This is a genomic window from Pseudomonas extremorientalis (assembly GCF_001870465.1).
GTDB lineage: Bacteria > Pseudomonadota > Gammaproteobacteria > Pseudomonadales > Pseudomonadaceae > Aquipseudomonas > Aquipseudomonas extremorientalis.
In genome coordinates this window covers 1-44,601 of record NZ_MDGK01000059.1, presented here as the reverse complement: position 1 = coordinate 44,601, position 44,601 = coordinate 1, and the positions used below count along the sequence as shown (strand labels likewise).

The 44,601-nt window shown below is 62.2% G+C and carries 40 protein-coding genes and 3 tRNA genes; 19 read left to right on the top strand and 24 right to left on the bottom strand.

Annotated features, from left to right (window positions below):
- Positions 1-86: 86 nt before the first annotated feature.
- Together BFN10_RS25760 and BFN10_RS25755 are read right to left on the bottom strand one after the other, a co-directional pair.
- Entirely contained in the window at positions 87-752 is a 666-nt protein-coding gene (locus tag BFN10_RS25760; protein WP_071492080.1) for a response regulator transcription factor, read from the bottom strand.
- Between the two features lie 27 nt (positions 753-779).
- A complete protein-coding gene (locus BFN10_RS25755; protein WP_071492079.1) occupies positions 780-1,319 on the bottom strand; it encodes a PQQ-dependent catabolism-associated CXXCW motif protein in 540 nt (179 codons plus the stop codon).
- A gap of 153 nt (positions 1,320-1,472) precedes the next feature.
- On the opposite strand from BFN10_RS25755, the gene BFN10_RS25750 reads away from it, so the two are divergent.
- A complete protein-coding gene (locus BFN10_RS25750; RefSeq protein ID WP_071492078.1) occupies positions 1,473-2,099 on the top strand; it encodes a response regulator in 627 nt (208 codons plus the stop codon).
- Here the strand turns inward: BFN10_RS25750 and BFN10_RS25745 are convergent.
- Both BFN10_RS25745 and exaA read right to left on the bottom strand, forming a co-directional pair.
- Positions 2,096-2,743 (bottom strand): pentapeptide repeat-containing protein, encoded by a 648-nt coding sequence (locus BFN10_RS25745; protein ID WP_071492077.1) that lies wholly within the window; start codon positions 2,741-2,743, stop codon positions 2,096-2,098. The two genes, BFN10_RS25750 and BFN10_RS25745, sit on opposite strands and share 4 nt — an antisense overlap.
- 231 nt (positions 2,744-2,974) lie before the next feature.
- A complete protein-coding gene (gene exaA, locus BFN10_RS25740; protein ID WP_083351482.1) occupies positions 2,975-4,867 on the bottom strand; it encodes a quinoprotein ethanol dehydrogenase in 1,893 nt (630 codons plus the stop codon).
- A gap of 253 nt (positions 4,868-5,120) precedes the next feature.
- Between exaA and pedF the strand changes: the two genes are divergently transcribed.
- The 10 genes from pedF to BFN10_RS25695 all read left to right on the top strand — a co-directional run bounded on the left by pedF (position 5,121) and on the right by BFN10_RS25695 (position 16,216).
- Positions 5,121-5,582 carry a cytochrome c-550 PedF gene (gene pedF / locus BFN10_RS25735; protein ID WP_071492075.1) on the top strand — a complete coding sequence of 154 codons (462 nt, stop codon included), beginning with the start codon at positions 5,121-5,123 and terminating at the stop codon, positions 5,580-5,582.
- Between the two features lie 3 nt (positions 5,583-5,585).
- A complete protein-coding gene (locus tag BFN10_RS25730) occupies positions 5,586-6,329 on the top strand; it encodes a quinoprotein dehydrogenase-associated SoxYZ-like carrier (protein WP_071492074.1) in 744 nt (247 codons plus the stop codon).
- Positions 6,326-7,264 (top strand): quinoprotein relay system zinc metallohydrolase 1, encoded by a 939-nt coding sequence (locus tag BFN10_RS25725; RefSeq protein ID WP_371322024.1) that lies wholly within the window; start codon positions 6,326-6,328, stop codon positions 7,262-7,264. The genes BFN10_RS25730 and BFN10_RS25725 overlap by 4 nt, the downstream gene beginning before the upstream one ends.
- 14 nt (positions 7,265-7,278) lie before the next feature.
- Positions 7,279-8,799, top strand: coding sequence for an acetaldehyde dehydrogenase ExaC (gene exaC / locus BFN10_RS25720; RefSeq protein WP_071492073.1), 1,521 nt, complete (start codon positions 7,279-7,281; stop codon positions 8,797-8,799).
- A 242-nt stretch (positions 8,800-9,041) separates the two neighbouring features.
- Positions 9,042-9,113, top strand: coding sequence for a pyrroloquinoline quinone precursor peptide PqqA (gene pqqA / locus BFN10_RS29090; protein WP_010209364.1), 72 nt, complete (start codon positions 9,042-9,044; stop codon positions 9,111-9,113).
- Positions 9,114-9,217: 104 nt separating this feature from the next.
- On the top strand, positions 9,218-10,381 hold the full coding sequence (ercA, locus tag BFN10_RS25715) for an alcohol dehydrogenase-like regulatory protein ErcA (RefSeq protein ID WP_071492072.1): 1,164 nt from the start codon (positions 9,218-9,220) through the stop codon (positions 10,379-10,381).
- On the top strand, positions 10,365-11,735 hold the full coding sequence (locus tag BFN10_RS25710; RefSeq protein WP_071492071.1) for an ATP-binding response regulator: 1,371 nt from the start codon (positions 10,365-10,367) through the stop codon (positions 11,733-11,735). Before ercA ends, BFN10_RS25710 begins: the two co-directional genes overlap by 17 nt.
- Before the next feature lie 64 nt (positions 11,736-11,799).
- Positions 11,800-13,263, top strand: coding sequence for a DASS family sodium-coupled anion symporter (locus BFN10_RS25705; RefSeq protein ID WP_071492070.1), 1,464 nt, complete (start codon positions 11,800-11,802; stop codon positions 13,261-13,263).
- A gap of 158 nt (positions 13,264-13,421) precedes the next feature.
- The gene (locus BFN10_RS25700) at positions 13,422-15,068 is read left to right on the top strand and encodes an MFS transporter (RefSeq protein WP_071492069.1); all 1,647 of its coding nucleotides are present in this window, start codon (positions 13,422-13,424) and stop codon (positions 15,066-15,068) included.
- Positions 15,065-16,216 (top strand): HlyD family secretion protein, encoded by a 1,152-nt coding sequence (locus BFN10_RS25695; protein ID WP_071492068.1) that lies wholly within the window; start codon positions 15,065-15,067, stop codon positions 16,214-16,216. Before BFN10_RS25700 ends, BFN10_RS25695 begins: the two co-directional genes overlap by 4 nt.
- A gap of 66 nt (positions 16,217-16,282) precedes the next feature.
- Here BFN10_RS25695 and BFN10_RS25690 read toward each other — a convergent pair whose 3' ends face one another.
- From BFN10_RS25690 to BFN10_RS25645, 10 genes are all read right to left on the bottom strand, one after another.
- Complete coding sequence (locus tag BFN10_RS25690; protein WP_071492067.1) at positions 16,283-17,179, bottom strand: aldose 1-epimerase; 897 nt, start codon at positions 17,177-17,179, stop codon at positions 16,283-16,285.
- Positions 17,179-18,459 carry a TRAP transporter large permease gene (locus BFN10_RS25685; RefSeq protein ID WP_071492066.1) on the bottom strand — a complete coding sequence of 427 codons (1,281 nt, stop codon included), beginning with the start codon at positions 18,457-18,459 and terminating at the stop codon, positions 17,179-17,181. The genes BFN10_RS25690 and BFN10_RS25685 overlap by 1 nt, the downstream gene beginning before the upstream one ends.
- Position 18,460: 1 nt before the next feature.
- Positions 18,461-18,988 carry a TRAP transporter small permease gene (locus BFN10_RS25680; RefSeq protein WP_071492065.1) on the bottom strand — a complete coding sequence of 176 codons (528 nt, stop codon included), beginning with the start codon at positions 18,986-18,988 and terminating at the stop codon, positions 18,461-18,463.
- A gap of 64 nt (positions 18,989-19,052) precedes the next feature.
- Positions 19,053-20,015, bottom strand: coding sequence for a TRAP transporter substrate-binding protein (locus BFN10_RS25675; RefSeq protein WP_071492064.1), 963 nt, complete (start codon positions 20,013-20,015; stop codon positions 19,053-19,055).
- Positions 20,016-20,066: 51 nt separating this feature from the next.
- A complete protein-coding gene (locus BFN10_RS25670; RefSeq protein WP_071492063.1) occupies positions 20,067-20,942 on the bottom strand; it encodes an SMP-30/gluconolactonase/LRE family protein in 876 nt (291 codons plus the stop codon).
- 2 nt (positions 20,943-20,944) lie between these two features.
- Positions 20,945-21,769 (bottom strand): NAD-dependent epimerase/dehydratase family protein, encoded by an 825-nt coding sequence (locus BFN10_RS25665; protein WP_071492062.1) that lies wholly within the window; start codon positions 21,767-21,769, stop codon positions 20,945-20,947.
- A gap of 143 nt (positions 21,770-21,912) precedes the next feature.
- Positions 21,913-23,175 (bottom strand): OprD family porin, encoded by a 1,263-nt coding sequence (locus BFN10_RS25660; RefSeq protein WP_071492061.1) that lies wholly within the window; start codon positions 23,173-23,175, stop codon positions 21,913-21,915.
- Positions 23,176-23,345: 170 nt separating this feature from the next.
- The gene (gene copD / locus BFN10_RS25655) at positions 23,346-24,203 is read right to left on the bottom strand and encodes a copper homeostasis membrane protein CopD (RefSeq protein ID WP_071492060.1); all 858 of its coding nucleotides are present in this window, start codon (positions 24,201-24,203) and stop codon (positions 23,346-23,348) included.
- A gap of 3 nt (positions 24,204-24,206) precedes the next feature.
- Entirely contained in the window at positions 24,207-24,572 is a 366-nt protein-coding gene (gene copC, locus BFN10_RS25650; RefSeq protein ID WP_058426824.1) for a copper homeostasis periplasmic binding protein CopC, read from the bottom strand.
- An 18-nt stretch (positions 24,573-24,590) separates the two neighbouring features.
- The gene (locus tag BFN10_RS25645; protein ID WP_071492059.1) at positions 24,591-25,034 is read right to left on the bottom strand and encodes a GNAT family N-acetyltransferase; all 444 of its coding nucleotides are present in this window, start codon (positions 25,032-25,034) and stop codon (positions 24,591-24,593) included.
- 143 nt (positions 25,035-25,177) lie between these two features.
- On the opposite strand from BFN10_RS25645, the gene BFN10_RS25640 reads away from it, so the two are divergent.
- Positions 25,178-25,798 (top strand): TetR/AcrR family transcriptional regulator, encoded by a 621-nt coding sequence (locus BFN10_RS25640; protein ID WP_025854871.1) that lies wholly within the window; start codon positions 25,178-25,180, stop codon positions 25,796-25,798.
- 120 nt (positions 25,799-25,918) lie between these two features.
- Here the strand turns inward: BFN10_RS25640 and preA are convergent, their stop codons facing one another.
- The 3 genes from preA to hydA all read right to left on the bottom strand — a co-directional run bounded on the left by preA (position 25,919) and on the right by hydA (position 30,160).
- A complete protein-coding gene (gene preA / locus BFN10_RS25635; protein WP_071492058.1) occupies positions 25,919-27,193 on the bottom strand; it encodes an NAD-dependent dihydropyrimidine dehydrogenase subunit PreA in 1,275 nt (424 codons plus the stop codon).
- Positions 27,193-28,560, bottom strand: coding sequence for an NAD(P)-dependent oxidoreductase (locus BFN10_RS25630; RefSeq protein WP_071492057.1), 1,368 nt, complete (start codon positions 28,558-28,560; stop codon positions 27,193-27,195). Before BFN10_RS25630 ends, preA begins: the two co-directional genes overlap by 1 nt.
- Positions 28,561-28,720: 160 nt before the next feature.
- Entirely contained in the window at positions 28,721-30,160 is a 1,440-nt protein-coding gene (hydA, locus tag BFN10_RS25625) for a dihydropyrimidinase (RefSeq protein ID WP_071492056.1), read from the bottom strand.
- A gap of 590 nt (positions 30,161-30,750) precedes the next feature.
- On the opposite strand from hydA, the gene BFN10_RS25620 reads away from it, so the two are divergent.
- Together BFN10_RS25620 and BFN10_RS25615 are read left to right on the top strand one after the other, a co-directional pair.
- A complete protein-coding gene (locus tag BFN10_RS25620) occupies positions 30,751-32,232 on the top strand; it encodes an NCS1 family nucleobase:cation symporter-1 (protein ID WP_071492055.1) in 1,482 nt (493 codons plus the stop codon).
- A gap of 27 nt (positions 32,233-32,259) precedes the next feature.
- On the top strand, positions 32,260-33,543 hold the full coding sequence (locus BFN10_RS25615; RefSeq protein ID WP_071492054.1) for a Zn-dependent hydrolase: 1,284 nt from the start codon (positions 32,260-32,262) through the stop codon (positions 33,541-33,543).
- 60 nt (positions 33,544-33,603) lie between these two features.
- On the opposite strand, the gene BFN10_RS25610 is transcribed toward BFN10_RS25615, so the two are convergent.
- The 4 genes from BFN10_RS25610 to BFN10_RS25595 all read right to left on the bottom strand — a co-directional run bounded on the left by BFN10_RS25610 (position 33,604) and on the right by BFN10_RS25595 (position 40,217).
- A complete protein-coding gene (locus tag BFN10_RS25610) occupies positions 33,604-34,062 on the bottom strand; it encodes an REP-associated tyrosine transposase (RefSeq protein WP_071492053.1) in 459 nt (152 codons plus the stop codon).
- A gap of 372 nt (positions 34,063-34,434) precedes the next feature.
- On the bottom strand, positions 34,435-35,853 hold the full coding sequence (locus BFN10_RS25605; RefSeq protein ID WP_071492052.1) for an efflux transporter outer membrane subunit: 1,419 nt from the start codon (positions 35,851-35,853) through the stop codon (positions 34,435-34,437).
- Positions 35,837-37,006 (bottom strand): efflux RND transporter periplasmic adaptor subunit, encoded by a 1,170-nt coding sequence (locus BFN10_RS25600; protein ID WP_071492051.1) that lies wholly within the window; start codon positions 37,004-37,006, stop codon positions 35,837-35,839. Before BFN10_RS25600 ends, BFN10_RS25605 begins: the two co-directional genes overlap by 17 nt.
- The gene (locus BFN10_RS25595) at positions 36,996-40,217 is read right to left on the bottom strand and encodes an efflux RND transporter permease subunit (RefSeq protein WP_071492050.1); all 3,222 of its coding nucleotides are present in this window, start codon (positions 40,215-40,217) and stop codon (positions 36,996-36,998) included. The genes BFN10_RS25600 and BFN10_RS25595 overlap by 11 nt, the downstream gene beginning before the upstream one ends.
- Before the next feature lie 198 nt (positions 40,218-40,415).
- On the opposite strand from BFN10_RS25595, the gene BFN10_RS25590 reads away from it, so the two are divergent.
- On the top strand, positions 40,416-40,826 hold the full coding sequence (locus tag BFN10_RS25590) for a PA0061/PA0062 family lipoprotein (protein ID WP_058426814.1): 411 nt from the start codon (positions 40,416-40,418) through the stop codon (positions 40,824-40,826).
- On the opposite strand, the gene BFN10_RS29535 is transcribed toward BFN10_RS25590, so the two are convergent.
- Entirely contained in the window at positions 40,823-40,984 is a 162-nt protein-coding gene (locus tag BFN10_RS29535; protein WP_165447913.1) for a hypothetical protein, read from the bottom strand. The genes BFN10_RS25590 and BFN10_RS29535 overlap by 4 nt on opposite strands.
- 190 nt (positions 40,985-41,174) lie before the next feature.
- Between BFN10_RS29535 and BFN10_RS25585 the strand changes: the two genes are divergently transcribed.
- Positions 41,175-41,837 (top strand): C39 family peptidase, encoded by a 663-nt coding sequence (locus BFN10_RS25585; protein ID WP_071492049.1) that lies wholly within the window; start codon positions 41,175-41,177, stop codon positions 41,835-41,837.
- A 36-nt stretch (positions 41,838-41,873) separates the two neighbouring features.
- On the opposite strand, the gene pbpG is transcribed toward BFN10_RS25585, so the two are convergent.
- Positions 41,874-42,797, bottom strand: a complete 924-nt coding sequence (pbpG, locus tag BFN10_RS25580) for a D-alanyl-D-alanine endopeptidase (RefSeq protein WP_071492048.1) — start codon at positions 42,795-42,797, stop codon at positions 41,874-41,876.
- Positions 42,798-43,005: 208 nt separating this feature from the next.
- Positions 43,006-43,860, bottom strand: a complete 855-nt coding sequence (gene folD, locus BFN10_RS25575) for a bifunctional methylenetetrahydrofolate dehydrogenase/methenyltetrahydrofolate cyclohydrolase FolD (RefSeq protein ID WP_071492047.1) — start codon at positions 43,858-43,860, stop codon at positions 43,006-43,008.
- Between the two features lie 279 nt (positions 43,861-44,139).
- On the opposite strand from folD, the gene BFN10_RS25570 reads away from it, so the two are divergent.
- The 3 genes from BFN10_RS25570 to BFN10_RS25560 all read left to right on the top strand — a co-directional run bounded on the left by BFN10_RS25570 (position 44,140) and on the right by BFN10_RS25560 (position 44,465).
- Positions 44,140-44,216, top strand: a tRNA-Arg gene (locus BFN10_RS25570).
- 32 nt (positions 44,217-44,248) lie between these two features.
- A tRNA-His gene (locus tag BFN10_RS25565) sits at positions 44,249-44,324 on the top strand.
- A 56-nt stretch (positions 44,325-44,380) separates the two neighbouring features.
- Positions 44,381-44,465, top strand: a tRNA-Leu gene (locus BFN10_RS25560).
- The last annotated feature ends 136 nt before the right edge of the window (positions 44,466-44,601 follow it).

The window sequence follows — 44,601 nt, the reverse complement described above, 5'->3', positions numbered from 1 at the left end:
GAGTGTCAGTCAGCACATCCATTGATTGACGCACCGCTATCGGGGGCAAGCCCCCTCCCACAGTTGACTGGTGGTGTGTCAGACCGTCAGCGGCGCAGGTACGAGCCGAAATCGATATCCCCGGCACTGAGTATCGCCTGCACCCGGTTATGCACATTCAACTTGCGCAAAATCGCCGACACATGGGCCTTCACCGTGGTCTCGGCAATCTCCAGCGTATAGGCAATCTGCTTGTTCGATTCGCCCTTGGTCATCCGCTCCAGCACCAGCAATTGTTTACGGGTCAGTGCCTGCAACAGCTCCGGGGCAAACCCCGGGCTGTCGTTCATCCGCCGCTGCCCGGTGTTTTTCTGGGTGCGGATGATGTCCGGCGGCAGGTACACATTGCCGTTGAGAATCTGCTGGATCGCCTCGGTCATTTGCAGGCGCGGTGATGACTTGGTGATAAAGCCCACTGCGCCGTAGGTGATGGCCTGCAGCACGATCTGTTTGTCCTGCTCGGCCGAGACAATCACCACCGGGATGGTCGGCGACTCGTTGCGCAGGTTGATCAGGCCGTTGAGGCCGTGCATGCCGGGCATGTTCAGGTCCAGCAGGATCAGGTCGAGGTCGTCATGTTCCTGGGTCAGGGCGAGGGCGCTGTCCAGGTCGGCGGTTTCCAGCACATCGCTGCCGGGGAAACCGTCGCTGATGACGTTGTGGATCGCCTCGCGAAACAGCGGGTGATCATCGGCGATCAGGATTTTGTACATGGCCGTTCACCTTCTTGTTGTGGTTTTTTATTCAAAGGGTTCGGGTGTCGCAGCCATCACTGGCAGGTTTGCCGCTTCCCATGCATCCAAACCATCGCGGTACCAATACACAGAGGTATAGCCCAGGTTGGCGGCCCGTTTTACCGCGTTCCAACTCAGCCAGCAATCAGCGCGGCAGTAGAACACCAGCGGGCGGTCCAGGTTGCCGCCCGTGTATTTGTAAAGGTGGCGCACAAAGTAACCTTGCCACTCGGGCGTGAGGTCGCCGTCGCCGGTATTGGCCAGCCAGTGACTGCCGGGCAGGTTGGCGTGGGGCTGGTCTTCGATGAAACGACCCTGTAGCCACGGGCGGCGGTACACGTCGATCAATACCGGTGCGGGCATCTGGGCCAACAGCGTTTGCAGGGCAGGTGTGTCGACAATGACGGCCCCGGGCAGGTGTTCGGGCGTGGGGCTGCGGTACAGGCTGATGCGGTAGCCATCGGCGGAAAACAGTGGAGTGTCGGCCTGTACGTGCGTGATGAACAGGCACAACAGTGCCGCAAGTGGCAGTCTAGCGGGCAGCATGGCGGGTCCGGTCCTTATCGTTATGCCCCCATTACACGCCAGTCCCGCTGCCTTGGGAATGCGACGATAGACAGCAAAACCAGTACCAAAGTAGTAGGTCCCATTGGTCCCCGGGGTTCTAGCATGGCCAGAGGTACTGCCATGGGAGGCACTATGAACATCCTGCTGGTCGATGATCACGCCGTGGTCCGCCTGGGTTACGCCAGCCTGTTGCGCAGCGGGCTGCCGGGTGTGGTGGTGCGCGAAGCCGCGAGTGGCGAGGACGCCTTGACGCGGGTGCACGAAGCGGTACCCAACCTGGTGATCATCGGCTTTGGCCTGCCGGGTATCAGCGGCCTGGAAACCACCCGCCGTCTGCGCCAGCGCCTGCCGCAATTGCGCGTGCTGTTTTTCAGCCAGCATGCCGAGTTGCCCCTGGTGCGCCAGGCGTTGGAGGCCGGTGCGTCCGGCTACCTGACTAAAAGCGCGTTGCCGGCGGTGATGCTGGATGCGGTCGAGCGCATTCTTGACGGCCACACCTATATTGAACAGGACCTGGCCACCCAGCTGGCTTACCACCCCACCGACCGGCGCCTGCAAAGCATGACCCAGCGTGAGCTGGAGATTTTCCTGATGCTCGCCAAGGGCACCCCGGCGCGCGCGATTGCCGCTCAGTTGAGTATCAGCAGCAAGACCGTGTCCAATCACCTGACCTTGCTCAAGAGTAAGTTGCAGGTGAGTTCCCATGCCGAGTTGGTGCATTTGGGTATCGACATGGGGGTGGTGCGGGTGGCGGGTTAACGATCCCAGGTGGTCGGGCAATCCTTGCAACCGTCCATATTCGCATCCTGGAAATTCGCATAGTGCTGGCGGCTCCCGGTGAGCGTGGCTTTTTCCAGGTTGCTTTCGCCGAACTTGGCTTCTTGCAGGTTGGCGTCGCTGAGGTCGGCGCCTTGCAGGTCGGCCTTGCTCAGCCAGGTCATCTCCAGGTCGGCCGCACGCAGGTTGGCGTGGTGCAGCTTGGCCCCCGACAGCCGGGCAAATTGCAGGTAGGCGGCGCTGAGGTTGGCGTTTTCAAACTGCGCACCCTGGGCGAACAGCCCCCAGCCTTGCACGGCCATCAGCGTGGCGCCGGTGAAGTCGGCCAGGCGCAGGTTGGCTTGTTGCAGGCTGGCGCGGGTCAGGTTGGCGCCTTGCAGCTGGGCTTTTTCCAAGTTGGCCAGGTCGAGGTTGGCGTGGCGCAGATCGGCATCGCGCAGGTCTGCACCGGCCAGGTTCATTTTGCTCAAGTCCTGGTTGCTCAGGTCGGCGCCCTTGAGGTTGGCACCGGGGCATTGGCTGTGTGCGGCCAGGGTGCAGCCGTTGATGACCAGCGGCGCGTCGTCACCCTCGTCGGCGTGAGCCAAGGGCAGGGATAGCAGGATTAAAAATGGCAGATATTTCATCGCGAGACCTCTGGGGATCCTGGGGTGAGCGGGCTTGCTGTGGCGAGCGGGCTTGTTGTGGCGAGCGGGCTTGTTGTGGCGAGCGGGCTTGCCCCGCGTTGGGCTGCGCAGCAGCCCCAAAACCTGACGGCTCGTTGGTNTGGTGCTGGAGAAAAGCCGGGAGCCGCTTCGCTGCCCAACGCGGGACAAGCCCGCTCGCCACAAAGGATGACCCCGGCATATAGGGTGAGGTTACTTCTGCGCGGTTTTCAGGTCCCAGCTCGGGATCTTGAACACCCAGAACGACCCACCCTGTGCCACCGGCTTGGTCAGCTCCGCCATGTCGCCGCCCCACAACGGCACCGCGCCGCCGTAGCCGACTGTCACGCCGATGTACTGCTCGCCATCCTGTTCCCAGGTGATCGGCGGCGAGACGATGCCGCTGCCGGTCTGGAATTTCCACAGCTCCTTGCCGGTCTTCGCGTCGAAGGCCTTGAAGAAGCCATCGCCGGTGCCGGTGAACACCAGGTTGCCCTTGGTCGCCAGTACGCCGGCCCACAACGGCAGGTGTTCCTTGTGCTCCCACACCACCTTGCCGGTGGTCGGGTTCATCGCCCGCAGGGTACCGACGTGGTCGTCATACATGCGCTTGATGCGAAAGCCCATGCCCAGGTACGCCGAGCCCTTCTTGTAGTTGACCTCTTCGGTCCAGTATTCCTCTTTCCACTGGTTGCCCGGGATGTAGAACAGCCCGGTGTCCTGGCTGTAGGCCATGGGGTTCCAGTTCTTGCCACCCAGGAACGGCGGCGAGACTTCCACCGGCTTGCCCTTGGTTTCACCCGGCAACGGCTTGGCCGGACGCTGGCCTTCGTTTTCCACGGGGCGGCCGGTCTTCAGGTCGATGTGGCTGGCCCAGGTGATGTTGTCGACGAACGGGAAGGCGTTCTGCAGCTTGCCGTTGTTGCGGTCGACCACGTAGAAAAAGCCGTTACGGTCAGCGTGGCCGGTGGCCTTGATGACTTTGCCGGCCTTGTCCTTGTAGTCGAACAGCACCAGCTCGTTGTTGCCGGAGAAATCCCAGGCATCGTTCGGCGTGTGCTGGTAGAACCACTTCACTTCGCCGGTGCTCGGGTCGACGCCGACCTGGCCGGAGGTGTAGAGGCTGTCGAAGTCGTGGGGGTTACCGTCCTTGGAGGTGCGCGCCCAGGTGTTCCACGGGCCAGGGTTGCCGGCGCCGACGATGATGGTATTGGTCTCGGCATCGAAGCTCGCACTCTGCCAGGGCGCGCCGCCGCCGTGGCTCCAGGCCTCGACCTTGCCGGTTTCGGTGGTCGGGTCATCCGGCCAGGACGGAGCCTTGACGTCGCCGGTCGGGGTGCTGTCCTTGCCGTTCAGGCGGCCCATGTGGCCTTCCACGAACGGGCGCATCCACACCTCTTCGCCGGTGTCCGGGTCGCGTGCATACAGCTGGCCGACCACGCCGAATTCATCGCCGGAGCTGCCGTGGATCAGCAGCACCTTGCCGCTGACCTTGTCTTTGATCAGCACCGGGGCGCCGGTCATGGTGTAGCCAGCGGCGTGGTCGCCAAACTTCTTGTTCCACACCACTTTGCCAGTGTTCTTGTCGAGGGCGATCAGGCGTGCATCGAGGGTGCCGAAGTAGATCTTGTCGCCGAAGATCGCCGCGCCCCGGTTGACCACGTCGCAGCACGGGCGAATGTTGTCGGGCAGGCGGTGGTTGTAGGTCCACAGGCGTTTGCCGGTCTTCGCATCGAGGGCGAACACCCGGGAATAGGAGCCGGTGACGTAGACCACGCCGTCGCTGACGATGGCCTGGGATTCCTGGCCACGCTGCTTCTCGTCGCCGAACGAATAAGACCAGGCCGGTGTGAGCTTGAACACGTTCTTGTCGTTGACCTGGGCCAGCGGGCTCCAGCGCTGGGCGTTGGTGCCCATGCCGTATTGCAGCACGTCCTTGGTGGTCAGGTGGTCGTTGGCGATGTCTTCCCAGGTGACGTTGCGGGTCTGTTTGGCAGGCTCGGCGGCGGCGAAGCTGGCCGCACTCAAGGACAGGCTGCCGACCAGCAGGAAGGCCTGCACGGCAAGGCTCAGCGGCGAGAGGGCGGGTAGCGATCTTATTGTCATGGTTGCAGTTCCCAGTGGAGGTTATGGCCTGCACAGGGTGCGATGTGAACGCCGTGGCGAATACGGAAAAAGTCCCGGTGTTGCCGGGACAATTTCCCGAACCGCCTCTGATTTAGCAGTGCCCCACAAGGCCTGCTACCAACGGATGAGAACCCGCCCACCAAAGCAGCATACGGGTCCTGCCGGGTGCTTCCTAAGATGGTTGCCATAGCCTCTGCCAAGAGGTTTTGCGTGCACTCCCGAGGGAAAAATAATGACAACAAAACGCAACGCCTTGATTACCGCCTGCCTGCTCGCCAGTGCAATCAGTAGTGGATCCGCCTGGGCTCACGGCAACGTGACGCCCACCGCCGTGGAAACCAAAGGCCTCACCCCGATCAAGGACGCTGGTGTGCCGCTGGACGCCGATGGCTGGGCCGCCACCAACCCCTATCGCACCACGCCCGAACATGACAAAGCGGTGGAGGTCGGTGCGTCGGCCTATAACCAGAACTGCGCGGCGTGCCATGGCCTGGAAGCCAAGTCCGGTGGCATCGCCCCCGACCTGCGCATGCTCGATGCCGGCGACGCCGGCGATGAATGGTTCGTGGAACGTGTGCGCCACGGCGCCGTGCGCGATGGCCGGGTGTACATGCCGAAAATGGCCGACTACCTCAGCCAGGAAGCCCTGTGGGCGGTGCGCACCTACCTCGACAGCGTGCACGTCGAGGAGTAAGCCATGGGCCTGCGCGGGTGGTGGCTGTGCTGTGTGCCGATGCTGGCCTGGGGCGCGCCCGTGGACCCGGTGCCCTCGGTGATGTGGGCCTACTATCACCAGCGCTTGCTCGACAATGCAGCGTTTGTGTTCGACGAGCGGGTGAAGCTCCTGGCGCCGCCGTTCGCCGAGGATGCGCGCCAGGTGCCGCTGGAGATCGACGCCCGCGCCTTCAAGGGGGACGTGGTGAAGATCCTTGCCTGGGCCGAGCTGAACCCGCTGCCGCAGATCGTCGATTTCCAGCCGTTGGGGCCAGTACTGCCGTGGCTGTCGCTGCGGATTCGTATCGAACAGGCCACGCCGTTGCGTGCAGCGGTGCTCACCCGGGATGGCATGTGGCATGTCGGCTCGGCCCTGATCGATGCCGCCGGTGGCGGCTGCACCGCGCCCAGCGTGGTGCGCACCCAACCCGGCTGGGAAGAACACCTGGGCGAAGTGCTCGGCGGCCGTTACCCGCGTGCCGAGTTCAGCCGCGTGAAACTGCAAGTTGCCCATCCGATGGATAACGGCATGATCAGCGGTATTCCCGAATTCTTTATCCACCAGGCCGAGCTGCGTGGCGCAGATAACCAACTGCTGGCACGCCTGGAACTGTTCCCCGCCGTCAGCGAAAACCCCAGCCTGGCCTTCGACATCGAAGGCCGCGAGCCCACGCGCCTGACCCTGCGCGACACCAGCGGCAACCAGTTCGAGGCGGCCATCCCATGAGCCTGCGCTGGATTGTGCTGTGGCTGCTGCTGTTCAGCCTGCCGGTGCTGGCGGACCTGGATTACGTCCTCAAACCTCGGTTGATCGCCGATAACACCTGGCTGCTGGAAGGCAGCACCGACAACTTCACCAGGGACAATGGCGGCAATATCGTCAATGTCGGGTTCATCGTCACCGAGCCCGGCGTGGTGGTGATCGACACCGGGCCGTCCAGGCGCTACGGCGAAGCCCTGCGCCAGGCCATCGCCCGTGTCACCGACAAACCGGTGATCCAGGTGCTGCTGACGCACCACCATCCCGACCACGGCCTGGGCAACCAAGCCTTCAGGGATGTACCGATTGGCGCCGTGGCCGGCACCAAGAATTTGCTGCATGAGCAGGGCGACAGCATGGCCGAGAACCTGTACCGCATGGTGGGTGACTGGATGCGCGGCACCGAAGTGGTGTTGCCCTCCGAAGCCCTGCCAGCGGGGGTGAAAACCTTCGGCAGCCACGACCTGCAACTGCTACACCTGCGCGGCCATACCGGCGCCGACCTGGCGATCCTCGACCGCAGGACCGGCGTGCTGTTTGCCGGCGACCTGGTGTTCTACCAGCGCGCACTCACCACGCCCCATTCACCGGGGCTGGCGATCTGGCTGGCGGATATCGCCACCCTGCAAGGCTTGCCCTGGACCCTGATCGTGCCCGGCCACGGCCCCATTGCGACCGACGCCAAACCCTTCGAACAGATGCGTGACTACCTCACCTGGCTCGATCAATTGCTACGCGACGGGGCAGCCCATGGCAGCGACATGCCAGAGCTGATCCGCAGCCCGATCCCCGAGCGATTCGCGGGCATCAACCTGAGCCGCTATGAACTGACCCGCAGCGTGACCCACCTGTACCCCCACTACGAACGCACCCAGATGCAGCCCATCAACACCCAACAATAAGCAGAGGCCTCACCATGATCTACGCCCAACCTGGCACCCCCGGCGCCATCGTCAGCTTCAAGCCGCGCTACGGCAACTACATCGGCGGTGAGTTCGTCGCACCGCTCAAGGGTGAGTACTTCACCAATACCTCGCCGGTCACCGGTGAAGTCATCGCCGAGTTCCCGCGTTCCAGCGCCGCCGATGTCGATAAGGCCCTTGACGCCGCCCACGCCGCCGCCGATGCCTGGGGCAAGACCTCGGCCCAGGACCGCGCCCTGGTGCTGCTGAAAATCGCCGACCGTATCGAGCAGAACCTGGAAGTGCTGGCTGTGGCCGAGACCTGGGACAACGGCAAGGCCGTGCGCGAAACCCTCAATGCCGACATGCCCCTGGCCGCTGACCATTTCCGCTACTTCGCCGGGTGTATCCGTGCCCAGGAAGGCGGGGCCGCCGAGATCAACGAGCACACAGCGGCTTATCATTTTCACGAACCATTGGGCGTGGTCGGGCAGATCATCCCGTGGAACTTCCCATTGCTGATGGCGGCGTGGAAACTCGCGCCGGCACTCGCCGCCGGTAACTGCATCGTGCTCAAGCCGGCCGAGCAGACGCCGTTGTCGATCATGGTGTTTGCCGAGCTGATCGGCGACCTGCTGCCGCCCGGCGTGCTGAACATCGTGCAAGGTTTTGGCCGCGAGGCCGGGGAGGCCCTGGCTACCAGCAAGCGCATCGCCAAGATCGCCTTTACCGGCTCCACCCCGGTGGGCGCGCACATCATGCACGCGGCGGCCGAGAATATCATCCCGTCCACCGTGGAGCTGGGCGGCAAGTCGCCGAACATCTTCTTCGAAGACATCATGAGCGCCGAGCCTGCGTTTATCGAAAAGGCGGCCGAAGGTCTGGTGCTGGCGTTCTTCAACCAGGGCGAAGTGTGCACCTGCCCCTCGCGGGCGCTGGTGCAGGAGTCGATCTACGAGCCGTTCATGGCCGAGGTGATGAAGAAGATCGTCAAGATCAAGCGCGGCAACCCGCTGGACACCGAGACTATGGTCGGCGCCCAGGCCTCGGAGCAGCAATACGACAAGATCCTGTCCTACCTCAAGATCGCCCAGGAAGAGGGCGCGGTGCTGCTCACCGGCGGCGCGGCCGAGCGCCTGGAAGGCGACCTGTCCAGCGGCTATTACATCCAACCGACCCTGCTCAAGGGCCACAACAAGATGCGTGTGTTCCAGGAGGAAATCTTCGGCCCGGTGGTGGGCGTGACCACCTTCAAGGACGAGGCCGAAGCCCTGGCGATTGCCAATGACAGCGAGTTCGGCCTGGGCGCCGGCCTGTGGACCCGCGACATCAACCGCGCCTACCGCATGGGCCGGGCGATCAAGGCGGGTCGGGTGTGGACCAACTGTTATCACCTGTACCCGGCGCATGCGGCGTTTGGCGGGTACAAAAAATCGGGCGTCGGGCGTGAAAACCACAAGATGATGTTGGATCACTACCAGCAGACCAAGAACCTGCTGGTGAGCTACGACATCAACCCGCTGGGCTTCTTCTGACCCTCTGATTGCAACGCGGTCCCCTGTGGGAGGGGGCTTGCCCCCGATAGCGGTGTGTCATTGACATAAATGTTGACTGACCCGCTGCCATCGGGGGCAAGCCCCCTCCCACATTTTGGCCTCTGTACATTCGCGACTAATGCAGTGCGCTTGATACTTCGAAAGTAGCATTCGCTGCCCCATCTCCCCCATGCATTAATGACCCCACCGGAATTTTCCGGAACAACAAGAGGACTGCCCCCATGTGGACCAAACCTGCGTTTACCGACCTGCGTATCGGCTTCGAAGTGACCATGTACTTCGCCAGCCGTTGATCGCGGGAGCTGTCGGAAGGATGCCTCTTTGGTCTGATTGCATTCGCAGCCGGATCGGTTAGTGTGGAGCGCATTCTTCCAAAATAATAAAAACAGGCTTTCCAATGAGCCCAAATCTGAGCCTCCTGCGTAAATTCGTCTCGCCTGAAATCATCTTTGGAGCCGGTTGCCGGCACAACGTCGGTAACTACGCCAAGACCTTCGGCGCGCGCAAGGTGCTGGTGGTCAGCGACCCCGGCGTGATCGCCGCCGGTTGGGTGGCCGATGTGGAAGCCAGCCTGCAAGCCCTCGGCATCGACTACTGCCTGTACAGCGCCGTCTCGCCCAACCCGCGTGTCGAAGAAGTGATGACCGGCGCCGAGGTGTACCGCGAACACCACTGCGACGTGATCGTAGCCATCGGCGGCGGCAGCCCGATGGACTGCGGCAAGGCCATCGGCATCGTGGTGGCCCACGGGCGCAGCATTCTTGAGTTCGAGGGCGTCGACACCCTTCGCGTGCCCAGCCCGCCGCTGATCCTGATCCCCACCACCGCCGGTACCTCGGCGGATGTCTCGCAGTTCGTGATCATTTCCAACCAGCAGGAACGCATGAAGTTCTCTATCGTCAGCAAGGCGGTAGTGCCGGATGTGTCGCTGATCGACCCGGAAACCACGGCCAGCATGGACCCGTTCCTGTCCGCCTGCACCGGCATCGACGCATTGGTGCATGCTATCGAGGCGTTCGTTTCCACCGGCCACGGCCCACTCACCGACCCCCATGCGCTGGAGGCAATGCGCCTGATCAACGGCAACCTGGTGCAGATGATCGCGAACCCTACGGACATCGCCCTGCGCGAGAAGATCATGCTCGGCAGCATGCAGGCCGGGTTGGCGTTTTCCAACGCGATTCTCGGCGCAGTGCACGCCATGTCCCACAGCCTCGGCGGCTTCCTCGACCTGCCCCATGGGCTGTGCAACGCAGTGCTGGTGGAGCATGTGGTGGCGTTCAACTACAGCTCGGCGCCGGAGCGTTTCAAGGTGATTGCCGAGACGTTTGGCATCGACTGTCGCGGCCTCAATCACCGGCAGATCTGCGGGCGGCTGGTGGAGCATTTGATAGCGCTCAAGCGGGCCATCGGCTTCCACGAAACCCTTGGCCTGCATGGTGTGCGCGTGGCGGATATTCCGTTCCTGTCCCAGCATGCGATGGGGGATCCGTGCATCCTCACCAACCCGAGAGAGTCGAGCCAGCGTGACGTCGAGGTCGTCTATGGCGAAGCTCTCTGACGACCAGCAACGCGCACTCGCCGGGTTGCTGGGGCTGGGCGACCAGTCGGCGCGCAAGAGCCATTACCCGGAACTCACGGCGCGGCTGGATGAGCTGGAGGCTGAGCGCAAGCGCTATATCCGTCTCAATGACGAGTTGGAGCAGCGGGTCGCCGCACGCACCGATGAACTGTTGGAAGCCAACCACAACCTGCAACAGCAGATCGCCCAGCGCGAGCAGATCGAACAGGACCTGCGCGACGCCCGCGACGCCGCCCAGGCCGCCAACCGCAGCAAGGACAAATACCTCGCCGCCGCCAGCCACGACCTGTTGCAACCGCTGAATGCCGCACGCTTGTTGATCGCCACCTTGCGTGAACGGTCGTTGCCCAGCGTCGAGCAGGTGCTGGTGGAGCGCACGCACCAGGCGCTGGAGGGCGCCGAGGACTTGCTCACCGACTTGCTGGACATCTCGCGGCTCGACCAGGCGGCGGTCAAGCCAGATGTGGCGCTGTACCGCCTCGACGAATTGTTCGCGCCGCTGGTCTCGGAGTTCCAGTCGGTGGCCCAGGCGGCCGGGTTGAGCCTGCGGGTGCACACCGGCTGCTATGCGATCAACACCGACTTGCGATTGCTGACGCGGATTTTGCGTAACTTCCTCAGCAATGCCTGTCGCTATACCGACGAAGGTTGCATCCTGTTGGGCGCGCGTAAGCGGGGCGATGGCCTGCGCCTGGAGGTCTGGGACACCGGGCGCGGGATTGCGGAGGACCGGCTGGAGGCGATCTTCCTCGAGTTCAACCAGCTTGACGTCGGCCGCGCAGCGGACCGTAAAGGCGTTGGGCTGGGGCTGGCGATTGTCGAGCGGATCGCCGAGATCCTGGGTTACCCCATCGCCGTACGCTCGTGGCCGGGACGTGGCTCGATGTTCAGTATCGAGGTGCCGTTGAGCAACGAGATCCCTCTGCCGATCAGCCAGTTGCCAGCCCAGCCGACCACCGGCAACCCGCTGCCGGGACGGCGTCTGCTGGTGATCGACAACGAGGTGAGCATCCTCGACAGCATGCGCGCGCTACTCGGGCAATGGGGCTGTGATGTGGTTACCGCCACCGACCAGGCCGGAGCGTTGCTGGCGTTGGAGGGCAGGGCGCCGGAACTGATCCTGGCCGATTATCACCTCGACCATGGGGTGGTGGGGTGTGCGGTGGTCAAGCACCTGCGTGAGCATTTCGAACTGAACATCCCGGCCGTGATCATTAGCGCCGACCGCACCGACCAGTGCCGTAGGGCGTTGCGCCGGTTGGAAGCGCCGTTGCTGAACAAGCCGGTCAAGCCCGGCAAGTTGCGGGCCGTGTTGAGCCAGTTGTTGGCCTAGGTCAACACGTCGCAGGTGCTTTTAGCCCATGCTCAAGGCCTGATCTAGAGCCTTGGAGTGGCCCATGAGTGCGGCATCTTTCAAATTACCCCTGGGCCTGGTCGTCGCCGTGTTGGTGATGGCCGGGGTGCTGCTGTTGCCGGTGCCCGCCGACTTGCCGGTCGCCGGGCACCGCATGCTGGCGATCCTCGCGTTTGCCGTGGTGGTGTGGATCACTGAAGCGGTGTCCTATGAAGCCAGTGCGATCATGATCACGTCGCTGATGGCCTTTCTGCTGGGCACCGCGCCGTCGTTGCAGGACCCCGCGCATGTGATCGGCACCAGCCCGGCGATCAGCATGGCGCTCACCGGGTTTTCCAACCCGGCGCTGGCGCTGGTGGCCGGGGCGCTGTTTATCGCAGCAGCCATGACCCACACCGGCCTGGACCGGCGTATCGCCTTGGTGACCCTGAGCCGGGTCGGCACCAGCACCCGGCGCATCCTGCTGGGGGCGATTGCGGTGACGGTGCTGCTCAGCCTCGTGGTGCCCAGCGCCACGGCGCGCAGTGCCTGCGTGGTGCCGATCATGATGGGCGTGATCGCCGCGTTCGGCGTGGACAAACGCTCGAATATCGCCGCCGGCATCATGATCGTGGTGGCCCAGGGCACCAGCATCTGGAACGTCGGCATCCAGACCGCCGCCGCGCAGAACCTGCTCACCGTCGGTTTCATGGACAAGATGCTTGGCCAGCGCGTGTCGTGGATCGACTGGCTGATTGCCGGCGCGCCGTGGGCGTTGATCATGTCGGCGGTGTTGCTGTTCCTCGTGCTCAAGTTGCTGCCGCCGGAGACCGACAGCATCCCCGGCGGTAAAGAGGCGGTGGCGCAGTCACTGGTGGAGATAGGGCCGATGACCGGCGCGCAGAAGCGCCTGTTGAGCGTTTCGGTGTTGCTGCTACTGGCCTGGGCCACGGAAGGGCGCCTGCACAGTTTCGACACCACCTCGACCACCTACGCCGGCCTGGTGTTCCTGTTATTGCCGGGTATCGGCGTGATGACCTGGAAGGATGTGCAGTCGCGCATTCCGTGGGGAACGGTGATCGTGTTCGGGGTAGGCATCAGTCTGGGAACGGCGCTGCTGACCACCCAGGCCGGGCAATGGCTGGGCGCGCAAGTGGTGGCGCATACCGGGCTTGACCAGGTGGGGCCGCTGGGTGTGTTTGCGATTCTTGGTGCGTTCCTGATCCTGATCCACCTGGGCTTCGCCAGCGCCACCGCGTTGACCTCGGCGCTGTTGCCGATCCTGATCGCGGTGTTGCAGACCTTGCCGGGGGATTTCAGCCGGTTGGGCATGACCATGCTCCTGGGGTTTGTGATGAGCTACGGGTTTATCCTGCCGATCAATGCGCCGCAGAACATGGTGTGCCTGGGGACCGGGACGTTCACGGCGCGGCAGTTCGCCAAGGTGGGGGTTCTGGTGACGCTGGTTGGCTACCTGTTGATGCTGGTATTCGCTGCGACCTACTGGAGTTGGCTCGGCTGGATCTGAATACGCAGGACATCCCAGGGGGGGCAGGGCGCCGAGTCGACTTGCCCTCGCACATTTCAGGTGATGCCTGTTCTTCGCATCAATTATGCCCTCGACATGGCAAGATGAACTCCGCTCAGGTTTACTGTCTCTGAGTATGGGTTTACCTGAGTCATCGAATGAACAAATACACCCCCCACACCTGGGAGCCCCACGAGCGCCCGAGCCTGCCCGGTTCGCCGTCTACGCCGCTGCACCCGACGCACAAGCGTTGGCTGTTCGCGATGGTGGGCGTGCTGGTGGCGATTACCGGTGGGTTGGGAAACGCGCTGGTCATCGCCAACCTGCAATACCTGCAGGGCGCACTCGGCGCGACCACCGCTGAAATGGCCTGGCTGCCCGCCGCCTATGTGATGACCAACGTGTGCATGAACCTGCTGCTGGTGAAGTTCCGCCAGCAGTTCGGGCTGCGTGCATTTACCGAGGTGTTCCTGGTGCTGTACGCCTTGGTGACTTTCGGCCACTTGTTCGTCAACGACCTCAGCTCGGCCATCGCGGTGCGCGCGGCCCATGGCATGGTGGGGGCGGCGCTGAGTTCGCTGGGTTTGTACTACATGATCCAGGCGTTCCCGGCCAAGTGGCGCTTGAAGTCCCTGGTGCTGGGGTTGGGTACGGCGCAGTTGGCGTTGCCACTGGCGCGCCTGTTCTCCGAAGACTTGCTGCAAATTGCTGAATGGCGCGGGTTGTATCTGTTTGAACTGGGCATGGCGTTGATCTGCCTGGGCTGCGTATTCCTGCTTAAACTCCCGCCCGGCGACCGCTTCAAGACCTTCGAGAAACTCGACTTCCTCACCTTCGCCATCCTTGCCACCGGTGTCGCCTTGCTCTGCGCCGTGCTGTCCCTGGGCCGCATCGACTGGTGGCTGGAAGCACCGTGGATCGGCGTGGCCTCGGCCTGTTCCCTGGTGCTGATCATGGCCGGCCTGGCCATCGAGCATAACCGCGCCAACCCGATGCTGATGACCCGCTGGCTGGGCAGTGGCGTGATGATCCGCCTGGCGCTGGCGGTGATCCTGATCCGCATGGTGTTGTCCGAGCAGTCCACCGGCGCCGTGGGTTTCATGCAGATGTTGAACATGAGCTACCAGCAGATGCACACCCTGTATGTGGTGATGCTCGCGGGGGCGATTGCCGGGCTGGCGGTGAGTGCGTTGACCATCAACCCCGCGCACCTGTTGATGCCGCTGGTGATCTCCCTGGCTCTGATGGCCACCGGGTCGGTGATGGACAGTTTTTCCAGCAACCTGACCCGGCCGCAGAACCTGTATGTCAGCCAGTTCCTGCTAGGCTTCGGCGGTACATTCTTCCTGGGGCCGACCATGGTGCTGGGCACCAGGAACGTGCTGGCCAACCCGCGCAACCTGGTGAGTTTCTCGGTGATGTTCGGTATCTGCCAGAACCTCGGCGGCCTGATTGGCGCGGCGTTGCTGGGCACGTTCCAGATCGTGCGCGAGAAGTACCACTCCAGCATGATCGTCGAGCACTTGACCCTGCTCGATCCGCGTGTGGCCGCGCGGGTATCGAGCGGCGGTTCGGCCTATGGCGGCATTGTCGCCGACCCCGAGTTGCGCAACCTCATGGGCATTCGCAGCCTGGCCACGGCGGCGACCCGCGAGGCGAACGTGATGGCCTACAACGATGTCTTCATGCTGATCGCGATCATCGCGATACTGACCATGATCTGGATCTTTATCCGCAGCCTGTGGCTGATGAGCACGACCAAAACAGCAGCCCCTCCCGTTCAACCCAGCGGCGCTTCTTCATGACCGAACCGACTTCCACCACCACGACCACCAACGCCATCGCCGCCACCCCGGAAGGCACCACGCCGCCAGGCGCCTCGGTCACCGAGCCACGTTCCCTGCGGGTGCGCATCGTCTCATCGCTGGGGTTTGCCGCGATTGCCATTGTCGGGGTGCTGATCGTGTTGTATGCCTGGCAGTTGCCGCCGTTCAGCAGCGCCGTGGAAACCACCGAGAACGCCCTGGTGCGTGGGCAGGTGACGATCATCGGCCCGCAACTGAGCGGCTATGTGTTCGAAGTGCCGGTGCAGGACTTCCAACACGTCAAGGCCGGTGACCTGCTGGTGCGCCTCGACGATCGCATCTACAAACAGCGCCTGGACCAGGCGTTGGCGCAACTGGCGGTGCAGAAGGCCTCGCTGGCGAATGTGGTGCAGCAGCGCAACAGCGCCGAAGCCACCATCAAGCTGCGCCAGGCAGCCTTGGTGGACAGCCAGGCACAAGCCCGCAAAAGCACGGCCGATTTGCGCCGCAATGAAGAACTGATCAGCGACGGCTCAGTGTCCAGGCGCGAGCTGGACGTGACCCGCGCCGCCAATGCACAGACCATCGCCGCCGTGGCGCAAGCCCAGGCCAGCCTGGAAATCGCACGACAGGACCTGCAGACAGTGATCGTCAACCGTGGCTCCCTGGAAGCTGCCGTAGCGAGTGCCGAGGCCGCGGTGGAGCTGGCGCGTATCGACCTGTCCAACACCCGCATCACTGCGCCGCGTGACGGTCAGTTGGGGCAGATTGGCGTGCGCCTGGGGGCCTACGTCAACTCCGGCGCGCAACTGATGGCGCTGGTGCCGCCGCAGCTGTGGGTGATTGCCAACATGAAGGAAACCCAGATGGACAACGTGCAGGTCGGCCAGCCGGTGACCTTCACGGTAGATGCCTTGAACCACCGCAAATTCCACGGCACGGTGCAGCATATTTCCCCGGCCACCGGTTCGGAGTTCAGCCTGTTGCAGGCGGACAACGCCACCGGCAACTTCGTGAAGATCGCCCAGCGCGTGCCGGTGCGGATCACCGTAGATCCGAACCAGGCCGAGAGCGAGCGGTTGCGGCCTGGGTTGTCGGTGGTCGTCAGTATCGACACTGCCGGGCGCCTGAAAAACGCTCCACCCTGACTCAACACACATCAAAACTGTGGGAAGGGGCTTGCCCCCGATAGCGGTGTCTCAGCCACCGCTGTATTACTGATTCACCGCCATCGGGGGCAAGCCCCCTCCCACATGTTGTATGTATTTGAGCTTGAAGTTGAGTTGTACCAACTGATTGTGTTCCAGCAGTTTCAGGCCCGGCCGTCCGGCCAGGTGATGGGCATTCACCGGATGGCTCACCGGTTCGATGCAGAAGAACCCCAGCCCCGGTGGGCAGTACAGCAGAAAGTAGTCGGCGCCGGTGGCCTGGCATTCCAGCGTGTAGCCCAACTCTGGCTGCTCGATCAGGCAATGCCCGTCCCACTGGCAAAAGCCATTGTCCACCAGGCCTTCCGGCAAGGTCTTCAACGTCTGGAAGTCCCAGGCGGCCGGCACGGGTGCCAGCCCCATGGGCAGTTTCGACGCATCACTCATCCACACCTGCGAGGCCTTTGCCTGCAACCGCGTTTGTGGTGTGCGCGGCAGGTAGGGATGCAATCCCAAGCCATGCCACGCGGGGTTATCCGCCAGATGAGTCACCCGCAACGTGATGCTCAGTTCACCGTCGCGCAAGCAAAACCGCTGCTCGGCGCGATAGGCGAACGGTGTGTCGCACAGCAGTTCCAGCACCACTTCGTCCGCCGACTGGCTGACTACCTGCCACGCCTGTTGCCAGGCCGACCCATGGATGGGCAGTGGGTCGGTCAGGCTGTTCGGCGCGAGCGCCAGCCAGCCGTCGGGGTTATCGAACCCGCCTTGGGCGATCCGGTTAGACCAGGGTGCCAGCGGATAACAGCCGAGTTTGCCCGGCAGGCCCGTATCCAGGGCCTGTTGGTCGCTGTGGCGCAACAACGGCTGGCCGCTGGCCCGCACGCGCCAGTTGACGATGCTTGCGCCCACGGCCGGGGCCAGGGTGAGGTGGGTCAGGTTGTCTTCCAGTTCGATCAGCATCACAGCACCACGCTTGGCAGCCACAACGACAGCGCCGGAATGTAGGTCACCGCCATCAGGATCAGGAACAGCACCCCATAGAACGGCAGCAGCGCTTTCACGGTCTTCTCGATGCTCACCTTGCCCACTGCGGCGCCCACGAACAACACCGCGCCCACCGGTGGGGTGATCAGGCCGATGCCGAGGTTGACCAGCATGATCATGCCGAAGTGCACCGGATCGACACCCAGCCCGAGCACCACCGGCAGCAGGATCGGCGTGAGGATCAGGATCAGCGGCGCCATGTCCATCACCGTGCCGAGCAACAGCAGCATGATGTTGATGCACATCAGGATCACGTAGCGGTTGTCCGACAGGGTCAGGAACGCCGTGGTGATCTTCGCCGGGATCTGCATCAGGGTCATGATGTAGCCGAAGCTGGCGGCGAAGGCGATCAGGATCATCACGATGGAAATGGTGCGCACCGTGCGGTGCATCAGCTTGGGCAGCTCGCGCCATTTGTAGTCGCGGTAGATGAACATGGTCACGAAGAATGCCCACAGCACGGCAATCGCGGCCGATTCGGTGGCGGTGAAGATGCCCGAGAGGATGCCGCCGAGGATGATCACCATGGCCATCAGGCCCCAGAGGGCATCGGCGGCGATCTTCAGCGCCTGCTTCAGGGGAATGACTTCGCCCTTGGGGTAGTTGCGCTTTTTCGCGAAGATCAGGCACAGCACCATCAGGCAGGCGCTCATCAACAGGCCCGGCACCACGCCGGCCATGAACAGCGAGGCGATGGACACGGTGCCGCCGGCGGCCAGGGAGTAGAGCACCGAATTGTGGCTGGGTGGCGTCAGCAACGCCTGCACCGAACCGCTGACGGTCACGGCGGTGGCAAATTCCCGCGGGTACCCACGGCGTTCCATTTCCGGGATCAGCACCGAGCCGACCGAGGCGGTATCGGCCACCGAGGAGCCGGAGATGGCGCCGAAGAACGTCGAGGCCATGATATTGACAAGGGACAGGCCGCCGCGCACAAAGCCCACCAGCACCCCGGCAAACGCCACCAGCCGACGTGACATGCCACCCTCGGCCATGATCGCCCCGGCCAGCACAAAGAACGGAATCGCCATCAGCGAAAACTTGTTCACGCCCCCGGCCACCTGAATCATCAGGGCCTGGAACGGGATGTCGATCCACCACGCGCCGATCAGTGCCGACATCCCCAGGGCATAGGCCACTGGCATGCCCAGCAGGATCAAGGCGATAAAACTGCCCAACAGAATCACTGCATCCATTTCAGGCAGCCCCTTCGTTTTCTTCCACCAGGTCGAACCGCACCACGCGCCGCTGGCTCTGGTCGCCGAGCAGGAGTTTTTCCAGCACGAACACCAGGGTCAGCAGCCCGCCGATGGGGATTGGCATATAGGTGATGCCCACGCGCAGTGTGGGGATGGCGCTCATGAACTGGTTCCAGGTGGACAGGCACAACTTGGTGCCCCACACGGCCATGAACAGGCAGATGGTCGCCATCAGCAGTTGCGCGACGATGCCGGCGATCTGGCGTTGGCGTGGCGGCAGGCGGTCAGTCACCACCGCCACCGACATATGCGCACCCGCGCGGTAACTGGCGGCGGCGCCGACGAAGGTGAAGATCAGCATCAGCAGGATGGCGGTGGGTTCCGGCCAACTGGCGCCGGTGCCGAGGACGTAGCGGGCGAAGATGCCCCAGGGGATGATCAGCGCAACCCCCAGTACCGAGAGGCCGGCGACCCAGATACAGGTCATGTACAGGCGGTCGTTGATGCGCAGCAGTAAATTCTTCATGGCGTTCACCGTAACCGGGCGCGTCGGTGCCGACCGCGCCGGGCCTTGCTAGAGAAGGAGGGCGTTACTGAACGGCGTCGATACGCTTGATGATATCGGCGTAAGCCGCGCCGTATTTGGCGCGAACCGGCGCGGTGGCGTCATAGAAGGGCTTTTTGTCGACGGTGATGAATTCCACGCCGGCGGCCTTGAGCTTGGTTTCACTGCTGGCGGACTTGGCGTCCCACAGCACGCGCTCGTCCGCCTGGGCGGCCTTGGCGGCTTTCTTCACCATGTCCTGCTGGGCGGGAGTGAGCTTGTTCCAGGTGATTTTCGACATCACGATGGGCTCGGGCAAGATCAGGTGTTCGGTGAGGGTGTAGTACTTGGCGTTCTGGAAGTGGTTGTGTTCGAGCAGGGTCGGCGGGTTGTTTTCCGCGCCGTCGATCACCCCGGTCTGCAGGGCGCTGAAGATCTCGCCGGTGTCCATGGCAATGCCGTTGGCCCCCATTTCATTGAAGGCCTCGATGAACAACGGGTTGCCTTGCACGCGGATCTTCATGCCCTTGAGGTCTTCGATCTTGCGCACCGGTTTCTTGGTGTAGAGGTTGCGCGTGCCACCGTCCATCCAGGCCAGGGCCACCAGGCCGAATTCCGAATCGGTGATCTTGGCGAGGATCTCATCGCCGATCTCGCCGTCGATGACCTTGCGCATGTGCGCCTGGTCACGGAACACGAACGGCAGGTTGAACACATTCACGTCCGGCACCACCGGGCCGACGATACCGAGGCTGACACGGGTCATCTGGACCGCGCCGACCTGGGCCTGTTCGACCACTTCTTTCTCGGAGCCCAGCACACCGCCTGGGAAGTACTTGAAGGTCAGTTCGCCGTTGCTTTCCTTGGTCAGGGCCTTGCCCATGTTTTCTTCGGCGACGACGGTGGGGTAGCCGGCAGGGTGGATGTCGGCGAACTTGATTTCCAGGGCGTGGGCGGCGCTGGCGAGGGTCAAGCATGCAGCGGCGAGCAAGGTGCGTTTGAAGTCCATGGGGTGTCACTCCTGTCTTGTTATTGTTGTATTCAAGGCACAGCGATGCAGCTAGAGGGTGAACGTGGGCTCCGGCAATCCGACAACGCCGGGGTTGAGGGCGAACACGCCGCCGGACAGCGACTGGGGACTCTGGTCGTCACGGATCGAGGTGACGAACAGGGTGTCCAGGCGACTGCCGCCGAAGGCGCACATGGTGGGTTTCTTCACCGGTACGGTGAGGGAGCGGTCGAGGCGGCCGTCGGGGGTGAACCGGTGGATCAGGCCGGCGTCATTGGCGCAGATCCAGTAGCAGCCGTCGGCGTCTACCGCCGCGCCGTCGGGGCGACCGAGGTAGTTGTGCATGTCCACGAAGACGCGGCGGTTGGAGGGCGTACCGGTGTCGGTGTCGTAGTCGAAGGCCCAGATCTGTTGCACCAAGGGGTGCGAGTCCGAGGCGTACATCGTACGGCCATCCGGGCTGAAGGCCAGACCGTTGAGGGTGATGAAACCGTCCAGTTGTGCATGGGGCGCGGCGCCGCAAGCGTAGCGGTAGAGGATGCCCTCGGCCGCATTCAAGCCCATGTTCAGCACCATGCTGCCGGCCCAGAAGCGGCCCTGGCGATCACAGCGACCGTCGTTCAGGCGCATGTCGGCGCGGGGGTGTTCGACACCGGCCAACGGCGTGGTGTCGAGGCTGCCATCGTCGTGCGGGGTCAGTTGGAGGAAGCCGGTTTCCATTCCCGCGACCCAGTTGCCGCCATCGGTGCGGGCGATACAGGCGAGCATCTGCGGGGCTTTCCAGGCGGCGAGATGGCCGGTGGCAGCACTCCAGCGTTGCAGGCCACCGTTGGGAATATCCACCCAGTACAGTGCGTTCTCCTCGGGCACCCACACCGGGCATTCGCCCACGGCGTTGCGGGCGTCGACGATCAATTCAGCGTTCATGGTCAGTCCCCGAACGGCCCGGCCGCGCAGAACGCGCCACCCTGGTAGACCTTGGCCGGGTCATCGGCGGCCACGGGTGGCTGGGTCTCGACCTGGGCGCGGAACACTTCCGAGCTGTCCTTGGGCGCAAAGCCCAGGTGCGCGGCGTAGCGGTTGTCCCACCAGGTGTCGAGGTTATCCGACATGCCGTACACCACGGTATGGCCGACGTTGGGCGTGTACAGCGCACGTTCCAGCAACTGTGTGAGGTCATCGAAACTCAGCCAGGTGTGCATCATCCGGCGGTTCTGCGGCTCCGGGAACGACGAGCCGATGCGGATGCTCACGGTCTCGATGCCATAGCGGTCGAAGTAGAAACTGGCCATGTCTTCGCCGTAGGACTTGGACAAGCCGTAGTAGCTGTCCGGGCGGCGCGGCGAGTGGGCGTCGAGCTGTTCACCCTGCTTGTAGAAGCCGATCACATGGTTGGAACTGGCGAAGATCACACGCTTCACGCCGTGGCGGCGGGCGGCTTCGTAGATATGGAAAATCCCGCAGATATTGGCGCCGAGCACTTCTTCGAACGAACGCTCAACCGATACGCCGCCGAAGTGCAGGATGGCGTCGACGCCTTCCACCAGGTGGTGCACAGCTTGCTTGTCGGAAAGGTCGCAGGTCTGCACTTCTTCGGACGCGTCGGCGGCCGGCGCCATGTTGGCGATGTCCGACAGGCGCAGCACGTTGGCGTAGGGGCGCAGGCGTTCGCGCAGGACTTTGCCGAGGCCGCCGGCAGCACCGGTGAGCAGCAGGCGGTTGAATGGAACAGGCGTGGTTGTGGAAGTGGTCATGAGGGTTCCATTGTTGTTGTAGGTTGTCGTATGACTATATCGAAGTATCGTTAGGGATTCCCTGGGTTGTCAACGCTAATACAGACGATGGGGTTTCAAATGCGGGATATGCATTGACTCGACGTCTGCGCCCGGTCCGAAACCTACAGCAGCGAAATCGGGTAGCTGATAAAGAGCCGGTTCTCGTCGAACTCGTTATTGCTGAAATCCCGACGCATGGTCGAGTTGCGCCAGCGCACGTTCAAGTCCTTGAGTGCACCGCTCTGTACGGTGTAGGCCAACTCCGATTCGCGACCCCATTCCTTGCCATCGGTGATCGCCCCGGTGTGAACGTTGCTGCCGCTGATGTAGCGGTTCATCAGGGTCAGCCCCGGAATGCCGAGCACCACGAAGTTGAAGTCATGGCGCACCTGCCAGGATTTCTCCTTGGCGTTGTCGTAGCTGGCGTTGTAGCTGTCGTTGGCCAGGGTGCCGCCGCTGGCTCCATTGACCCGCATCCACACGCTGTCGCCGGTGAGTTTTTGCAGGCCTACATAGAAGGTGTTGCCGTTGTACCTGGCCGAGAGCAGGGCGAAGGCGGTCTTGTTGTCGAGGTCGCCGGCCAGCGCGCTGCCATCTTCCTTGCCGGTGAAAAAGCCGAGGTTGGCGCCCAGGGTCCAGTCGCCCACGGGTTGGCTGTGGGTCAGGTTGAAATACTGCTGCTGGTAGATGTCGGTGAGTTCGGCATACCACACGCCGACCTGGGTGCGTTTGTCGTTGAAGCTGTATTCGCCACCACCAAAGTTGAAACGGTCGGAGGTGAACGCGGCCTTGCCGTTCATGAACATGTCTTCCATGCTCGCGTCGTTGCGCGGGCTGTTGCCGCGAAACTGCCCGCCGTAGAGGGTCAGGCCGGCGATCTCATTGGACGTGACCTGGCCGCCACGGAAGGTCTGGGGCAGGGAACGGCCATCGTCGGAGCGCAGGATCGGCAGTACCGGCATCCATTCGCCGACTTTCAGCTCGGTCTTCGACAGCTTGGTTTTCAGCGCCACACCCAGGCGTCCGAAGTTATCGGCCGGGCGACCATCGCTGTGGATCGGCAGCAACTGCGTACCGCCGGTGCCTTTACCGCCATCGAGCTTTTGCGAATACAGGCCCAGCACATCAATACCGAAGCCCACCGTGCCTGTGGTGTAGCCGGACTTGGCATCGAGGATGAAGTTCTGCGTCCACTCTTCGGCCTTGCCCTGAGGGTTGCTCGGGTTGGTGAAGTTGCGGTTGAAGTAGGCGTTGCGCAGGTTGAGCGTGGCTTTGGCATCGTCGACGAAGCCTTCTGCCGAAGCGGCGAGGGGCAAGGTGAAGGCCAGGCTGCCGAGGCCGATAACACCCAGGCGAACGGAGGAATTGCGGGCGAGTGAACTCACAGTGAAGCTCCCTTTCTTTTGTTGTTTTTATTATTTGTCATACGTTGTCGTACAACATTGAGTGCGATATTTGCGAGGTTTTCAGGCGCTGTCAAGTAGAAGTTATACGATGACCTGCTCGGTGTGGAGGTTCAATGTATGAGGGGGCTTGCCCCCGATGACGGTGTGTTTCAGTCAACCATGAGCATCGGCGGCAAGGTGCCCAGGAGGGAAACGGCGGCGACGGCGGCAATCCCCAGCACCCACTCCAGCTTCACGCTGGCCTTCAGGCTGCCCAGGCGTTCTTCACAGCGCTCGATACGCAGCCGGTTCAGCAGCGCCAGGGCCAACATGCCCAGCACCAGCAGCACCTTGATCAACAGAATCAGGGCGAACCCGTTGAACAACGGTGTAGGCCACAGTTGCCCGGTGAGTACACGCACGTTGATCAAGCCAGTCACCAGCAAGCCGGCGACCAGGCCATAACCCACACCGCTGAACCGTCGCAGGATCGGCTCCAGCGCAACAGGCGGGGATTGGCGCAGGATCAACACCAACAGCAGCAACCCGCCGAGCCAGGCACCGACACACACCAGGTGCACCACCTGATTGAGGATCAGCAATCTGCCGCTGAGTCCGTCCAGCATGGCGCCATGGCCGACCGGTGCCAGTGTCGCCAGCAGCAGTGCGATCACTGGCAGGCGCATCATCGGCCATGGTTTGACCAACACGATCACCAGCAGCAGGTTCAGCAACAGATGCCACACCCACACCTGGCCAAAGAAGGTCTTGCCCAGCACCAGCTGTACGGTGGCCGGCTGCAATGCCGCGTCCCAGCGGCCGGCCATGCTCGCGGTGATCAGTAACAGCCAGGCGAGACCGGAGCCCAGCCCCAGCCAGGCCAGCCCCCGGGTGATCCGCTCAAGTTGTCGGTCCAGCGCCGGTTGCGGTGCAGCGCCGAGCAGCCAGGGCCTGAATGCGCAGGCCCCGAACATCAACAACACGACGCTGAAATGCAGGAAACGGCACAGCACCAGCAGGGTAGCCATGGGTTACTGGCCGACTTTGAAGCTGTATTCGCCGTTGCTCTTGTGGGTGTCGACCGAGACCGCGTTCCACACCACTTTGTAGGTGCCGGCGGCCAACGGGGCGGCCGGGGTGACCACCAGCACTTTCTTGTCGGCGTCCGGCGTTTCCAGGCCCTTGATCGCGATTTCGGTGCCGTCCTTGCTCAGGGACACCTTGGTGAAGGTGGCTTCGACGCCTTCGCTGAAGGTCAGGCGCAGGTCCTTGGGCGCAGCGACGCTGCTGTCGGCCGCTGGCTCCGCAGCCTTGAGGTGGGCGTGGGCAAACGCTGCCGAGGCGCCGAGCAAGGAGGCGAGCAGGGCGAGGGTGGTGAGGCTTTTCTTGATCAACATTGTTCAATACCTTCGGGGTCAGGGAGTCGGTAGAGCCATGTGCAGCAAGGGAAAGGGCTTGCCTTCGCCATCCAGCGGCGAGCGCGCGACCTGGATAAAACCATAGTGCAGGTAGAACCCCACGGCTTGTGGGTTTTGTTCGTTTACATCGACGGTGAGCGTGTCGTGACGGGCACGGGCGTGGTCCAGCAACTGGCGGCCGATGCCCTGGCCACGACGCTCGGGGTCGATAAACAGCATCTCCACATTGTTCCCGCCGGTACCGATAAAACCGGCGATGCCTTGTTGATCTTCATACACCCACACTTCCAGGGCAGGCATCGGCAGGTAGGTGTCGCGTACCAGGGGCAGCAAACGTTGAATGTCATCCTCGGGGAGGAAGTCATGGGTGGCGCGCACCGAGCGTTCCCACAGTGCTCCCAGCACGGGGTCGTCGGTGGCCACACGAGGTCGAATAGTCATTGCAATGATCCTTCATGGGGACCGCGATCCTAACCAATCCGATTTCCGGGGGAAAGGTTCGCGTCAGAAGTTTCACTATGGCCTGTCGCCCCGATCTAGAGCCGATGGTAGTCTTTAAGCCAAGTTGTTGTCAGGGAGCCCTTATGGGCAATCACAAGATCGGAATTCGTCGGGTCAACGTCGAAAAAATCCTGCTGGCCGCGGAGAAAATCTTCGCCGAAAAAGGCTACGGCAGCACCGCCATGGCCGACATCGCTGAAGAAGTGCAACTGCCGCGCTCCAACCTGCATTACTACTTCACCACCAAGAGCGAGCTGTACAGCGCCGTGCTGTTCGACCTGCTGGAAGTGTGGAAGCAGGACGCCCTGAGCTTCGAGACCTTCGACGACCCCCGGGTGGTGCTCAGCAGCTACATCCGCGCCAAGATGCAGCGCTCGCGCACGCGGCCGTATGGTTCGAAAGTCTGGGCCAACGAAATCATCCACGGCGCGCCGACCCTGGGTGAGGCGCTAGATGAAAGCCTGTACGACTGGGCCAAGATGAAGGAAGCGAAAATTCGCCAATGGGTGGAGGACAAACGCATCCTGCCGGTGGAGCCATCGAGCCTGCTGTACATGATCTGGGCCTCGACCCAGCACTATGCGGACTTTGATCACCAGGTAAAAATCTTGAATGATCACCAGCCGTTGTCAGATATGCAGTTCGAGAAGGCGATCCAGACGGTGACCAGTGTGATTTTGCGGGGGATTGGGTTGGAGCCTTGATCTTTGTTGGGGCTGAGGGCCTCATCGGGGGCAAGCCCCCTCCCACACCTGACTGCATTTCACCTGAAAGAATGCGGTCGAATGTGGGAGGGGGCTTGCCCCCGATGCCGGTCTAAAGGCCTACACAGCCTCCCGGTAGGGATTCCTCGGATCCTGCGTCCAATTCAAAAACGGCTTGCCGGTGTCTATCGGTACCATCTCGATGCAATCGGCCACCGGACAGGTGATCTGGCATAGGTTGCAGCCCACGCACTCATCGTCGATCACCTCATATTTATGCGTGCCATCCGCCTGTTTCAGGCTGGCAATGGCCTGGTGCGAGGTGTCTTCGCAGGCGATATGGCAACGCCCGCAGCCAATGCAGGCGGCCTGATCGATCCTGGCGATCACCTGGTAGTTGATATCCAGGTACTTCCAATCCGTGGTGTTGCCCACCGCTCGCCCGGAGAACTCCTGCAGGCTGGTGTAACCCTGGGTGTCCATCCAGCGCGACAGCCCGTCCTTCATTTCCTCCACAATGCGAAAGCCATGCAGCATTGCCGCCGTGCACACCTGCACCGCGCCGCAGCCCAGGGCGACGAACTCCGCCGCATCGCGCCAGTTGCCGATGCCGCCAATGCCGCAGATCGGCAGGCCCTGGGTCTGCGGGTCGCGGGCGATTTCGGCGACCATGTTCAGCGCAATCGGCTTCACCGCCGAACCGCAGTAACCGCCGTGGGTGCTCTGGGTGCCGACTACCGGCAGGGCGACCATGCGTTCCAGGTCCACGCTGGTGATGGAGTTGATGGTGTTGATCAGTGACACCGCATCCGCACCGCCGCGGTACGCCGCCCGCGCTGCTACGCGGATATCGGTGATGTTCGGGGTGAGCTTGACGATCACTGGCAGCGAGCAGTACGTCTTGCACCAGCGCGTCACCTGTTCCACGTACTCCGGCACCTGGCCCACCGCCGCGCCCATGCCGCGTTCGGGCATGCCGTGGGGGCAGCCGAAGTTCAGCTCGATGCCGTCGCAACCCGTGGCTTCAACCAGCGGCAGGATGTTTTTCCAGGACTCTTCGACGCACGGCACCATCAGCGACACGATGAGTGCACGGTCGGGCCAGTCCTTTTTCACCTGGGTGATTTCCCGCAGGTTGATCTCCAGCGAGCGGTCGGTGATCAGCTCGATATTGTTGATGCCCAGCACTTCCCGGTTGGCGCCGTAGTGCGCCGAGTAGCGTGACGACACGTTGACCGCCGCCGGGTCTTCGCCCAGGGTTTTCCACACCACGCCGCCCCAGCCGGCTTCGAAGGCGCGGACCACGTTGTAGGCTTTGTCGGTGGGCGGCGCGGAGGCCAGCCAGAAAGGGTTGGGGGCCTTGATACCGGCGAACACAATCGAGAGATCGGCCATTACGCAGCCTCCACAGTCAGCATGAGTTGGGCGTGCATGGCTTCGGCGGCCAGCTTGCCGTGTTGCACCGCCTGCACGGTGAGGTCCTGGCCGAGGCTGACGCAATCGCCGCCGGCGTACACCCCGGGAATGCTGGTGCGCAGCTGTTCGTCGACGAAAATACGCTCGCCGACCCGGTGCAGTTGCTCGGCCAACGGGTCGCGCAGGGCCTCGTTATCGAAACCCTGGCCGATGGCTTTGAAGATTGCGTCGGCGGCCAGTTCGAAGGTTTCACCGGTGGGGTGCAGGCGACCGTTTTCCATGCGCGTGCGCAGGAAGCGCATGCCGCGTACATGACCCAGGTCATCCAGCAGCACGGCTTCGGGCTGGGCCCAGGTCAGCAGGCGCACCTGGTTGGCCTTGGCGATATCCTGTTCGTGGTGGGTGGCGCCCATGTCCGCCAGGCCGCGGCGGTACACCAGGTTCACATCGCGGGCGCCGAGGCGGGCCATTTGCACGGCCATGTCGACGGCGGTGTTACCGGCGCCAAGCACGATGCAGCGATCGGCCAGGGGCAGTTGGGTGAGGTCGTCGGCCTGGCGCAGCTCGCGGATGTAGTCGGTGGCGGCGAGCAGGCCGGGCGCGTCTTCATTCGGCAAGCCGAGCTGTTTGCTGGCGGCAAGGCCGAGGCCGAGGAACACCGCATCGAAGTGCTGGTGCAGGTCGCTCAAGGTCAGGTTGTCCCCCAGGCGCTGGCCGTGGCGGATCTCGATACCGCCGATCTGCAAGAGGAAATCCAGCTCCTTCTGCGCAAAGTCATCCACCAGTTTGTACTTGGCGATCCCGTATTCATTCAGGCCGCCGGCTTTTTCCCGGGCTTCGAAAATCACCACGTCGTGACCGTGCATGGCACTGCGATGGGCACAAGACAGACCGGCAGGCCCGGCACCGACCACGGCAATCCGCTTGCCGGTGGGCGCGGCGCGGTGGAAGGGGTGTTCGCTGAAGTGCGCGTTGTCGATGGCGTAGCGTTGCAACAGGCCGATCAGCACCGGAGCGCATTCTTCGGCGTTGTTACGCACGCAGGCTTGCTGGCACAGGATTTCGGTGGGGCACACCCGCGCGCAACTGCCGCCGAGGATATTGGCCGAGAGAATCTTCTGCGCCGCGCCTTGCACGTTTTCGGTGTGGATGTTGCGGATGAACGACGGGATATCGATTTCGCTGGGGCACGCGTTCACGCAGGGCGCGTCGTAGCAATACAGGCAGCGCGAGGCTTCCAGTTGAGCCTGGCGGGCGTTGAGGGGCGGCGCCAGGTCGGTGAAATGGCTGGCGAGTGTCGGTCCATCCTCAACGGGATGGGGGAGGTGGGTCAGGGTCTGGATCACGGTGTTGGCCTCACGGTTATTGAGGTGCTGCCTCTGATGGGCATTGGTTTTTTGTTGCTTGCACTGGCCTCATCGGGGGCAAGCCCCCTCCCACATTGACCCCATTCCAACAGGATCAACGCGGTCAAGTGTGGGAGGGGGCTTGCCCCCGATAGCGGTCTCAGCGCTTCACAGCCACTGGCCTGGAATACTCAGCCCGCTTGCTCAACTGCTCGAACACCGGCGGATACGCCGGCCGCTCCACATAACGCCCGGCCCCGCGCTCGGCGCGCAGATCGCCATCGGCCCAGACCAGCTTGCCCTGGCTGATGGTGTGGCTGGGCACACCGCGTACGGTCTTGCCTTCGAAGATGTTGAAGTCGACCTGCTGGTGATGGGTCTTGGCGGAAATGGTCCGCGTGCCCTGTGGGTCCCACAGCACCAGGTCGGCATCCGCACCCACGCGAATCGCACCTTTGCGCGGGTAGAGGTTGAAGATCTTCGCAGTGTTGGTGGAGGTCAGCGCCACGAACTCCTGCATCGACAGGCGCCCGGTGTTCACGCCTTCATCCCACAACAGCGCCATGCGGTCTTCGATACCGGCGGTGCCATTGGGGATCTTGCTGAAGTCGTCGCGCCCGGCGGCTTTTTGCTCGGCGCAGAAGCAGCAGTGGTCGGTGGCGGTGGTGTGCAGGTTGCCCGATTGCAGGCCGTGCCAAAGCGCGTCCTGGTGCCCGCGGGGTCGGAACGGCGGGCTCATCACGTAGCCGGCAGCGGTCTGCCAGTCGGGGTGTTGGTAGACGCTGTCGTCGAGCAACAGGTGCCCGGCGAGGACTTCACCGTAGACCGGCTGGCCTTTGGCACGGGCGTAGGTGATTTCGTCCAGCGCTTCTTTGGTGGACACATGCACCAGGTACAACGGCGTGCCGAGGGTCTCGGCGATGCGGATCGCCCGGCTGGCCGCTTCACCTTCCACCTGCGACGGACGTGACAGCGGGTGCGCTTCCGGCCCGGTGATGCCCTGGGCCATCAGCTTGCGTTGCAGGTGATACACCAGCTCGCCGTTTTCCGCATGCACGGTGGGCACTGCGCCCAGTTCCAGGCAGCGCTCGAAGCTGGCGACCAGGGTGTCGTCCGCCGCCATGATCGCGTTCTTGTAGGCCATGAAGTGCTTGAAGCTGTTGATGCCGTGGTGGCTGACCAGCTCGGCCATTTCCTCGCGCACCTGCTCGCTCCACCAGGTGATCGCCACATGGAAGCCGTAATCGGAGGCGGACTTTTCCGCCCAGCCGCGCCATTGGTGAAAGGCTTCCAGCAAGGATTGCTGCGGGTTGGGAATGACGAAGTCGATGATCGACGTGGTGCCTCCCGCCAGGCCCGCCGCCGTACCGCTGAAAAAGTCTTCACTGGCCACGGTGCCCATGAAGGGCAATTGCATATGGGTGTGGGGATCGATGCCGCCGGGCATCAGGTATTGGCCGCTGCCATCGAGTATTTCAGTGCTGGCGGGAATATCCAGGTTCGTACCAATAGCCCGGATCAGACCGCCTGCGCATAACACATCGGCGCGGTAACTTTCATCATGGGTAATAACGGTGGCGCCACGGATCAACAGCGACATGTCGAGTTCCTCACAGGCTTGACCGGCTTGTGCCAGTTCTAAGTGTTGTATTGCTGCTTGCCGATGGTCGGTTAATTCCTGTCATCGGTGACAGGAATAGAAACTAGCCCGAGTTTTTCGATTGGGCAAGAAGATTTTTTATAAGCATATATCGTTTTCAACATATTGATTTTTAAGGATAAAAATCAATAATCACCAAAATGTAGCGACCTCTCACCATTTTGACGCACTTGACAGGTTCTTGAATTGAGCAACATTTCCTATTGCAAATCAGACGCTTGAGACATGCCTCTTGACGGGTAGGGGAAATAAAAATAATTGTGTTGCACCAGATTGAGTCCTGATGGTTCGGGCAACTTCCGCACTATTTAGCCTGAGTAAGGCGGCAAGTACCGAAGGCGCAATCGGAAAGCTGATAAACATCAGCACGTTATATAAGCGGTGAGGGTGCGGTAACGCTTGTCGGCACGGTTATTGAGTGCAGAGGCGGCTGGCCGGGCCCGTGATGTCATGTTGTTTACGAGGTACTCCGGCCGCCTGCACCCAACTGCAGGCGCGCAACAATAATTCGAAAAAACCGTGGAGCGGCCATGCAACAGAACAGATCGCAAGTCATTGAACGCAACGGCCTGTACGAACTCGACGCCGGCCCCGACGTCCTCGACAGCCCTCGCTACAACCACGACATGGCACCGACCAAGGTGCACGAACGCACCTGGAACAAGTGGCACATCACCGCGCTGTGGGTCGGTATGTCGATCTGCGTGCCCACGTATACGCTGGGTGGCGTGCTCACTGCGTACTTCGGGCTGTCGGTGGGCGAGGCGCTGATGGCGATCCTGCTCGCGAACATCGTGGTGCTGATTCCGCTGACGCTGAACGCCTTTCCGGGCACCAAGTACGGCATACCGTTTCCGGTGTTGTTGCGGTCGTCATTCGGCATCCTCGGCTCCAATGTGCCGTGCCTGATCAGGGCGTTGGTGGCCTGTGGCTGGTTTGGTATCCAGACCATGTTTGGCGGGCTGGCGATCCACCTGTTCCTGGGCTCGATCTTCGAGGGGTGGAAGTCCCTTGGCGGCACCGGCGAGGTGATCGGTTTCATGATTTTCTGGTGCCTGAACCTGTGGGTGGTGCTGCGTGGCGCCGAATCGATCAAGCGCCTGGAAACCTTGTCGGCGCCGTTGCTGGTGGCGGTGGGCATCGGCCTGCTGGTGTGGGCGATGCCCAACGTGTCGATCAGCGAATTGATGGCGATCCCGCCCAAGCGTCCCGAGGGTGCGAGCCTGACCGGTTACTTCATGGCCGGGCTCACCGCGATGGTAGGGTTCTGGGCCACCTTGTCACTGAACATTCCCGATTTCAGCCGCTACGCCAAAAGCCAGAAGGACCAGATTCTCGGGCAGATTTTCGGCCTGCCGCTGACCATGTTCCTGTTCGCCGCCCTCGGCGTGATCATGACCGCCGCTTCGGTGAAACTGGTGGGCGTGAGCGTGTCCGATCCGGTGACACTGATCGGGCATATCCAGAGCCCGGTGTGGGTGGCCGTGGCCATGGCGCTGATCATCGTCGCCACCTTGTCCACCAACACCGCCGCGAACATTGTCTCGCCCACCAATGACTTCCAGAACATCGCGCCCAAGCTGATCAACCGCACCACGGCGGTGATCCTCACCGGCCTGGTCGGGCTGGCGTTGATGGCCCATGAGCTGCTGAAGAAACTCGGCCTGATCGTTTCCGAGGTGAGCCTGGAGACCGTCTACTCCAACTGGTTGCTTGGCTATTCCAGCCTGCTGGGGCCGATCGCCGGGATCATGGTGGTGGACTATTTCATCACCCGCAAACAGCAACTGGACTTGGCCGGCCTGTATCGCGATGACGTTTACCCGGCATGGAACTGGAGCGGTTTCATCGCCTTCGGCGTGCCGGTGGTGCTGACCTTGCTGTCGTTGGGCAGCGATGCGTTCAGCTGGTTCTACAGCTATGGCTGGTTTACCGGTTCGGCGCTGGGTGGGTTGCTGTATTACGGCCTGAATGCCAAGCGCGGGGCCACGCCGGTCACCGTCAATCCATAAGAAGAAATGTAGCCTGAGGAGATCCCCATGAACGCTGCCCTGGACGTTCTGCAATCCACCCATCAGCACATCAACCGCGACCGCCTGTGGCAATCGCTGATGGACCTGGCCAGGCTCGGCGCCACGCCCAAGGGGGGGGTGTGTCGCTTGGCCCTCACCGACCTCGACCGCAAGGCCCGCGATCTGTTCGTGCAGTGGTGCGAAGACGCCGGCTGCACCGTGACCGTCGACGGCATCGGCAATATCTTCGCCCGCCGCCCCGGACGCAACCCTGACCTGCCGCCGGTGATGACCGGCAGCCATATCGACACCCAGCCCACCGGCGGCAAGTTTGACGGTTGCTTTGGCGTGCTGGCAGGGGTGGAAGTGCTGCGGACGCTCAATGACCTCAAGTTGGAGACCGAGGCTCCGTTGGAAGTGGTGGTGTGGACCAACGAAGAAGGCTCGCGTTTTCCGCCCTGCATGATGGGCTCGGGGGTGTTTGCCGAGAAATTCACCCTGGCCGATACCTTGGCCAAGGTCGATGTGGATGGCGTCAGTGTGGGCGATGCGCTGAATGCGATTGGCTACGCGGGCTCGCGGCCGGTCAGCGGGCACAAGGTGGGAGCGTATTTCGAGGCGCATATCGAACAAGGGCCGATTCTTGAGGATGAGAAGAAGACGATTGGTGTGGTGCTCGGCGCCTTGGGGCAGAAGTGGTTCGACCTGAAACTGCGCGGCGTCGAGGCGCATGCGGGGCCGACGCCGATGCACCTGCGCAAGGATGCTCTGGTGGGCGCGGCAGCGGTGGTGGCGGCGGTGAACGCAGCCGCATTGGCGCACCAACCTCATGCATGTGGGACGGTGGGTTGCCTGCAGGCTTATCCGGGATCGCGCAACGTCATTCCCGGTGAAGTGCGCATGACCCTGGATTTTCGTCACCTGGAGCCGGCGCGCCTGGACTCGATGATCAGTGAGGTGCGCAAGGTCATTGAGGACACATGCACCAAGCATGGGCTCAGTTTCGAGATGGAGCCCACCGCTGACTTCCCGCCGCTGTATTTCGATCAGGGCTGCGTAGACGCGGTGCGCAATGCCGCCAATGGCCTGGGCTTGTCGAACATGGATATCGTCAGCGGGGCAGGGCACGACGCGATCTTCGTCGCCGAACTGGGCCCGGCGGGGATGATTTTCGTGCCGTGCGAGGGCGGCATCAGCCACAACGAAATCGAGAATGCCGCACCGGATGACCTGGCGGCGGGATGTGCGGTGTTGTTGCGGGCGATGGTTGCAGCGTCAGCCGCTATCGCCAGCGGCAAGCTGGCCGCCTGAAATGCAGTAAAAAATGTGGGAGGGGGCAAGCCCCCTCCCACAATGAGTGTGTGTTCAGCTTTATATCCAGATTGCATCCCACAGCGGGTAGTCGCCAATCTTCTCTACCAACCCTGCCCTCAATGGGTTAGCCACCACGTACCTGGCCATTTTCACCAGGTCATCTTCCTTGCGCAGTGCCCGGTCGTGGAAGCTTTCCTGCCAGAGTCTTCCCTTGCGTCCGCTTAGGCCGTTGACGGACCGCGTGCTCTTGGATTTTACCTGCCGCATCAGGTCCGCCAACGAGTCTTTTTTCAACTCAATAAGCCAATGAAAGTGGTCAGGCATGATCACCCACGCCAGCGAGTTTGCGAGCCCTCGGTACTGAGCCAGGCGAAACTGCCAGACCACCAGTCGACCGAGGTGGAAGTCGCTGAATATCGGTAGGCGTTCGTGGGTGTTGGTGGTGATCAGGTAGATGCGGTTGGGTTCGCTGAAGCGTCCGATGCGCAGCCGATGTGAAGCGGGTAAATCTGCCATTCCCTGGCCCTCTCAAGGTGTGTTCAGAGAGGCTAGATCGGTGTGTAAAAGGCTGATTGGCCGGCCTTTGGCAGGATGTGTCTGGAAGAACGCCATCGGGGGCAAGCCCCCTCCCACATTGGTTCTGCGGCGTTCATACATTGTGTGTCTGGCACAGGAGCAGGGTGGAAGGGGCAAGCCCCCTCCCACATTGGTTCAGCGGCGTTCATACATTGTGTGTCTGGCACAGGAGCAGGGTGGAAGTGGCAAGCCCCCTCCCACATTGGTTCTGCGGCGTTCATACATTGTGTGTCTGGCACAGGACAAGTGTGGGAGGGGGCTTGCCCCCGATTGCGGTAGTTCAGTTGACAGTTATGTGACTGACCCACCGTATCAGGCGCCCGGCTGCCAGCCACCGCCAAGCGCCGTCACCAACCCCACACTCGCCTGCAACTGCCGCGTCTGCACCGCCTGCAAGGTGCGCTGCGCCTGTAACGCTGCCGTCTGCGCCGTCACCACATCCAGATAACTCACGGCCCCCGCCTCGTAGCTGTTCATCGCCAGCGCCTGGGTGTGCTGCGCCGCGTCCGCTGCTGCCTGCTCATCCAAGGCTTCCTGCTGCAGATCTCGCAATTGCCCCAGGTTATCTTCCACCTCGCGCACGGCCTTCAGCACCTGGCTGCGGTAGTGTGCCGATGCCTCTTCGAATTCGGCTTTGGCCTGGCGCTCGTTGGCGCTCAGGCGGCCCCCGTCAAAGATCGGCAGGTTCACCAGCGGCCCCAGCGCCCAGTAGCGATTACCGGCGGACAGCAGGTTGCCGACGCCCTGCGTCTGCCCGCCAATCAACCCGGTCAGGCTGAAATCCGGATACCACGCTGCCTTCGCTACGCCGATGTTGGCGTTGGCGGCAAACACCCGCCGTTCCGCCGCTGCAATATCCGGCCGACGTTGCAGGAGATGGCTTGGCAGCTGCGATGGAATGCCCGGCAGTGCAATCAATTGCGGGCTCGGCGGCACGGAGAACTCGCTGGCCGCCACGCCCACCAGTTCACCGATGGCATGCTCGGTCAGGTTGCGTTGCCCGCGGACTTCATCCAGCTGCGCCTTGGCTTCGGCCAGTTGGTTCTGTGCACGCGTCAGGTCCAGCTCCGAGGCGATCTGGCCCTCATACCGGCTGCGGGTCAGTTGCAGGGCCTGGCTGAAATCATCCAGCGAACGCTTGAGAATCCGCGCCTGTGCATCCAGCCCATTGAGCTGCACATACAGGCTCGCCAGTTGATGCTGCAAGCTCAGGCGCGCCACCGCCAGGTCGTCACCCGACGCTTGCGCCTGGGCGTCACCCGCCGCCACCTGGTTGCGGATTTTGCCCCACAGGTCCAGGTCGTAACTCAACGAAAACCCTGCGCTATTGCTGTTGTACACCGACGGCTGCGTGGTCCCGCGTAGCGGCCGTGAATCCGATTGGCGCTGGCGCAACGGCTGTGCGCTGGCGGTGATCTGCGGGAACAGCCCGGCATGCAGTTGGCTGGCGTACGCCTGGGACGCATCGAAGTGCGCCAGTGCCGCCGCCAGGTCCGGGTTGGCCTTGAGCAGTTGCTGTTGCAGGTCGTTCAGGCGCGGGTCGTGGTAGAGCTTCCACCATTCGGGCGCCAATTGGTCGGACGGTTGCGCGCTGTGCCAGGGACCGTCGCTGGTCTGTTCGCGGTAGTGCGCAGGCAGGTCAATCGGCGGCACCTTGTAGGTGGGCGCCATAGAGCAACCCTGTAACGCCAGCAGCATCAGTGCAACGAGGGGATTAAGCCTTGGGCGCATGCGTACCTCCAGCGGCGTCGGCCAGTTGCACCGGGTCGCCTTCGCGCAGGGCGTCGGGCGGGTTGTCGACCACGCGGTCGGCGGGTTTCAGGCCCTGGTCGATGACCAGGCGTTCACCGAGGTCGAGGCCGATATGGATGCCTTGCAAGTGCACATGATTCTGCGCATCCAGCACCGCCACTTGCGTGCCCTGGGCGCGGAAGATCAACGCGCTGGCCGGGATGCTCACGCCATGGGTGTCCGCCGGGATCGGCAGGGTCGCTTCGGCGTAATCGCCGGGCAGCAGCTCGCCGTTGGGGTTGTCGGCCACGAACTGCGCGAGCAGGGTGCCGGAGCGCCGGTCGATGGCAGTGGAGTCGCCGATCAGGCGCGCCTTGAAGTGCTCGCCAGGATGCTCGGGTACCGTCAGCTCGGCTTCAAGGCCGGGGTGGATGACCGCGGCGTAGTTCTGCGGCACCGGTACATACAGGCGCAGTTGGTGGGTGTCGGCGATGTTGAACAGCTCCGGGTCGCTGTCGGTGTCGGCCTTGATCAACTGGCCGATATCGGTGTTACGTGCGGTGATGGTGCCGGCGAACGGCGCGCGGATAGTCTTGTAGCTTTCCAGTGCGGTCAGCCTGGCGTAGTCGGCAGCAGCGGCCTCGGCGTTGGCTTTGGCGGCGGCGGCATTGGAAGTTTTCTCATCGGCTTCCTGGCGCGACACCGAGTGGCTCGCCAGCAAGTTCTGCCAGCGCGTGGCGGTGGTGGCGGCCAGGCGTGCGTTGGCCTGTTCCTGCACCAGGCGTGCGTGGGCCTGCGCCAGTTGTTGGTCGAGGTCGGGGCTGTCGATCTCGGCAAGGATTTGCCCGGCTTCGACCCGCGTCCCGATGTCGGCTTTCCAGTCCTTGAGGTAGCCGCTGACCCGCGCATGGATCGGTGCCTTGCTCCAGGCTTCCAGGTGCGCGGGCAGGCGCAGGGTATCGCCGGCCGCATTCTGCTGCGGTTGGAACACCATCACCTGCGGGATGGCGGCGGTCTCGGTCCAGGCCGTGACCGACTGTTCGTGCAAGGTACGGGCGTGCAGGCCGTTGGCGACCAACAGGGCGGCCAGGGTCAGGCCGCCGACACCCATGAGCATCAGACGCTTGCGCGAGGGTTTGTGATCAGACGACATGAGACGTTTCTCCAGCTGTAGCACGATTAGGGTGACGACCGTGGACCAGGCTGAAGACCACGGGTACAAACAACAGGGTGGCCGTGGTGGCGAGGATCAGGCCACCGATCACCGCACGGCCGAGCGGGGCGTTCTGTTCTTCGGACATCGCCAGGGGCAACATGCCGATGATCATCGCCAGGGCGGTCATGCACACCGGACGAAAACGCGTGTAGCCGGCTTCCAGCGCCGCCTTCAATGCATCGCCATGTTCGGCCAGGCGTTCGCGGCAGAAACTCACCACCAGGATCGAGTTGGCGGTGGCGACGCCCATGCACAGGATCGCCCCGGTCAATGCCGGCACCGACAAGGACGTGTCGCTGAGGAACAGCATCCACACGATCCCCGCCAGCGCCGCCGGCAAGGCGGTGATGATCACGAACGGGTCGACCCATGATTGGAAGTTGACCACGATCAGCAGGTAGATCAGCACCACCGCACCGAGCAGGCCAAAACTCAAGCCGCTGAACGCTTCATGCAGTGCATCGATCTGCCCATGCAGGCTGATCACCGCGCCTTTGGGGCGCATGGAGGCGGTGTCATCCAGCACTTTCTGAACGTCACGGGCCACGCCGCCGAGGTCGCGGCCTTGCACGTTGGCATACAGGTCCAGGGTCGGCTCGATGTTGTAGTGGGTCACCACCGCCGGGCTCTGCACGCGGGAGATGGTGGCTACACCGCCGAGGATCTGCGACTGGCCGTTAGCACCGGTCACCGGCAGGGCTTCCAGCGAGGGCAGGCTGTCGAGGCGGTATTGCGGGGTGGCCGCGACGATGGAATAGGACACACCGTTGGCCGGGTTGAGCCAGAAGGTCGGTGCCACCTGTGAACTGCCGGCGAGGGACGCCACCATGCTGTTGGTCACGTCGCGCTCGGTGATACCCAGGCCATTGGCGCGCAGACGGTCGACGTTCACCTGCAGCGACGGGTAGCCGGTGGATTGCTGGATACGCAGGTCGGCGATGCCCGGTACGTTTCGCAGGCGTCGCTCAAGCTCCACTGCATAGGCGCGGTTTTCTTCATCACTGCGCCCGGAGATCTTCACGTCCAGCGGAGCCGGGGCGCCGAAGTTGAGAATCTGGCTGCTGATGTCCGCCGGCAGGAACGCAAAGTGTCTGCCGGGGAAACTTTGCGGCAGGGCTTCACGCAGTTTTTTCACGTAATCGGCGGTGGGCGCATGGTCCTTTTTCAGGGTGACCTGTATATCGCCATCCTGCGGACCGATGGTGCCGCTGCTGCTGTAGGCCATGTCGATGCCGCTGAGCGGAATGCCGATGTTGTCGACGATGGTGTCCAACTCTTCGGCGGGGATCACTTCGCGGATCCGCGCTTCGATGCGGTCGAAGGCCGCGGCGCTTTCTTCGATACGCGTGCCCAGTGGCAAGCGTACGTGCAGGGCCAGGGCGCCTGCGTCGGTAGCCGGGAAAAAATCCTGGCCCAGGCTCGGCAGCAGCAGGAACGACGCCAGCACACAGGCCAGGAAGCCGACGATAAAACGCTTGCGATTGCCCAGCGCCAAGGTCAGCAAGCCGTGGTAGGTGTCGCGGATGTTCGAGAAGTGACGCTCGAAGCCCTGCTGGAAATTCAGCACCGATTGCAGCACGCGATTGCGCGGTTTCGGGTGCTGTTCACCCTCGTGGTGGTTGATGAATTCATCTTCCGGGTGATGCCCAGCGCCTGGCTCCGGCGTGTGCGGCTTGAGCAGGAACATCGCCAGGGTCGGCACTAGCGTCCGCGAGAGGATGAACGAACTGGCCATGGCAAAGATCACCGCCAGGGCCATCGGCCGGAACAGGTAACCGGCGATGCCTTGCAGCAGGAACATCGGCACGAACACGATGCAGATGCACAGCAGCGAGACGAACGCTGGGCCGACAATTTGCGCGGCACCGTCGAGGATCGCGGTCTTCACCGCCTTGCCTTGCTCCAGATGCCAGTTGATGTTTTCGATGGTCACCGTGGCGTCGTCCACCAGGATGCCCACGGCCAGCGCCAGCCCGCCCAACGTCATCACGTTGAGGGTTTGCCCGCTGGCCGCCAGCAACGCGATGGCCGAGAGCACGGCCAAGGGAATTGATGCGGCGATGATCAGCGTCGAGCGCCAGCTGCCGAGGAACAGCAGGATCATCGCACTGGTCAGCAGCGCGGCAATGATGCCTTCCTGGGCCACGCTGCCCACCGATTGCTTGACGAACACCGATGCGTCGCCGAGCAGCGAGGTCTTCAGCGATGGCGGCAGGGTTTCGTTGATGCGCGGCAACATCTGGCGGATGCCGTCGATGATCGACAGGGTGGAAATGCTGCCGTTTTTCAGCGCCGGCATCAGCACGGCGCGGTGGCCGTCGACGCGCACAATATTGGTCTGCGGTGGCGAGCCGTCACGCACGTGCGCCACCTGGCCAATCGTGATCAGCGCACCGTCGACGGTCTTGATCGGCAGGTCGTTGAGTTCATCGATGGCCTTGGGGCTGTTGTTGAGCAGGATCGTGTATTCGTCGGGGCCGAGTTTGGCGGTGCCCACCGGGATGATCTGGTTTTGCAGTGCCAGGGCGTTACCCACGTCCTGCGCCGACAGGCCTTTGGCAGCCAGCGCCTGCGGGTCGAGGTCGAGGGTGATCTGGCGTTGCTTGCCACCCATCGGTGTCGGCATGGCCAGGCCGGGCAGGGAACTGAGCGGCAAGCGAATGTTGTTCTGCACCAGGTCGCGGATCTTGGCTTCCGAGAGGCTGGGGCTGGAGAACGCCATTTGCAGGATCGGCACCGTGGAGGCGCTGTAGTTGAGGATCAGCGGCGGCGTGATGCCCGGTGGCATTTGCTTGAGTACAGTTTGTGAAACCGCCGTCACTTGGGCATTGGCGGTGCGGATATCCACGCCGGGCTGGAAGAAGATCTTGACGATGCCCATGCCGGGCAGCGATTGCGATTCGATATGTTCGATGTCGTTGACGGTGGTGCTCAGGGAGCGTTCGTAGGTGTAGATCACCCGGCCGGCCATGGCGTCCGGCGACAGGCCGTTGTACTGCCAGACCACGGCGACCACGGGGATGCCGATATCCGGGAAAACATCAGTAGGGGTACGCAGGGCCGCCATTGGCCCGATGATGCAGATGAAGATGGCCAACACGATAAAGGTGTATGGCTTTTGCAGTGCGGTCTTTACCAGCCCGAGCATGCGTGAAACCTCCGGAAGGAGCAGGATTGCAAACCCCGGCAGTCTCACGCGACCCACCTAACACGCACCTTTCAGCCAGGTGAAGGAACATTTAGGTTAGGGCTGAAGATCGTTTCATATGTATTCATTTGTTCTACAAAGGGCAGCTCCTCAAGCTTGCAACCCATCGGACACATTGTCTTTCTTTGGAGCCCTGCCATGTCACTCAAACCTTTATTGTTGATTCCTGCCCTTGGTGCTGTGCTGTTGTTGTCGGCATGTGCCGGCCCGATCCCCAAGGCTGACCCGAGCGAAGCGTGGATCGGTCTGAAAGAAGAAGCGCCGAATGACCTGATGGCCGAGCGGGTAGATGGCAAGCGCGTGGATGACGGGCGCTTTTTTGAAGTGCCACCAGGCGATCATCGCCTGGATGTGACGCTGTTCGAGGAAGAACCCGGCGACGATAATCAGCAAGACTGCCAGGGGCGTGTCGAGTACAAGCATTTCAAGGCGGGTGAGCACTACACCCTGGTCGAATCCAGCCTGGGTACTACCGTGCGTGCGTCCTTGATGGACGGGCACGGCAAGGAAGTTGCGGCCACTCAGGACTTCAATTGCATGCCAGGCTAGGCGTGATGCACCGCGGCCTTGTGAGGCTTGGCGGGTGCCGTCGGTTTGACGTGGGGGTGATGGTGCCGGCGGGTAATGCGCAACACCCCCCACAGCATGGCGCCGGCTACCGCCAGCCAACCGCAGATCAACAGGAAAATCGTCGTTGCAAGGCTCATTCGGGCCTCCTTTCGCCCCGCAGGGGGCACACACAGTCTTCTCAATGGACAGTCTAGCTACCTGGCGGTTGCCTGCTATTGACCAATGGTCGAGTGCGACCAACTTCTTTGCTATATCCACGCCCCCTGCACAATCGCGATTGGGCTATGATCAGGGCCCTTACCGGCACTCGATCAAGAGAGTAGAAAATTGCGGTTACGGTCGAACCTGAAAACATCCTTGTTAATTGCTTGTGCCCTGGGCCTCGCGGCCTGTTCCTCCGCACCGTCGAGGCTGGCGGGCCTGCCGGAGCGAGTCGAACTCAATGGCGTGCCGACCTTTCGCAGCGAGGCTTATCAGAGCGGTCCTACATCGTTAGCCAGCATGCTGTCGCAACAAGGCATTGTCATGACACCGGGGTTGCTGGATAAGCCACTGCATCTGCCGGGCGGTGAAGCGGACCTTGAGCGCAACATGCAGGTACTGGCGCGTGAGTACGGGCTGATGGTGTACCCGCTGGATGCGAAGCTGACGGCGGTGCTGGCACAGGTCGCGGCGGGTTATCCGGTGATGGCGCGGATTGGTGGCGGGCTGTGGTCCGACGCGCACTACGTGGTAGTGGTGGGGTTCAATCAGCAGAAAAGCACGGTGCTGCTGCGCTCAGGCATGGATCGGCGCCTGTTGATGAGCTTCGGCGACTTCGAGTCAAAATGGAAAAGCGCCGGAAACTGGGCAATCCTCACCCAGCGCCCGAGCCAGTTGCCAGCCAATGTCGACGCGCAGCGCTGGCGGGATGCGGCTGACGCAACGGCCCAGGCCGGGCAGGAGCGGGCGGCGGCGCAGGCGCTGAAGGTGTTGGCGGAACGCAAATAAAAAACGGCGCTATCAAGCGCCGTTTTTTATGGTCGGTTATCGACGCGCTTCTGCAGCATTCGGCCGATTTTTCAGGTTCTTGTCGGCCTTGTAGCGCAACGCCACATCCGGCACCGACCCGCTCTTGCCGGTTTCAACCCAATTGCGGATACGGCTGGCATCGGCAAAGTGGGTGAATTTGCCGAAAGCGTCCAGGATCACCAATGACACCGGGCGGTTGCCCATGCTGGTCACCAGCACCAGGCAGTGGCCGGCCTGGTTGGTGAAGCCGGTCTTGGTCAGCTTGATGTCCCAATTGGCGCGGTTGATCAGGTGGTCGGTGTTGGAGAAGCCCAGGGTGTAGTTGGGCTTGCGGAACGACACGGTCTTTTCCTTGGTGGTGCTCAATTGGCTCAGCAAGGGGTAGTGACGCGCGGCGGCGAGCAGTTTGCTCAGGTCACGGGCGGTGGACACGTTGTGGATCGACAGGCCGGTGGGTTCCACATAGTGAGTGCTGGTCATGCCCAGCGCCTTGGCCTTGGCGTTCATCGCGGCAATAAACGCCGGGTAACCGCCTGGATAGTGGTGCGCCAGGCTCGCGGCGGCGCGGTTCTCCGAGGACATCAAGGCGATCAGCAGCATTTCTTTGCGTGGCATCTCGCTGCCGATTTTCACCCGGGAAAACACGCCTTTCATTTCCGGCGTGTCCTTGATGTTGATATCGATGTATTCATCCATGTTCTGCTTGGCTTCCAGCACCACCAGGCCGGTCATCAACTTGCTCACCGAGGCGATCGGCACCACCACGTCAGGGTTGCTGGAATAGATGACCTTGTTGGTCTGCAGGTCCACCAGCATGGCGCTGCCGGAGGCGATTTGCAGTTTGGAGGTATCACGCGGGGCCTGGGTGGTTTCGGCGGCATGAGCGAAAGTGCCTGTAAACGCAAAAAATAGGCTGACGATAGAGAGACGAATTTTCACGCGGATGAACTCGCTAAAAAAGTAAGGAAATACCGTTCGGGAACGGTTTTTGGATAAATGCCGTTACATTTTAGGAGTATGGATCAGAAAGTGTCGAATGTTCTTCTGGAACCAGACGAAAGTGCTTAAAAACTAAGAAAAAACAGGATTTATTACGGGCAATAAAAAGCCCTGCGATAAGGCAGGGCTTTTTCAGTACACCCGGTTATTAAGCGTGCAGGGTCTCTGCGGCGTACAGGGTGTTTTCCAGCAGGCAGGCGCGCGTCATCGGGCCGACACCGCCGGGTACCGGGGTGATCCAGCCGGCGCGGGGCAGGGCGGTTTCGTACACCACGTCGCCGACCAGCTTGCCGTCTTCCTGGCGGTTGATGCCCACGTCGATGACGATGGCGCCTTCCTTGATCCACTCACCCTTGACCAGGCCCGGCTTGCCGGCGGCAACCACCACCAGGTCGGCGCGGCCGACGTGGCCGGCGAGGTCCTTGGTGAAGCGGTGGGTAACGGTCACGGTGCAGCCGGCCAGCAGCAGTTCCATGGCCATCGGACGACCGACGATGTTGGACGCGCCAACAACCACGGCGTCGAGGCCGTACAGGTCGACACCGGTGCTTTCCAGCAGGGTCATGATGCCCTTCGGCGTGCACGGGCGCAGCAGCGGGATACGCTGGGCCAGGCGGCCGACGTTATAAGGGTGGAAACCGTCGACGTCTTTGTCCGGACGAATGCGCTCCAGCAATTTGGAGGCGTCCAGGTGCTCGGGCAATGGCAGTTGAAGCAGGATGCCATCGATCTTCGGGTCGTCGTTGAGGCCGTCGATCAGGTCGGTAAGGGCCTGCTGGGTGGTCTCGGAAGGCAAGTCGTAGGCCTTGGAAATAAAGCCGACCTCTTCACAGTCTTTACGCTTGTGCGAGACATAAACCTGAGAGGCAGGATCGCTGCCGACCAGGATCACCGCGAGGCCAGGCGTGCGCAGGCCTTGCTGGCTGCGCTCGGTGACTCGTTTGGCGATCTGCTGGCGCAGGCTGGCGGCGATTGATTTGCCGTCGATAAGTTGTGCAGTCATTACGCGTGATTAACCATCGAGAGGGGGAAGAAAAGTGCGCGCATTCTCGCATGCCAAGGCGTGAGGGCAAAGGCGCTTGGTCTGCAAATTGCCCTAACCCCTTAAATAAAATGAATTTTTTTCAAAAAAGATTTGACGGGTTTCGAGGGCGTCTATACTATTCGTCGCACTTGTCGGGCACAGCCTAGCACTGGTTAAGAAGGTCGAGCAGAATAGCGTGTTGTTCTGCAAGGCTGGAAGCACTTAGTTTGTAATCCTCCAAGAGTACAGATTAATAAGGCGCCCGTAGCTCAGCTGGATAGAGCATCCGCCTTCTAAGCGGATGGTCGCAGGTTCGAGTCCTGCCGGGTGCGCCATTAGGCAGCTTTGGCACAAGTAGCGTCAGATGGTGGGCGTAGCTCAGTTGGTAGAGCACGGGATTGTGACTCCCGTTGTCGAGGGTTCGATCCCCTTCGTCCACCCCATATTTTGAAAGGCGCCAGATTAATCGTCTGGCGCCTTTGCTTTAAGAGCTTCAAGCGCGGATGTGGTGGAATTGGTAGACACACTGGATTTAGGTTCCAGCGCCGCGAGGCGTAAGAGTTCGAGTCTCTTCATCCGCACCAAATAAAGCCTGGCCTTGTTGAGAAACGGGGTAGGGCTAGACAAAGAAGTGGTTTGGTTTCTTTGTTAACGCAATATGGTGGGCGTAGCTCAGTTGGTAGAGCACGGGATTGTGACTCCCGTTGTCGAGGGTTCGAT

What these genes read in the sequence shown, in the direction of transcription:
- BFN10_RS25760 (WP_071492080.1), bottom strand. Translation starts at nt 752, where the DNA reads ATGTACAAAATCCTGATCGCCGATGATCACCCGCTGTTTCGCGAGGCG.
- BFN10_RS25755 (WP_071492079.1), bottom strand. Translation starts at nt 1,319, where the DNA reads ATGCTGCCCGCTAGACTGCCACTTGCGGCACTGTTGTGCCTGTTCATC.
- BFN10_RS25750 (WP_071492078.1), top strand. Translation starts at nt 1,473, where the DNA reads ATGAACATCCTGCTGGTCGATGATCACGCCGTGGTCCGCCTGGGTTAC.
- BFN10_RS25745 (WP_071492077.1), bottom strand. Translation starts at nt 2,743, where the DNA reads ATGAAATATCTGCCATTTTTAATCCTGCTATCCCTGCCCTTGGCTCAC.
- exaA (WP_083351482.1), bottom strand. Translation starts at nt 4,867, where the DNA reads ATGACAATAAGATCGCTACCCGCCCTCTCGCCGCTGAGCCTTGCCGTG.
- pedF (WP_071492075.1), top strand. Translation starts at nt 5,121, where the DNA reads ATGACAACAAAACGCAACGCCTTGATTACCGCCTGCCTGCTCGCCAGT.
- BFN10_RS25730 (WP_071492074.1), top strand. Translation starts at nt 5,586, where the DNA reads ATGGGCCTGCGCGGGTGGTGGCTGTGCTGTGTGCCGATGCTGGCCTGG.
- BFN10_RS25725 (WP_371322024.1), top strand. Translation starts at nt 6,326, where the DNA reads ATGAGCCTGCGCTGGATTGTGCTGTGGCTGCTGCTGTTCAGCCTGCCG.
- exaC (WP_071492073.1), top strand. Translation starts at nt 7,279, where the DNA reads ATGATCTACGCCCAACCTGGCACCCCCGGCGCCATCGTCAGCTTCAAG.
- ercA (WP_071492072.1), top strand. Translation starts at nt 9,218, where the DNA reads ATGAGCCCAAATCTGAGCCTCCTGCGTAAATTCGTCTCGCCTGAAATC.
- BFN10_RS25710 (WP_071492071.1), top strand. Translation starts at nt 10,365, where the DNA reads ATGGCGAAGCTCTCTGACGACCAGCAACGCGCACTCGCCGGGTTGCTG.
- BFN10_RS25705 (WP_071492070.1), top strand. Translation starts at nt 11,800, where the DNA reads ATGAGTGCGGCATCTTTCAAATTACCCCTGGGCCTGGTCGTCGCCGTG.
- BFN10_RS25700 (WP_071492069.1), top strand. Translation starts at nt 13,422, where the DNA reads ATGAACAAATACACCCCCCACACCTGGGAGCCCCACGAGCGCCCGAGC.
- BFN10_RS25695 (WP_071492068.1), top strand. Translation starts at nt 15,065, where the DNA reads ATGACCGAACCGACTTCCACCACCACGACCACCAACGCCATCGCCGCC.
- BFN10_RS25690 (WP_071492067.1), bottom strand. Translation starts at nt 17,179, where the DNA reads ATGCTGATCGAACTGGAAGACAACCTGACCCACCTCACCCTGGCCCCG.
- BFN10_RS25685 (WP_071492066.1), bottom strand. Translation starts at nt 18,459, where the DNA reads ATGGATGCAGTGATTCTGTTGGGCAGTTTTATCGCCTTGATCCTGCTG.
- BFN10_RS25680 (WP_071492065.1), bottom strand. Translation starts at nt 18,988, where the DNA reads ATGAAGAATTTACTGCTGCGCATCAACGACCGCCTGTACATGACCTGT.
- BFN10_RS25675 (WP_071492064.1), bottom strand. Translation starts at nt 20,015, where the DNA reads ATGGACTTCAAACGCACCTTGCTCGCCGCTGCATGCTTGACCCTCGCC.
- BFN10_RS25670 (WP_071492063.1), bottom strand. Translation starts at nt 20,942, where the DNA reads ATGAACGCTGAATTGATCGTCGACGCCCGCAACGCCGTGGGCGAATGC.
- BFN10_RS25665 (WP_071492062.1), bottom strand. Translation starts at nt 21,769, where the DNA reads ATGACCACTTCCACAACCACGCCTGTTCCATTCAACCGCCTGCTGCTC.
- copD (WP_071492060.1), bottom strand. Translation starts at nt 24,203, where the DNA reads ATGGCTACCCTGCTGGTGCTGTGCCGTTTCCTGCATTTCAGCGTCGTG.
- copC (WP_058426824.1), bottom strand. Translation starts at nt 24,572, where the DNA reads ATGTTGATCAAGAAAAGCCTCACCACCCTCGCCCTGCTCGCCTCCTTG.
- BFN10_RS25645 (WP_071492059.1), bottom strand. Translation starts at nt 25,034, where the DNA reads ATGACTATTCGACCTCGTGTGGCCACCGACGACCCCGTGCTGGGAGCA.
- BFN10_RS25640 (WP_025854871.1), top strand. Translation starts at nt 25,178, where the DNA reads ATGGGCAATCACAAGATCGGAATTCGTCGGGTCAACGTCGAAAAAATC.
- preA (WP_071492058.1), bottom strand. Translation starts at nt 27,193, where the DNA reads ATGGCCGATCTCTCGATTGTGTTCGCCGGTATCAAGGCCCCCAACCCT.
- hydA (WP_071492056.1), bottom strand. Translation starts at nt 30,160, where the DNA reads ATGTCGCTGTTGATCCGTGGCGCCACCGTTATTACCCATGATGAAAGT.
- BFN10_RS25620 (WP_071492055.1), top strand. Translation starts at nt 30,751, where the DNA reads ATGCAACAGAACAGATCGCAAGTCATTGAACGCAACGGCCTGTACGAA.
- BFN10_RS25615 (WP_071492054.1), top strand. Translation starts at nt 32,260, where the DNA reads ATGAACGCTGCCCTGGACGTTCTGCAATCCACCCATCAGCACATCAAC.
- BFN10_RS25610 (WP_071492053.1), bottom strand. Translation starts at nt 34,062, where the DNA reads ATGGCAGATTTACCCGCTTCACATCGGCTGCGCATCGGACGCTTCAGC.
- BFN10_RS25605 (WP_071492052.1), bottom strand. Translation starts at nt 35,853, where the DNA reads ATGCGCCCAAGGCTTAATCCCCTCGTTGCACTGATGCTGCTGGCGTTA.
- BFN10_RS25600 (WP_071492051.1), bottom strand. Translation starts at nt 37,006, where the DNA reads ATGTCGTCTGATCACAAACCCTCGCGCAAGCGTCTGATGCTCATGGGT.
- BFN10_RS25595 (WP_071492050.1), bottom strand. Translation starts at nt 40,217, where the DNA reads ATGCTCGGGCTGGTAAAGACCGCACTGCAAAAGCCATACACCTTTATC.
- BFN10_RS25590 (WP_058426814.1), top strand. Translation starts at nt 40,416, where the DNA reads ATGTCACTCAAACCTTTATTGTTGATTCCTGCCCTTGGTGCTGTGCTG.
- BFN10_RS29535 (WP_165447913.1), bottom strand. Translation starts at nt 40,984, where the DNA reads ATGAGCCTTGCAACGACGATTTTCCTGTTGATCTGCGGTTGGCTGGCG.
- folD (WP_071492047.1), bottom strand. Translation starts at nt 43,860, where the DNA reads ATGACTGCACAACTTATCGACGGCAAATCAATCGCCGCCAGCCTGCGC.